The sequence below is a fragment of the Bradyrhizobium sp. 190 genome (assembly GCF_023073415.1).
GTDB lineage: Bacteria > Pseudomonadota > Alphaproteobacteria > Rhizobiales > Xanthobacteraceae > Bradyrhizobium.
Genome location: NZ_JADPJL010000008.1, coordinates 738,797 through 794,556, shown reverse-complemented (window position 1 = coordinate 794,556; position 55,760 = coordinate 738,797). Strand labels below are relative to the sequence as shown.

Below are 55,760 nucleotides of genomic sequence, written 5' to 3'. Positions count from 1 at the left end.
TCTCGGTGGCCTCGTCGACCTTGCGTCCGAGCAGCAGCACGTCGCCATTAGTCATCCGCTGTGCAATCGCGCGGATCGTCTGCCGCTCCTTGTCCCCCCGATCGATCCTGACGATATCTGCGCCTTGCGCCGGACCGTCGATCCGCAATTCGGCAGGCAGCTGCTCCACATTTCCGATCATGCGGCGGCCGTCGGCGGCGAAGATCGCCGCGACCTGCACGCCGCGGGGATCCTGCCTCAGGCGCTCTTCGGTTGCCTCCAGACGCCGTTCAGGCGAAAGGCCGGCTATTCCGTCCAGTTGCGCCGTTATCACGCGGTCGGATCGCGCGATCAGATAACCGTCGATCTGCCAGTAGATGAATCCAAACAGCACCAGGATGAAGGCCGCGAACACGCCGGCCACCATGAACGCCCAGCGGAAGGTGTTCGAGCGCGCGAATTGCAGATGGCGCATCGGGATTTCGCCGCCCAGGTTTCAAGGCACGGCGCGAAGGATGAAGCCGGCACCGCGAACATTGTGGATCATTGGCGCTTCGTCAGGGCCGTCCACCTTGTGGCGAAGGCGCCCCATATGCACATCGACCAGATTGGTCGCAGGCACGAATTTGTAGTGCCAGACCTCCTCGAGCAGCATGGCCCGCGTCAGCAACTGATCCGGACGGCGCATCATGTACTCCAGAAGGCGAAACTCGCGCGGCAGCAATTCGATCCCGCGATCCCCTCGTCTTCCAGTACGCTCGATCAGGTCGAGCTCCAGCGCTCCGACCTTGAGGGTCGTCTCGCGCGATTCCGCTGGCCGGCGCAGCAACGCTTCCATCCGCGCAACCAGCTCGACGATGGCGAACGGCTTCGTCAGGTAGTCATCGCCGCCCATTCGCAGTCCGCGCACGCGATCGTCCACCGCGCCGAGCGCGCTCAACACCAGCACGGGGGTGCGGACCTGTTCCTTCCGCAGCGTCTCGATAACCGTGAGGCCATCCATGCCGGGCAACAGCCGGTCGACGATGATGGCATCCGGCTGCGTCGAACGCGCCTTGTCGAGACCCTCAATGCCGTTCGCCGACCAATCGACGTCGAAACCGCGATCGGTCAGTTCGGCCCTGATCTCCTCGGCCGTTTCGCCATCATCCTCGATCAAAAGAACTCTTGTCATATGCTTCTCGACTGCCGCGAGATTCCTCACAATACCCGGGTTCGGTATCCCGGGAACGTCGCGCACGCTGACCATATTCAGTGCCATGCCGTCAGCTCCCTGCAAGCGCCAGGATCATACATCGAAACTGCGTCTCCGCCACAGGGCCGGACGGCGCCGCCCACCTCACCGGGGGCTGCAAGGCGTGGCGCGCGCCGTCCGCTTGGCGGCCATGTCAACACCGCCTCGGGGGACAAGTGCGGTGGGCCGCTCTGGAGAACAACATAGGTCCGCAGGGCCTGCCTCGCCATTAAATAGGATTTTAGAAATGAGGCTACCGCGGACGGCAAGCTCAGGACGCCTGCGTCGCCGGGGCGCGGATGCGAACCTTGCTGCCGTCAACCAGATCGACCGCGGGGTTGAGGATCACCTGATCGCCCGCCTTCACGCCGCTGTTGATCTCGACCTCCTGCCCGAGATCGCGCACGACCGACACCTTGCGCAGATGCACCGCACCGTTCTCGACCACGGCAACCTGCAACCCGCCCGCGTTGAAGATGACGGCGTCGGCGGATACCCTCAAGCTCGGCGTCTTGCGCGGAATGTGCAATTCGATCGTGCAATAGATTCCCGGCGCCAGCGCGCCATCGGGATTCGGAATGTCGATTTCGGTCAGCAGGGTGCGGGAACCCGGCTGCAGCGCATCGGCGATCCGGGTCACCTTGCCTGAAAAGGCGTGATCCGGAATCTCGGGCACGTGCACCAGCGCGTCGATTCCCGGCTTCAAGCCGAACGCCTCGTCCTGCGGGACAAAGACCTGGGTCCTGATCACGTTGCCCTGCATGATCGTGAACATGAAGGTGCCGCTGGTCGAATCGGCCTGCACCAGGCTGCCGATGTCGATGTTGCGCTGGGTGATGACGCCGTCGAACGGAGCCACCACGCGCTGGTAGAGCTTCTGCTGGTGCAACACCTGCAACTGCGCCTCTTCCGCTACCACGTTGGCTTGCGCGACCGAGACCGCTGCTTCCTGCGCCTTCAGGGTCTGGACGTCAGTCGTGCCTTGCTGGGCGGTCAGCCACCCCTGCTTCACCAGCGGCCCGTCGCGATCCCACGTGACCTTGGCGAGCTCGCGGTTCGCCTGGGCCTGTTGCAGCGCCGCCTTGAGCTGACCGAGCATCGCCTCCGCCTGCGCGATCTGATGATCCAGTTCCGGCGCCACGATTTCGGCCAGCAACTGTCCCGTTTTCACGCGGTCGCCGATATCGACCTCACGCTTGTCGATGTAGCCGCTGGCACGCGCAAAGACGTTGGCGGCCGAGAACGCCGAGGTGGTGGCCGGCAGAGTGATGATTTCGGTACCGGCGCTCGGCCGCACGGCCGCTACACGAACCTGCGGAATCAAGTCGCGGCCCTGCTCTGCGGTGGCCACCACCTGACGATGCTGCTCATAGTGGCTCCATGCCCCGGAAGCCAGCGCCGTTCCCAGCGCGAGGGCGGCCCCGAAGAGCGAAAGCCGGCCGAGCCGTCGTCTCTGGCCGACACGAGGCTGTTCGGATCCCTTGGCCGTCTCCTGCGAAGTTTCCGGCTCAATGTTCAAAGGCGGGTTGAAATTCATTCCAGCACCTCGTCGAATACCCCGTGATGTTGCTCGCCGTCATTGCCCTTGCGCAGCATGGCGAAGAGATACGGCACCACCAGCAGCGTCGTCGGCGTGGCGAACAGCAAGCCGCCGATCACCGCCCGCGCCAGCGCGGCGTTCTGTTCTTCGCCCGGCGCCCCGATCGCCATCGGGACCATGCCGACGATCATCGCGGCAGCCGTCATCAGCACCGGCCGGATCCGGGTGTGCCCGGCCTCGATGGCGGCCTGGAATGCCGTCTTGCCGGCAAGCTGCTGCTCGCGGGCGAACGTCACCAGCAGAATGGAGTTTGCCGACGCGACGCCAACCGCCATGATCGCTCCCATCAGCGAAGGCACGTTCAGCGTGGTGCCTGTGATGAACAGCATGGTGAGGATGCCGCACAGCGTCGCCGGCAGCGCCAGGATAACGACGAACGGGTCGCCGAAATTCTGGTAGTTCACGACCATCAGCAAATAGACGAACACCGCGGCAAACAGCAATCCGATGCCGAGATTGATGAACGCGCCGTTCATGCTCTGGATCTGGCCGATCACCTGGATGGTGTTTCCGGGTTTGAGCTGCTTCTGCAGATCAGACACGATGCCGCTGATCTGGTGGGCGACACTGCCGAGATCGCGGTCCTGCACGCTTGCATAGACCTCATAGACCGGCTGAATATTGGCCTGATTGGCATTGGTCGGCACGCTGCCGCGCCGGAAGGTCGTGACGTTGCTGAGCAGGCCGGGCACGGGAACGTCGGTCAGGGTAGTGGAGATCCCGGTCGAGACCGGCGTATTGCGAAGATCATTGAGCGAACTGATCTTGCTCTCCGGCGTCTGCACCGCGAGATAATACGGAATTCCCGATTTCGGATCGGTCCAGAAATTGGGGGTGACCTGCTCCGACGAACTCAGGCTGACATTGACGTTGGTGGCGATGGTGTTCGCGTTCAGCCCGAGCTGCGCGGCGCGGGTGCGGTCGATATCGGCATAGAATGCCGGCGCATCGACCTCCTGCTGCAGGTGCGCATCCGCGATCCCCGGTATCGCCGCAATCCGCCGGCGCAGTTCGTTGGCGACGCGCAGATTGTTGTCCTTGTCGTACCCTACAGTGCGGACGTCGATTTGCGCCGGCAGGCCAAAATTGAGGATTTGCGTGACGATGTCGGCGGCCTGGAAATAGAAGGTGCTTTCTGGAAATGCCGCGGGCAGAGCTTCCCTCAGCTTGCGAATATATTCGCCGGTCGGCCGGTGGCCATCCTTCATCGACACCAGGATGACGCCGTCATTGACGCCAATGGTCGAGCCATCGGTGAACGCCAGATTGTAGGCCCGCGCTGGCAAGCCGATATTGTCGACGATCAGATCACGCTCGCTCTCAGGAATGATTTCACGGATCTTGTTTTCCACCTCTTGGAAGATCTTCTCCGTGGCCTCGATCCGCGTTCCTGCAGGCGCGCGGACATGAAGCTGGATCTGTCCGCCGTCGATCGCGGGAAAGAAGTCGCGGCCGACGAACGGAAACGTCACGACCCCGAGCGCCAACAGCAATAACATGAACATTGGAATGACAAGGCGATGCTCGATCAGCCCGGCGAGCGAGCGTGAATAGCCGTGCCGCATCGTCTCGAAACGACGCTCGAAAGCGGCATGAAAGCGCGCGAAGAAGCCGCTCGCAGGGCCAGCGGCCGGGCCATGATTCTCGCCCTTGAGCAGCAATCCGATGACGATGGGCGTCAGGGTTCGCGACAGGCCGTAGGACGCCAACATCGCGAACACCACCGCAAGTCCCAGCGGGGTGAACAGAAATTTCGCCGGTCCGTCGAGGAACACCACCGAGGTGAAGACACAACTGATGGCAAGGGTCGACACCAGCGTCGGAATCGCTATGCCGGCAGCACCGTGCAGCGTCGCCTGCGGCAGCGGCAGCCCTTCCTCGGTGAGCAGGCGATGGGTATTTTCGATCGTGACGGTGGAATCGTCCACCAGAATGCCGACCGCCAGCGCCAAGCCGCCGAGCGTCATCGTATTCAGCGTCTCGCCGAGGAAGTACAGCGCGACCAGCGAAGTGAGGATCGACAGCGGAATCGAGATCATCACCACCAGGGTCGAACGCCACGATCCCAGGAACAGCAATATCATCAGTGCCGTGAGACCGGCCGCGATCGCGCCCTCGCGCAGCACGCCGGCCACCGACTGCTTGACGAAGACCGACTGATCGAACAGCTCGTTGATCTGCATGCCCGGAGGCGCCGCGGCGCGTGCAGTCTTAAGCGCCTCATGGACGGCATTGACGACGCTCAGCGTCGAGGCGTTGCCGTTCTTGATGATACTGAGCAGCACGGAGCGCCGGCCGTTCTGCCGCACCACGTTCTGCTGCACCAGCCAGCCATCGTGAACCTGGCCTACGTCCTTCACGAAGATGGTCGCGCCATTGACGACCTTGATCGGAATGTTGTTGAGGTCGTCGATGGAGGCCGGCGTGGCGTTGGTACGGACCGCGTATTGCGTGTGGCCGAATTTGGCCGTGCCTGCGGGCAGCGTCAGGTTCTGCGCATTGACGGCGTTCACCACGTCGAGCGGCGTAAGTCCCTTGGCAAGCAGCTTTGAGGGATCCAGATCGACCATGATCTGGCGGTACTTTCCGCCGGCCGGCGTCGGCAACGTGATGCCGGGGATGGGCGCCAGTTGCTGGCGAATCCGGTAGATGCCGTAATCATAGAGCTGCTGTTCGCTGAGGGTGTCGGAACTCAAGCTGATCTGCAGCACGGGCACACTGGATGCATTGAACTGCACTACCAGCGGCGCCTGAATGCCGGGCGGCAACAACGCACGGATGGCATTGGTCGCTGAGACGATCTGAGCGATCGCGAGGTCGAGATTGACGTCCGGCTGGAAGTAGATCTTCTGCACCGAAAGGCCGGCCATCGTCTGCGCCTCGATGTTCTTGATGCCGCTGACATTCGAGCTGATGGCGTACTGGCTATAGGTGGTGACGCGCTGTTCCATCTCCGGCGTGCTGAGACCGGTATAGCTCCAGACCACCGTCACCACGGGGATGTTGATTTCCGGAAAGATGTCCGTCGGCATCTTGATGGATGCGACGACGCCCAGGAATAGCACCAGGGCGGCGACCACGTAGAATGTGTGTGGAAATTTCAGAGCGAAACGAACGATGCCCATTGGCTCAATTCCTGGTGCGCGGGCTTGCGCGAATGAATTTGCGCGAGAACAAGATCATCCTACCTCCGCATCTGCGTTTTACGCGCACGAGTTACTCACGGCCCGGCCTTGCGTTTCACCCAAACATTTTTTTAAGCCGTTCTCGCGGGGAGAATCGAGATACGCTGAACATGACGGCCCAATCGATCGCCCTCAATTAAAAACCAGTTTATGATTCCAAGAACGCGCGAGACGCTGCAGAGCTTGGCGCTTGAGCCAGGCAAAATGGCTCCTGTTCAATCAACGGCGCGTAACGCGCTGTGCGGACAAGCTCACGACTGCTTGACAAGATGAAAAGTGATGCACCGAGGTTTTCAAGGCGCGGGGGCGACGGATCTGAAATGCCTCACCGCGGCGCGCTTGACCTTTTCGAAGGCGACGATCTCGATCTGCCGCACGCGTTCGCTAGAAATGAACAGCTCACGCCCGAGTTGCTCCAGGCTCGGCGGATCATCGGCGAGCCGTCGTGCCTCGAAGATGCGCCGCTCACGTTGAGAGAGAGCTTCAAGGGCCGAACTCAGGGCCTTTGCCTGTTGCGCATTTTCATCCTGTTCAGCGACGATCGCTTCCGCGCTCGGTGATTCGTCGACCAGCGTGGCCTCCCATTCGGCCTGCCCATCATCAGTGATGGGCGCATTCAGGGACAGGTCGCCCGTCAGGCGGCGGTCCATCTCGATCACTTCGAGAACAGGCACCGCAAGTTTTTGAGCCACGGCATCTGCCACTTCCGGCGTAAGCCCTGCTCTTTCGCCTCCAACCTTTCTCATCGCCTTCCTGAGGCCAAAGAACAGCTTCCGTTGGGCGACCGTCGTCCCCATCTTGACCAACGACCGCGAACGCAGAATGTAATCGTGGATGGCGGCCTTTATCCACCACAGCGCGTAAGTCGAAAACCGGGCGCCACGGTCGGGCTCAAAGCGCGAGGCCGCGATGACCAGGCCAAGATTAGCCTCGCCGATCAGATCAGCAAGCGAAAGGCCGTACCTCTGATAGCGGCGCGCCACCTTTGCTGCCAGCCGAAGATGGCTGGTGACGAGCGCATCGGTCGCCCGGCGATCTCGATGTTCGTGCCAATTTCGCGCGAGCTGCTGCTCCTGGTCCTGTTCGAGCAACCCGTATCGCTTGATGAGGGAAGCGTATTCATCCACGAGGTCTCGCGACGTGCCTTCGGCCAAGGTCTCCAACCTGTCATATGCTACGGCTGTGCTGTGGGCGTTCATAGGTGGCTCCAATCCATGAGGTGCGGCGGCTCGACCCTAGGAAGAGATGACGGGACGTCGCCACTAAATTGGAATTGAGAAATCTAAATTCGCTGTTAGCGAATGCCATCCCGGCAGTCTTGCAAATCCGATCTCGATTGCTTCATTGCATCGACGCTCGCTGCACGAAACAGCCACGCCTCAAGACTAGTTGAACTTTGTGAAGGGCAATTTAGTGGGACGATATCGCGCCCACCATACATCCCTGTCGTGCATCCGCCACCAGGATGCAGCCTCAAGCGATCAGTTCGCATTCGGAAGAACCCACGCCCGTTGCGGTGTGTGACCGCGCCTGCGCGTCCGGCGAATTCTCGCATCGACGACATGGAGAAAGACAATGACTTCGATCAAGACAATTGCTGTCGCCGGATTGTTGTCGGTGATGGCAGCGGCACCCGCGTTCGCGCAAGCCGCCATTCAGGAGCCGGGCGCGTTTTCATTTTATTATCCGAATCTGGACGTCCTGAATGATGGCGCGCCGACGCCGGCATACCGGTTGGAATCGCTGCCGCCTTCGGCGACACAAGCCTATGCGCTGAGGGAAAGTGGCCTCGCCGGCACAAAGGTCTGGCACCATCGTGTCCGTCACGATCGATAACCTCAGGCGTCGAAGACTCACATCAAGTTGAAAGCACGTGAACCGAAGTTTCCCTTTGGATGACGGCGAGCCTGTCGCACCTCACAACGAGAAGCCAGCCTGGCTTCCCTGACTTATGGAGATACAAAATGAGCAAAGTAAAATATCTGTCGGTTGCGTTGATCGCTGCAGCCGCCTTCGCCACTCCGGCCCTCGCTGCTAAAGGCACGTCGCGGCATGTCACAACCAGCGACTATGCCCGTGCCGCGTCGGATATGCGTTCCGGTGGCGATACGTGCGTCCGCGCTCCGCGTGTAGGCGCGTTTGCCACCGAACCGTGGACAGATGCGGCCCCTTGCGAGCCGTACACGGGTTACTGATCCGCTTGCTGGACAGGACCGAAAGAAAAGGCCGGGCTGGCGGATATCCCGCCGGCCCGTCTTGTTTTGAAAGTGCTCGCGCGCCTGAAGTGCTCTTCCGCCGCGCCGGTTCGTGATCGCAAGGCGGTGGCGACTAACGCCGAATTTAATGGATGCCTTGTCAATCGCGCATATCTGTCACTGAACCGACGTTTGGTTGCCGCATGACTCGTTGAGCATGCGCGACACCGCGCCGAACAATGACTGAAAGGAGTGTCATGATGAAACGGATGATCACGATATTGGCGACAGCCCTGCTCGCTTCGAGCCTGCTTACGGGCGCGGCTGAGGCCCGTGGTGGTGGCGGCGGCGGCGGTCACGGCGGGGGCTTCGGTGGTGGCGGCCACATGGGAGGTTTTGGGGGCGGCGGCCACATGGGCGGCTTTGGTGGCGGACATATCGGGAGCTTCGGCGGAGTTGGCGGTGGGGTCGGCCACTTCGGCGGCAGCTACTTCGGCGGACTGCACCAGCACGCCATGCACCGCTTCGGAGGATATCGGCACGGATACGGCTACTATCCCGGATACGACGCCTACTACGGCTACCCCGATTGCTACGACCTCTATTATCGGAATTCCAACTACCCTTGGCCACCGAGCTGCAGCTGAGTTCGTCGCGCTGGGTGCTGCACGCCCCAATGTCAGCGCTTGTCGGGAAACATCTCAATAGAATGTGAGCAGTGTGACGACGTCTGCTCACGCTTCCAGCATCCCCTGGAATGACCTCGAACATGGCGCCATGCGATCTCAATCGGCTTGACTGTCAAGCGGTGACTGGCGTTCGCGCGCGCTCGAAGACGAAGTCGCGGTAACCGGTCTGCGTTGCGGCGGCACAATACTCCCGGTACTTGGGGAACCCGCCCGTGAAGAGCGTGAGTCCCTGAGCCTTGTCCTTGACGTTGGTGCCGACGTACCAGGTCTTCGCCTTGGACAAGAGCGAGCGCTGCGCCAACTTGAACACGAGCTCCATCCAGTCGTCTTCCGCCTTCTTCGTCGGCTCGATGGTGTCGAGGCCGTGGTCCGCCATGTGCGTGATCGCATTCGCGATCCAGTCGACATCGTTCTCGCTGATCCTGACGATGTTGGCCAGCGCAGCAGGGCCATTGGGTCCAGTGGTCATGAAGAGATTCGGGAATCCCTCCATCATGAGGCCCAAATACGACCGTGCTCCCTCCTTCCACTTCTCATTGACTGTACGGCCGTTGCGACCGACGACGTCGAAGGCCGTCAGCGCACCTGTCAACCCGTCATAGCCTGTCGCGAAGATGAGCATATCGAGCGCGGTCTCGCCCGACTGCGTGCGCACGCCATACTTCGTGATCGCCACGATCGGATCGGTGACGCAGTCCTTCAGGTGAACGTTCGGCTGGTTGAACGTTTCATAGTATCCGGTATCCAGGCACGGACGGCGGGCAAAGATGGGGTAACCGTGCGGCTTCAGCTGTTCGGCGGTGACGGCATCCGTGACGACCTCGTTGATCTTGTCGCGCACGAACTCGGCAACGTGCTCATTGGCCTCCTCGTTGCTCAGCAGATCTGTAAAGGTGCCGAGCATTGTCAGCCCGCCGGACTTCCAGGCATCTTCCAGTAGTTCGCGACGGCGCGACGGGGTTACGCTGAAAAAGGCACGGGTCGTCCATGGGCGCACACCACCGTTCGGGCTGTTACGCGCCGTCTCACGAATGCCGGCATAGTTGCGCTTGACCTCCGCGACGTAGCTGGGATCCAGCGTCTGGTTGCGCATCGGCATGGTGAAGCTCGGCGTGCGCTGGAAAACGAACAGCTCACCAGCTTGCCGGCCAACCTCCTGCACGATCTGGATGCCGGTCGATCCCGTGCCGATCACCCCGACACGCTTGCCGGTGAAGCTGACCGGATGGTGCGGCCATTTGCCGGCGCGCAGCAGCTGACCCTCATAGCTATCGATGCATGGGATATCCGGATCCCTTGGAATCGAGAGCGGACCGGTTGCCATCACGCAGTAGGTCGCCTCGACCGTCTCGCCGCGATCCGTCGTGACCTGCCAGACCCTGCGCGTCTCATCCCAGACGGCGCTCTTGACGCGCGTGTTGAACTGGTAGTGCTTACGCAAGTTGAGCCGGTCGGCCACGAAGTTGAAATAGGCCAGCAGCTCCGGCTGCGACGCGAACTCTTCCGACCAGGTCCACTCCTGTTCGATCTCGGCTGAAAAGGAATAGCTGTAGTCGATGCTCGGAAGGTCGACACGTGCCCCGGGATAGCGGTTCCAGTACCACACGCCTCCGACGTCACCGCCTGCCTCGAAGGCCGCAATCCTGAGGCCCATTTCGCGGAATTTATAAACGGCGTACAGGCCCCCGAATCCGGCACCGACAATGACGACGTCCAGGCGATGTACCCCCACTTCAGAGCTGTTCATGTCGGCACTCCCTCCGCTTAGTGATTGGATCGTTGAAAAAAGCGTCCGCTGGTGACCCGTACAACCCGATGCCGCCCGGCGTGCAGTGTGTCGGTCGTCAGTTCAGTTTTGTTGTGCAGCTAGCCGACAGCTTCACTTACTTGCCGCCGGCCGAGAAGATCGTAGATGGGATCGTCGGGAAACCGTGCGCCCAACGGCAGCCGAGGGCCAAAGCGAGTCGCTTCGGATTGAGTTGCGGCGACCTGCTCTTCCATCCAATCGTAGACAACCACGCGTCGGAAAATCCGCCATTCACCGTCTCGCTGCTGAAAGACGTCGCAATAGCGGCCGGCGATCAAAAACTGGCGAAGGCTGTCACCCCTTCCCGGCCCGCGCTGCAGGGCAATGAAATAGGTCTCGACAACGGCCTCGCTGGGCGCGGTGAATTCGATCAGGATATTTCCGACCATATGGACATTGCGGGCACCGCTCTCGAAGATTCCATTCGCCCATTGGAAGAACCCTTCGACCGGACCTGAATACGGTCCGTGCTGGTCCGTTGCATCCGGCCAATAGGCTCCGCGCAGCGCCGCTTCATCAGCCCGATCAACCCCGCGGCAATAGCGGTAGATGCAATCGCGGATCGCTTCTCGGTCGAGCAGTTCGGCAATCTTCTCGTGAGGTATGGTCATATCAGAGCCCGTCCAAGCTCCGGTCCGATCCGCCGGACACGTCAGCCGCTATCCTTGACGACAGCCACCATCTCATGTGCAGTGGCAGCAACCAACAAAACTTCATATGTGAAGCCGAATTTCACATTCGTGAATTTGCTGCGGCCAAGGGAGGACGACGTGCCATCGCAGCTGACGACATCCGCCTCGATTTCCGCGGCAGGGTCCACTGTCAAATCCGCATTGCGCGCCATCGAAATCCTCGAGCTGTTTCTGCGCGTGCGGCAGCCATGCGCGATGTCCGAGATCAGCGTGGCGCTTGGCTATCCGCCGTCCAGCGCCACGGTTCTGCTCAAGACGCTGGTCGGCCTTGGCTACCTGAATTTCGACCGCAGAACGCGAGTCTATTTCCCGACGCCGAAGGTGACCTCATTGGGCGACTGGATTCCGAAATCCCTGTTCGGCAACAGCCGCGTGCTCGAGGCGATGCGCGACGTCCACGCCGCGACGGGTGAAGCCGTCGCGATCGGCACGACAAACGACGTGTATCTGCAGTACGTCAAGATCGTGCAGTCGATCCACCCGCTTCGCTTTCACGTCGATGAGGGAACGCTAAGACCGCTGACGCAATCAGCCCTCGGTTGGCTGCTGATGTCGACGATGTCCGACGAGAAGGTCGACAGTATTGTTCGCCGAGCGAACATCGCCACGCCGAACGCGTCTGACAGGGTCAAGCTCCCGGACATGATGAAGCGCATTCGCCAGATCCGAGGCAAGGGCTATTGCTCCGCGGAGAACGTCCCAATTCTGGGCGGAGCCACCATTTGCGTGCTGCTGCCGACCACGATTCAGAATCAACCCGTTGCATTGGGGCTTGGCGGGGGCGCCGAGCGGATCAAGCAAAACTCGATTCGCTACTTGAACGTCCTGCAGCAGGCAGCCAGATCGGTCAAAGCAAACGACGTGTCCGGCCAGGGGGGCGATACCAGCATTTGATGTAGCACCGCCCCAGACGTTCGATGGATTTCACTCCTGCAGAGCCTCCTCTCGCCGTGTGCGGATCGTGGGCAGCATGATCAAGATGACCGCGATGGCGGCTGCGGCCAGGAGGGCGGCCGACAGTGGCGAGGTCAGAAAGGTGCTCACGTCGCCGCGCGAGAGCACCATCGCGCGGCGAAAATTCTCTTCGATCGCTGGCCCCAGCACCAATCCCAGCAACAGCGGCGCTGCCGGCAACTGCAGCTTGATCAGAACGTAGCCGAACACGCAGAACACGGCCGCCTCATAGACCTCGAAGGTCCCGCCGTTGATCGAATAGACGCCGATCGAACAGAACACCATGATCGCCGGAAACAGATAGCGATAGGGGATTGTGAGCAGCTTCACCCACAATCCCACGAGCGGGAGATTGAGGATCAGCAGCATCAGATTGCCGACCCACATCGAGGCAATCAGGCCCCAGAACAAGGCCGGGTTCTTGGTCATGACTTCGGGGCCGGGCTGGATGTTATGAATGTTCATGGCACCCACCATCAGCGCCATCACGACGTTTGACGGCACGCCGAGCGTCAAAAGCGGAATAAAGGACGTCTGGGCTCCCGCGTTGTTGGCCGACTCCGGACCGGCGACGCCTTCGATCGCGCCCTTGCCGAACTGCTCCGGGTGCTTCGATAGCTTTTTCTCCAGCGTATAGGAGGCGAACGACGACAGCACCGCGCCGCCGCCCGGCAGCACGCCGAGCAGCGTACCGAGCGCGGTGCCTCGCAGCATGGCCGGAACCATTCGTCGAAAATCGTCTCGCGTCGGGAACAGATTGGTGATCTTCTGCGTCACCAGCGACAGCTTGTCGTCCTGCTCAAGGTTCTTCACGATCTCGGCAAATCCGAAGATGCCCATCGCCAGCGGCACGAAATCGAGGCCGTCGAACAGCTGCGGGACGCCGAAGGCAAAGCGCTGCGTTCCCGTGCTGAGGTCGGTGCCCACCATGCTCAGAAGCATGCCGAGCACGACCATGCCGATGCCTTCGATGAAGGGGCCGCTTGAGAGCACCGAAGAAAGGATGAGGCCGAGGATCATCAGGGCAAAGAATTCCTTGGGCCCGAACAGCAGGGCCGCCGCCGTCAGCGGCCCGGCCAGCGCCGCAAGCGCCAGCGTCGCCACGCAGCCCGCGAAAAACGAACCGATCGCCGCCGTTGAAAGCGCAACGCCGGCCCGCCCCTGCTTCGCCATCTGATAACCGTCAATCGTGGTAATCACGGACGAGGACTCGCCAGGCAGATTGACCACGATGGCCGTGGTCGAGCCGCCATACTGCGCGCCGTAGTAGATACCCGCCAGCATGATCAGCGCAGCGTCCGGCGGCAGCGCGTAAGTGATGGGGAGCAGCATCGCGATGGTGGCGAGCGGGCCAAGGCCCGGGAGTACGCCGATCAAGGTGCCCAGCAGGCATCCAAAAAAGGCGTAGAGCAAATTGGCCGGTTGGGCCGCGGTGGAGAAGCCGATCGCCAGATTGTGAAAGAGATCCATCAGGCTCCGCCTTCAATTGAGGAGCGCCGGCCACACCGGGAGCCGTAGCCCGAGGCCGTAGACGAACACGAGCAGGCACAGCGCGATCAGGACCGCCGCATTTGCCAGCGCCCCCTTCCAGGTGAACTCTGAACTGGCCCTGCTCGACACCACGATCAGGACGAAGAGCGAGCCCACGAGGCCGAGCGGAAAGAGCAGAAGGGCGAACAGGATCACCGAACCCGTGACCCATACGAGGCCTTTCACGTCCCATCTATGCAAGGCCTGCCGTTCGGCCGTCCGCCTCACAGCTCCCAGCAGCACGGCGAGCCCAATGGCCGCGAGCACGATCGCGAGCAGCCGCGGAAAATAACCTGGTCCCATCCGTGCCGCGGTCCCCGCAGGGTAGTTCAGCGCCGTCACAAAGAAGAAGACCGCAAAGGCAAGGAACAATGCGCCTGAAGCAAAGGCTCGCTGGTCGCGGATGGTCGGCCCCGTCATCGTCGTTGACCTCCTGTTGCTATCCTCTACGCGTCGACAGTGAGCGACTTGCCCGTCGTCGGATCGATCGCATCCATCAGGAGCGGCACGCCAATGGCGCAGGCATGCACGCCCAGATGGGCCGTCATCTGAAGAACCTGCAGAATCTCTCGCCGATCGATCCCCAGCCGCAACGCCCGCCTGATCTGCAACCGAAGCCGATGCGGATTGAGCGCCGTGAAGCATCCATTCAAGGCGAGCGTGATCAGGCAGCGCGACCGCTCGTCGAGGCCGCCCGCCTGACGCCCCACCGCCAACAGGTCGAGCATCGCAGCAAAATAGCCGGGATCTTCGCGCAGCCAGAGGTCGCAGAAGTCCGGCCAGTCGCCGAATTGCGCGACGTAGGCGTCACGCAACGCCTTCTGCTCGTTCGAGAGATCCGCCTTTTCGGCATCGAGTCCCGCCGCAGCAAGCTCCTCGGCAAGAATACCGACGCCGACATAGCAGCCCTCCAGTCCCTGCGCGGTGGCGAGCCGCAAGACGTCGACGATCTCCTGCGCGGATGCGCCCTGTTCGAGCGCGAGCTGCATGTGCAATGCAAGCCCTGACCGGAACAGATGCGTTGCCGATCCGTCCAGCGCGACATAGATCAGTTCCCGCATTTTCGGAGAAAGCGGCCCTGTCGCTGCCGGATAGCCGGCGTAGTTGCCGTAGGTCTCCAGAAATGCCGGATCAAGCCGCAGCAGGCCTTCGGTCCACGGCCGCCAGTAGCCGCGCGCCCTGATGTAGGCTTCCTTGAGCGCCTGCTCTTTCGCGGTCAGGTTGGACATCGTATCCCCGCGCTAGATGTTTGTGACCGTGATCCCGCCGTCGACCGTCAGCACCTGCGCCGACATGAAGCCGCTGTCGTCGCCGGCCAGGTAAGCGATGGTCTTGGCGATATCGTCCACCGTGCCGAGCCGCCCCAACGGCGTTCGCGCGATCCGGCGCGCGTCGAGTTCGGCATTGCGGTTTCGCATCGTTCCTTCGGTCGGAATCGCCGATGGCGCCACCGCGTTCACCCTGATGTTGCGCGCGCCAAGCTCCGCAGCCGCGGCACGCGTGATGCCCATCACGCCTGCCTTGATGCCGCTATAGACGATGCTGTTCTTCGCCGAGATCAGGCCGGCAACTGACGCGACATTGATGATGGCTCCGCCGCGCTCGGCATCCATGGCCTCGGCCGCTGCCTGAATTCCCCAGATGATCGCCTTGAAGCCGATATTGAGCATGCGCTCGACGGTCTCAGGGGCGATCTCGGCAACCGGCTGGTAGCGGACCCAGGCGGCATTGTTGACGAGGATATCGAGGCGACCTTGCTGCTCGGCGAGGCCGAGAACCGCCCGGCGCATTCCGTCCCGGCTTGACACGTCCTGTGCGATGGCAATGGCGCTGCCGCCGGACGCCTTGATCGCGTCCACCGTCGCATCGACGAACTCCGGCTTCAGGTCGTTGATGCCGACGACGGCGCCGCGCGAGGCGAGCAGCATTGCGGTTGCCCGTCCGATCCCATTCCCGGCGCCGGTCACAAGCGCAACACGACCCGTAAGGGCTTTGTCTTTCGTTTCCGTCATTGCGGTTTCCCTTTCCCTATCCCGACACTGCAGCGTCGGACGCCGGCGCGATTGCACCGACATAGCGGCGGCCAAGCGCGGCCAGTGCCGCACTGACATCACCCTGCGCCTGCAAGGCGCGGACGCGACGCAAGTGCCGGTGCACCGGCACATCCCACGTGAATCCCATGCCGCCATGGATCTGGAGCGCACCTTCGCTGATGGCGCTGCCGTAGACGCCCGCGGCGAGAAATGCCGCGTCACGCTGGAGCGCACCGGCCTCGCCGCCTACGCTGCGCGTGATGGCATGTCGGATGCCCTCAAGCCCGAGTTTCTGCCGGGCCAAGGCATGCCGTATGGCCTGATTGTAGGATAGTGCGCGGCCAAACTGGCGGCGCGTCGAGGCGTGCTCCTGCGCCATCGCCAGGCACGCTTCGGCAGATCCCAGTATTGCGGCAGCGCGCAGTACGTTGGCGTCCGAGCACAGATGACCCCAGGTGCTCTCGGGCAGCACGCTTCCGGCCGGTATGGTGACGCCCTGCAAGCGGACGGCGTGTTCGGGCACCGTCAAATCCAGGCCAGCCGCCTCCTCGACGACGATCCCCTCGCTATCCATCGAAACCAGTGCCGCCGCACCCGTGCCGATCCGCACCAGGAAGCAGTCGGCCTCGCTGGCGCAAGCCGCTCGCGCAACCCAGCCGTTGAGCACAACCGATTCACCTTCACGCTCGGCGCCGACACTGCCCTGCCAGGCGATCGTCGCCAGCATCTCGCCGGACACGACAGCCTCGGCCGCCCGCGCCATCGATTCTTGCAACGTCCGGCCGAGCAGCAGCGCCTCCATCAGGGGAAAGCCGAGCAGGCCCGAACCGGCGGCCGCAACCACCGGGACAGCAAAGGCCAGCGGCAAATCCAGCCCACCAACGTCCTGCGCCGCAATCACGCCAAGCAGGCCGTCATTGGCAAGATGTCTCGCCTGCTCCCGCAAACTCAACGCCGCGCAATCGGCGACCGCCCGTGCCGCAGTGACTGCGAACTCGCTCGGCTGCAATCCGTCGCCGGTCAATGTCATCACTTGCCCCTCGAGAGCTGCAGGATCCTGTCGGCGATGATGCCGAGCTGAATTTCGGTGGTGCCGGCGTAGATGGTCTCAGCGCGTGCCTGCAGATAGATCGCCTCGAAGCGACGGCGCGCGACCTGCACGGCCGGAAGCAGCGGCAACGACGCCTGCGCGAGCAGTTCGAGCGCGAGTGCCGCAAAGCGCTGGTGCGCCTCGCTCCAATGCAACTTCGCCAGGCTGCCGCGCGCCCCGATCCTGTCGCCGTTCACCAGCGCGTCCACAGCCGTCTCCACATGGGCTTTCAGCACCTCGATATCGACGATGATCTCGCCCACCTTGACCGCGTAGTGGCGGTCTGCGACCAGTTGCGCCAGCACGGGATCGCTGTTGCAGGCCGAGATCAAATGGCGAAGCTCGTTCTCAAAGCGCCAGGCCCGATACATGCGGTTGGTTGCCCGCTCGATCTCGAGCACGCGGATCGCGGCGGTCCACCCTTCATCGGGCGCGCCGAGCGAATCGGATTGCAAGACCTCGACGTCGTCGAAGAAGACCTCGCAGAAGCGCTCGCGCCCATCGATCGATCTGATCGGCCGCACCCGCACGCCCTTCGCATCGAGTCGCACGGCAAACATGGCAAGGCCGCGATGCCGATCCTCCAGCGGTCCCGTTCGCGCCAGCACCAGGCAGCGTTGGGCGCGGTACGCCCCGCTGGTCCAGATCTTCTGACCGTTGATCCGCCATGTGTCACCGTTGCGGGTGGCGCGCGTCCGCAGGCTCGCCAGGTCCGAACCCGCCTCGGGCTCGGAAAAGCCCTGGCACCAGACGTCCCGCATCTCGAGGATAGCGGGCAGGAAGCGGCGCTTCTGCTCCTCGGTGCCGACTGCAAGAATGATCGGGCCTGCAAGCTCCTTGCCGATCGAGTTAACGCTCTCCGGCATCGCGAGCGTACCAATTTCCTGGTTTGCAATCAGGTGCTCGCGCAGGGTCCGGCCGTGCCCTCCATAAGCCTGCGGCCAGGTGATGCCGGCAAGCCCAGCGCGATACATCGCCGCTTCCCAGGCAATCGATTGCGGCAATGTCGGAGGCAAGAACGCCCCGCCGTCGCTGCAAAAGCTCGCGGGCAGATTGGCACGAAGCCAACGACGCATGGCCACCCGATACGCCTCACCGGAAAGGTCAGCAGCTGCGGCGGCTTCAGGCGGCTCTGTTTCAATAACTGTCATCGTCGACTTCCGCGTTGGCTAACCCTGTGGGGGGACCGACACCGGTCGAACATCGACCGGATCGTCCCCTCGATTTTTCCGATCATGGCGACTTGAGCAGATCGCACGCGCTCTCCGAGGCCGGCCGCCAGGCTTCCTCGGGGGAATGGTCCCCGTGATCTCATAGTAGTCGTAGGTGTATTTCGACTCGGCCGGCGTCTTGATGCGGGCGACATAGAGCGGACGCATCACCTGCCCGTCGGCGCGGATGCTCACATTCTTCATCTCGAAATCGTTGATCGGCGTGTTCTTCATCTGCCGCATCACGGCGTCACCCTCATCGGTACCCGTCGCAGCAACGGCCTTGAGGTAATGCGCGATGGCGCTGTAGGTGGCCGCCTTTGCCTCATTCAGGATCTGGCCGTTGAACGCCTCGGCATAGCGCTTGGCAAAGGCGCGCGACTCGAGAGTCATGTCCCAATAGAAAGGTGTGGTCAGGCGCACGTTCTGCAGGTCGCGGAGCCCGATCCCGTGCGTCTGGCTGATCATCAGTCCCAACGGCACAAGCAGCTGCTTCTGCGCCAGTCCGAACTCCTGCGCCTGCTTGATCGAGTTGCCGAAGTCGGCCCCGGAGTTGGCGAGCGCGATCGCCTTCGCGCCGCTCGCCTGCGCCGTGAGCAGGAACGAGGAAAAGTCCGACGAATTGAGGGGATGCAGCACCGAGCCCACGACCTTGCCGCCGCCAGCCTTGATGAAGTTCGTCGTGTCCGCCTGCCACCCCTTGCCGAAGGCGTAGTCGACGGTCAGGAAGAACCAGGTGTCGACGCCCTGGCCCAGCAAGGCCTTCACCGTGGCCTTCGGCTGCGCATAGGTATCGACCATCCATTGTGTGGTCATGGGCGAGCATTTGTCGTTCGTGAAGAACGAACCCGCCGTCCCCGCCAGAAGGTAAGGCTTCTTCCGCACTTTCATGATGTCCTGCACGGCAAGCGCGATCGATGAGGCCGAGCAGCCCACGATGACGTCGATGCCCTCATTGTCGAGCCATCGCAGCGCGACCGCGACCCCGATGTCGGGCTTGTTTTGGTCGTCAGCCGTGACGAGCTCGATCTTCTTGCCATTGATAACGCCACCGAAATCACTGATCGCGAGCCGCGCCGAGGCAACCGAACCCAGTCCGCAGTTGTCGGAATACGGGCCGTTCTGGTCGTTCATGATGCCAATCCTGATCACGTCGCCGGAGATGCCTTGCGCGCGCAGCGGCACCGTCGCAAACAACATGGCTCCCAACATCACGACAACGTTGAGAAAACGGATGTTCAGCTTCGCCATGAATTCCTCCCTGTAATCATTGATCCGGCTTCGCGGTTCTTTTGATCGACGTCTTCAGTGGTGTTGGATCGCTCCGCCAACGCGCGGGACGAGAAGCGCGTCGAGCGCGACCGCCCCCTCGCCCTCCGCTTTCAACAGCAGCGGGTTGATGTCGATTTCGGACACCGTTTCCGCGTGCGCGACGGCGAAACGCGACAGCGCGGCGATCGCACGCGCCGCCGTCTCGAGATCGGCGCGACGCCGTCCCCGCGCCCCGTTCAGGACCGCGAACGCCTTGAGCGATGTCAGCATCGCCATGGCCTGCGTCTCGCTCACCGGCGCCATCTGCACGGCGGTGTCCTGGACAATTTCCGCAAAGATGCCGCCGAGGCCGACCATCACCACCGGCCCGAACACCGGATCGATCCGGCTGCCGAGAATGAGCTCGGACAGGCCTTGCGCCATTGGAGCAACGATGACGCCATCGATCGCCGCACGCGGCGCTTTCGCGGCGACACGTGCAAGCATCTCGGCATGGGCATGCCGCACCTCGGATTCGGAATGAAGGCCGATCGCGACACCCCCGACCTCCGTCTTGTGCGGTAGATCGGGCGAGGCGATCTTCAGCACGACAGGAAATCCGATTTCGCTGGCCGCGCGCGCTGCGGCATCAGCATTTGACACCAGCCGCTCGGCGAGTACGGGGATGCCGGCCTCCGCAAGCGCGCGCTTGGCACCGAGTTCATGGCGGAACGCATCGGCCGAAAGCAGCGAGCCTTTCGCAATCACAGGCGGGCTCGCGTCCCTTGGAGCTTTCGCAGCCGCCTGCAATCGCCCCAGCGCCGCAACGACCGCGCAGCAGCCGTCAAAACTCGCGACCGTCGGATAGCCCATGGCATGCAGTTCGGCGAGCGCGTCCGGAGGGCCGTCGACGCAGAGTATGACGGGGCGATCGGGATACTGCGCACGGATGTGGCGCAGGGCGTCCATATAAACCGAGCGCAATCGCGGCACGTGCAGCGAGAACGGAAGCGGCAGCACGACCGCGTCGCAGCGATCATCAGCTACGACCGCCGACAGGATCGTCTGCAACAGATCGGGCCGACTGGACATCTGCGCAGTGGCGTCGACCGGATTGCGCGCGGACGCAAACGGCACGAGGTCGAGGATCGTCCGCTGTGTCGCTTCATTCAGCTCCGGCAGCGACAGCCCGACAGCCTGCGCCGCATCCGCGAGCAGGACGCCAAACCCGCCTGACGCCGTCACCACCGCGAGGCGCGGCCCCTTTGGCAACCGATCCGGCAGCAGGATCGAGGCGGCATAGCCAAGATCGATCAGTTCTTCGATGCTGCGTACCCGTACCGCGCCGTGACGCGCAAGCAAGGCATCAAACACCGCGTCCGATCCCGCCATCGCGCCGGTGTGGGAGGCCGCTGCTGCCTGACCCGCCGCTGACGTGCCGATCTTGAGTGCAATGACCGGCTTTCCTGCATCGCGCGCCTCAGTGAGTGCCGTAATGAGACGACCGGCGTCGCGGCAGGCCTCAATGCAACACAGGATGACCTTGGTGGCGGGGTCACGGGCAAGCCAGGCGATTCCATCGGCAATATCGATGTCGCATTCATTGCCGGTCGTCATGAAACGGCTGACGCCGACGCCGCGATCGCTCGCCATGCGCATGGTGAAGCTGCCGAGATTGCCGCTTTGCGACACGATGCCGAGCGATCCGGCGGCTGGCAGGCTGTGTTCGAGCACAATCGAGAAGGTGGCGATGGACCGTTCGGCTATGCTGACCGCGCCGAGGCAATTCGGCCCCAGCAACCGCATGCCGGTCCGGCGCGCGGCGATGCGCAGCCGCTCCTGCATCGCGTGTCCCTTCTCGCCCAGTTCGGCAAAACCGGACGAGAACACGACAACACTCCGGACACCGCGCCCGGCGCATTGCTCCACCGCTTCGGGCACCTTCTCCGCGTCCACCGCGATGATGGCAAGGTCTGGCGCTTCCGGCAGTTCGTCGAGCGACGCGTAGGCTTGAAGGCCCTGGACCATCGAGGCCTTCGGGTTCACCGGATAGATCCGCCCCGCATAGCCGTAGCGGCGCAGCAGATCCACCGGCCGACCGCCGATCTTGGTGGCATCCTGCGACGCCCCGATGATAGCGATCGAGCGCGGCGCCATCAGCGCGTCGAGACCTTCTCCTGGCCGCATCGTCAGCGCCCCTTGAACACCGGTGCGCGCTTTTCGAGGAACGCCTGCCGCGCTTCCTTGGCGTCTTCGGTCTTCGACAGCGCCATGGTGATGTTCTGCTCGAACCGATAGGCGTCACGCGGCGGCATCAGCTCGACCATGTTGGTGGCCTGCTTGGCATACTCGATCGCAATCGGGCTCTTCGCGGCGATCTCCCGCGCGATCTTCATCGCTTCCGGAATGAGGTTTTCGCTGGTCGTGCAGGCCTCGATGATGCCGAGCCGATAGAGTTCGGCGGCGGGCACCCGGTAGCCCGTGAAGAACATGCGGCGCATCAGGGAGCGCCCGAAAAGCGTGTTCAGCATCGCCGCACCGCCAGCAAGGCCGACATTGATCTCGGGCATGCCGAAGACGGCCTCCTCGGACGCGTAGAAGATGTCGCAAGATGCCATCAGGCCGAGCCCGGCGCCCAACGCGACGCCGTTGATCGCAGCAATGACCGGCTTGGAACATTCGCGGATGCAGTTGCCGGTCTCGCGGGTGATCCGGTTGTGGCTGTGAAAGGCGCCGAGCGCCGTCGCATCCGGACGATCCTTCAGATCGGCACCGCTGCAAAACACCTTCCCTGCTCCGGTCAGAATCGCCACCCTGACATCGCTGCGCTCGGAAATTTCATCGAACACGCTCACGATGCGCTCACGCATCGCCCGATTGAGCGCATTCACCGGAGGGCGATTCAGCGTCACCAATGCAATGTGATCGGATACTTCGAGCGTGATGATGTCGCCGGACATGGCTTCCTCCTGGCTTTTGTTTGATCTGACGTCTTGACCTCGACGCGGCGGCTCAAGCCTCCTGACCGATCGGTCAGTCCGATGGCTAATAACACCAAGCTTGTTCGCTTGCAACAGACACGATATTGACCAGTTGACTGACCGATCGGTCAGGTCTTAGACTTAAGCCAATCAACAACATATCCCGGGAGAATTCGCCATGGCCAAAATCAGCCGACGTCAGGCCGCGACGCTCGTTGCAGGCGCCATCGTCGCGCCGTTTGCCGCACCCTCGATCGTGAAAGCGCGCTCGTCACAGACCATCTTCATCATCGTGCCCTATGCGAGCGGCGGTTCAATCGACAGCCTGATGCGGTCGATCGCCAAGGGAATGTCGGAAGTGCTGGATCAACCCGTTCTGGTCGACAACAAGCCGGGCGCCAATGGTATCGTCGGATCGCAATATGTCGCGCGCGCAGCAAAGGACGGCACTGTCCTGCTTGCCGGCGGCACCGGTCCGATCTCGTTAAATGTCCTGCTGCGCAAGAGCCTGCCCTACAAGCTCGCGGATTTCGCATCCGTCGCCATGCTCTGCAACGGCCCGCTGTCGTTGACCGTGAACACGAAGATGCCGGTCACCGATGTGAAGAGCTTCGTTGCTTACGCGAAGGGTCGCGACAAACCCTTGTTCTACGGTACCTTGGGCCCCGGCAGCGTAACGCATCTGTTCGGGATCATGATGGGAAAATCGATGGGGTTCGCTGTCACCGACGTCGCCTATCGCAACAATCCACTTTCGATCATGGAACTTCTGTCGGGTGAATGCGACCTCAATTTCGCAACGCCCGCCGCGGTCGCCGAGCACGCAAAGACGGGAAAACTGCGCATTCTCGCCGTCTCCTCCGCCAAACGCATGGCGAACCTTCCCGATGTCCCGACGCTCGCTGAGTCAGGCTATCCAGAGCTCTCGGCAACGTTCTGGACCGCGCTGCACGCGCCCGCAGGCACCCCGCGCGACGTGATTGAACGGCTGAACGCGGCGGCCAACGCCGCGATGCAGAAGCCGGAAATCGCAAAACAGCTGGAAAACGACGGATTGCAAGCCGATATCGGAGCACCGCAGTTGCTCGATGCCCAGCTGAGCAAGGACGCAGCACTTTGGGGACCCGTGATCACGGCGCAGCATATCGCGCTCGAATGAGCAGGCCGCGCGCTCGGCTCGACCTCAGAGCTAGCGCGCTTTTCGTCGGGAAGATTTGGGCTGCTCAACGGTCGGCGGCTCTGCAAGAGCCGGGTTCCGAAGGCCGTTGAACACCATGTCGAAGAAGATGTCGGCGATCTGCTCGGGCGTTGCGGACTTATTGGGATTGTACCACCGATGCATCCAGTTGAGCGACGACAGGATCAGACGCCCGGTCATGGGAACATCGACCTTCCGAATCTCGCCGGCATCGACCGCTTCCTGGATCAGGCCCCGCAGGAAGTGTTCGAACCGGTCCCGGCGCGTGAGCCTTTCCTTCTGCCGGTGACGATCGGGATCGTTCCAGAAAGCGGTTGTCGAAGCGATCCAGGCCCACCGATAACGCCGGAAATATTCGGCGGTTGCGACCATGAAAGCACGGATCTTCTGCGACGGCGGACCGTCCGGAATCCGGTCGCGCACGAACAGATACAATTCGAGCGTAGAGCCGACGGCCACGCGCGCATAGATCTCGTCCTTGTTGGAGAAATGATGATACAGCAGCGACTTCGAGATGCCGCAGGCGACCGCAATGTCACGCATCGACGTGCCATCATATCCCTTGGTGGCAAAAAGCCGCCCGGCTTCCGAGAGAATCTGCAGGACCCGATCGGACGCCTCCGCCGGGTTCGCGATGCCGTCCTTTGTCGTCGACAATTCAACCATCGAACCCGCAATCTGGCCTGGCACATCCGAACCAGGCCGAACACTGACCATCACGTGGAAACAGCGTAGTTTTTCACCGACCGATCGGTCAAGCCCGCTCTGTCCTTGACATCAACGAGGTGCCCCGATGAACACGATCCCGCGCATCACCCGTATCGGCGCGACCAAGGACCAGCTCGGCGAGAGCCCGGTTTGGGACGAGCAAACGCAGTCGCTGTACTGGATCGATTCGCTTGCGGGATTGATCCGCAAACTGTCGCCCGCGACCGGCACGATCGAGGAATTCCGGGTGCCCGCCCCGATCGGATCGCTGGCGCTCGCGCACAACGGCGACGCAGTCCTGGCGCTGCGCCATGGCTTTGCGCGCTACGATTTTAGGACGCAGGGATTGACCATGGGCCCGAAAATCGGCCTCGATCACCCCATGCTCCGCCTCAACGACGGCAAGGCCGATCCCTTTGGGCGTTTCGTCGCCGGCACCATGCACGGCGGCCGGGCCGAGGATGAAAGACCGCTCGGCGGCCTCTATCGCATCGACGCGCCGGGCGCCCTCGAGCACCTCGAAACCGATCTCGCCGTGACCAACGGACCCTGCTTCAGTCCCGACGGCGAGACCTTCTATCTCTCGGACACGGCGCGACGCGTGATCTGGGCGTACGACTATCGCCAGGAAGGCCCGCTTGCGAACAGGCGCATCTTCGCTGACACGGAGGCGCTGGGCTCGGGGGCCGATGGGGCGACGGTCGATGCGGAAGGCTACCTATGGACCGTCCTGGTCCGCATCGGCGCGATCGCGCGGTTCGCGCCGGATGGAACGATGGTGCACCGTATCGACATGCCGGCGCGCCATCCGACGAGCGTGACCTTCGGCGGCCCCAGCCTCGATGTCCTCTATGTGACGTCGATCTCGCGCAGCACCCATCTCTCGGACGATGCACCGGACGCCGGTGGACTGTTCGCCGTCGAAGGTCTCCGCGTGACGGGGCTGCCGGCCCACAGGTTTGACGCGCGTTAGGTCGATCGGGTGTTTGACGCTAGGCGGAGCGCTTGATCTGCCGCGGCACGCTGTCCGCCATGTAGTCAACAAAGACCCTGATCTTTTCCGGCAAGTGGCTGCTCTGCTGGAACGTGGCGTAGATGCCCTCGTCAAAAGTGGAATTGGTCACACGGAAGTCCGGCAGAAGACGCACCAGCCTCCCGTTCTGCAACTCGTCAGCGACCGTGTAGTCGTCGAGCAGCGCAATGCCATGCCCGCGCACGGCGAGATCGCACAGAATGATGCCGTTGTTACTGTTGAACGAGGACGGCACGATGATTTCGCGGAGCCGGCTCTTGCGCATGAACTTCCAGACCACGTCCTCCGGTCCCATCCAGTAGGTCAGGCAGTTGTGACCAGCCAGATCATCCGGCCCGCGCAGCTTTGGCATTCGCCCGACATAGTCCGGCGAGGCCACGAGGATTCGTTCGCTCCTCAATAGCCTGCGCTGCATCAGGCCCGGATCCTTGGGCGCGGCGATCTGAAAATCGATGTCGAACTCTTCTTCTCGGAGCTGGACGCGCCGTTCCGACAGACGAAGGTCGACCTTCAACTCCGGATAGAGCTTCTGGAACTGGGGAATCAGCGGTGAAAGCACCTTGATCCCAAAGAGCGTCCGCGAATGAACCCGGAGCGTTCCGCGCGGTGTGCTCTGCAGGGCGAGCGCGGCGGCCTCGGCTTCCTCGATGCCGTGCAGCACCTGTTCGGTTCGCTGGAAGAAGATTTTGCCGGCTTCGGTCAATCCGAGATGGCGGGTGCTGCGATTGATCAATTGCACCCCAAGCTGGGCCTCGAGCTCTCCGACATAGCGGGAAACTGACGCCGGAGAGAGCCCGGCCCGGCGTCCGGCTGCAGAGAAACTGCCTTCGCGGACGGTGCTGACGAACAATTCCATGGCCTGGAGGCGGTTCATTATCTTTTCATATTTTGCAAAAGAGATGCTCAGATTACGCCAATTGTTCGAAAAACCTCAAGGCCATAACCTCCCCTCAACCGGTCGCAAACGGCCACGACGCAAAAGGTGGAGGACGCATCCCATGGAATTCGGCGTATTCATTCTGGCGCAGCAGCGCGGCTACCACCAAACCTCGCAACAGGTCATCAGCAATGCGGTCGAGCAGACCGTTGCCGCGGAGGCGGCCGGTTTCGATACAGCGTGGTACGCCGAGCATCACTTCAACAATTACAGCCTGTGCCCGTCGCCGCTGATGATGGTGGCGCACTGCGCCGGACTGACCAAGCGGATTCGGCTGGGCACCGCGGTCTGCGTGTTGCCGCTGTATCATCCCGCGCGACTGCTGGGGGAGATCGGCTTTGCAGATACGGTCTCAGGCGGCCGCCTCGATCTCGGCATCGGCTCCGGCTATCAGCAGTTCGAATTCGATCGCTTCGGCGTCGACCTGAAGGATTCGCATTCGCTGTTTGCGGAGTTCTACGAGATCCTTGAAGCGGGCATGCGCGAACGCGTCTTCTCCTATCAGGGAACGCACCTGCAGATGCCGCCGACTGCGATTGCGGTGCGAACGGTGCAAACGCCGATGCCGCCGATCTGGGTGACATCAGGTCATCCGGAGACGCTTGGACGCGCCATTCGCGACAACCACAATTTATTCGTCACGGCACTGCTCAACGGCCTCGACGCGGTGAAAGCCCTGCGCGAACGGCTGGAAGGGATAGCGGCAAAGGAGGGACGTTCCATCGACGATGTCAGGTTCGGCTTCCTGCGTTGCGGTTATGCCAGCGACAATGAGAGCGAGATCACGTCCTATCTCGACAACGCACGCTTCCAGCGCCGGGTATCCGAAAGCCTCAAGTTCCGCCGCGCCCAGAGCGAGGATGGCTACCTCATCAAGGAGGAGGCCGGCCCGAATGACATGTCGCTGGAAACGATGCGCAAGAATCTGCCGGTTGGAAGCGTCAACCAGGTGATCGACCGCCTGCTCGAGGAAATCACCGTATTGAAGCCGTCGCACATCGCGCTGCAAACCCAGCTTGGTGATTTCGATCAGAAGACGATGCTGCGGCAGATCGAGCTGTGGGGCAGCAAGATCATCCCGGCGGTCCGGCGCGAGTTGAGCGGCACCGCCATCCCCGCGCACGCAAAGCATGACAGCGAGGGTGTTGTCGCATGATCAAGGCACCCTCGACCGCAATGCCGCATGTCGGCCAGCGCGCGAGCGGCGCCCACCTCGCCCATTTTCCGCACGTCAAGGCGATCGAATTTCGCAACGCAATGCGCAATCTGGCGAGCGGCGTAGCGATTGTCGCCACAGGCATCGGCGATGCCCGACGGGGGTTGACGGCGAGTTCTGTCACTTCGCTTTGCATGGATCCCCCGTGCCTTCTGGTGAGCGTCAATACGAAGTCGGAGACTCACGGTTCAATCCTCACTAACGGGTACTTTGGAATCAGTTTGCTGAGAGACGGACAGGAGGCGTTGGCTCAGCGCTTCGCGGGTTTAACCGGCGTTAGTGGTGCAGACCGCTTCGGGGATGCTCGCTGGAACGCAGGAATTACCGGCGCCCCGTTGCTGGAAACCGCAATATGCACCATTGATTGCGTGCTGCAGCAGCATCAGATCGTCGGCAGCCATGGCATTCTGATCGGCCGTATTGTTGCGACGCGACAGCATTGTGCAGGAAATCCGGTGATAAACTTTCAGGGCGAGTTGCACACACTGCCGGTTGCGTGACTGGTATCTACGAAAGCACCATCGGAGCTGAGCGATGATCGTGGAATACTCACCAGGCAAAGGCCTGTCCCTCACCGAGCCGGAAGATTTCCGTAATTTCAAGCTGCGCGTGAAGGGCGATTGGAGTGCCGGTTCGGCCTCGATTGAGGGAATTACATTCGTCGACGAGCGAAACGCGCTGATCTCAATCGAGCTCGTCCCGACGCTGCCCGGCCGGCCCGATGGCGAACGGTGGCAGAAGAACTATTTCGCCATGATCGAAGCAGCCCGCAATCACGGTTGGATCGACGCGCAATCAAACGCTATTCGCGCTCACGTCGAACGATGATGTGACCGCCTGGCCAGAAGCGATTGGAGCAAAGCCGCCCGCGGACCAAAACCCTCGCGGACCTGGTCAAACGCGAATCCGCACGGCTATTGCCGATTCTAAATGCCGCGGCGGAGAAATAAGCACGGCATCGCGCCTCGAAGGCACTCGCCTCCGTCGACGTCGTATCGAGATCGGCTAGTGTCCCGACAGATAGTCAGCGCGAACGGGCGCGGCTCCCGATGGCGGCACGTCGAGGCGTACAGCAATGCCCTCTAATTCCGGGCTCGGTGCCGGATACAGCTTCATCACGAGCGGATCATGGCCGGGAATGATGCAGCTCTCGTCCGGCGCCAGTTTCAGCAGCCGGTCGAACCCCTCCAGCATTTCGCCGATATGAAGGGCGGTCGTAAATGGGCGTTCGCTCGCCATATTCTCATAGAAATGACTGACGTCGGAGGCCAGCACGACGAATCCGCGGCGGGTCCTGACGCGAACGAACTGAAGCCCGGCCGAATGGCCGCCTGCGGCATGTATGGTAAGGCCGGGAGCGAGTTCGGCGTCACCATCGTAGAACAGCACCCGCCGCGCATAGTTGAGCCGTACGATCCCGCAGACATCCTCGACCTCGAACGAATGCGATAACCGCGGATATCGCATGAAGCGTCCCGTGGCATAGGCAATTTCGCGTTCCTGGAGATGGAATCGCGCGTTCGGGAACCGGTCGAAATTTCCCACATGGTCGTAATGCAGATGCGTGAGGATAACGTCCTCGATCCCGGCGGCATCGATGTCGAACGCGCCAAGCGTCTCCACCGGGCAACGCAGGAATGTCCTTCTCCGCTTGTTCGCGACTTCCGCGTTAAAGCCGGTGTCGATGACGAAGGTGCGGCCTCCTCCTCTTGCCAGCCACATGAAATAGTCCATCGGCATCGGGCCGTCGTGCGGATCGCCGCCGATGAAATGATCGCTGCGCCGCGCATCGCGGGTGGCATAGCGGATAGCGAAGAGCTCGTATTCCTGATCGGCCATGCTATCTCCCAATAGACCGGCTGCTCCTCACTTCCCTTCCACTTCGTTGAACGCCTCCCGTGCGTTCCGGAAGGCGTCGATTCCCGATGGGATGCCGCAGTAGACTCCGACCTGAAGCAGGATCTCCTTGATCTCGTCCTTGGTGAGGCCGTTCTTCAAGGCCCCTTTGACGTGCAGCTTCAGTTCGTGGGGCCGATTGAGCGCGCCGAGCATCGCCAGATTGACGATGCTGCGGGTGCGACGGTCGAGCCCCGGCCGGGTCCACAATGCACCCCAACAGAATTCGGTCGACCATTCGGCCATCGTTCGGGTGAATTCATCCGCGCCGGCAATGGACTTGTTGACATAGTCCTCGCCGAGCACTTCCTTGCGCACCTTTAGGCCCTTGTCGAACAATTCAGTCATCGTTGGTTCCTTTCATTGTTTTGAGAACTGCTTTTTCAAGGCGGCGCGGCTCATCCGTGCACCCTCATCAGGCTCGCGACGTCCGCAAGCGTGTCGAGACGCCAGACACCATCGATGATGCGATCTATATCCCAATCGGTGCCGCCCAGCCGCGCGCAATCGCGCACTTTCGCTTCGACATCACGGTCGGATAATGGGTCGGCAAGACTGCCTTTCGCTTCCATCACAACCTTTTCGAACGTCTCTCCCGACGTCAGTTGGATAATGACGCGCGCGGCACCATCCGGAAGCGACCCGTCAAGCATCGCCCTCACCTTCTGGCGCAGCGACACGATGTTCGGCCGAAATACGGTTGCGTCCGCGAACTCGGTGACGCCGGCCGCACCCAGCAGCAACGCACAGGCGGCGCAATGATGAATGCTGACCCGCGCGTCGCGTTCGTTGCGAACCGGCCGGTCGCCGCGCGCCAGCAACAGCGCCGAGCCCTGCACCGTGATGGAGGCGATATTATCGATGCGCTGGTTCAGGCTTGCTCGCAGTTCGAAGCAGGCGTCGATCACAGCATGAAACACGATGCCCGCGGGATATGGCTTGTAGGTGTTCTTCGCGATCTCCCAGGTCTTGCCGAGACTGCCCGTCAACCGCGCCATATCAGGTTCGTCACCCATGGCACGGGCCCAGCCGAGCGGACCCTCAATAGCCCGCGGCGATGCTGAATAGCCTTCAGCCGCAAGCAATGCAGCAAACAGGCCGTTGCGCGCCGCGTTGCCAACGCTGACATTCTTCGCGGCGCTCGGGAGATTTTCGACGATCCCGGCCGACTGGCTGGCGGCAATTCCGATCGCATTTGAAATCTGGTCCGCCGAAAGCCCGAGTAGTTTCGCGCAGGCTGCGGCCGCGCCAAACACCCCGCAAGTCGAGGTGATGTGCCAGCCACGCGCATAATGTCCGGGAGACACTGCATTGCCGACGCGACATTCGACCTCGACGCCGAGAATAAATGCCGTGAGAACCGCCCGCCCCGAAAATTCCCGCGCTTGCGCCAACGCCAGAACCGGCGCTGCGACGGGTGCCGCCGGATGAATGATGGTGTCCAGATGCGTATCGTCGAAATCGAGCAGATTGGCCGAAATCGCGTTGAGGAACGACGCGCACATGGCGTCGAGCCGTTCCGAACGGCCGATGATCGTCGACGTCGCAGCACCGCTGAACGGCAACAACGTGCGCAACGCCGCGGTGACGGCGGGGTCATTCGCCGAACCCAGCGCGGTCGCGAAGAAATTAAGGATCGAGCGTTTCGCTTCGTGACTTTGCGCGGCGACATCCGCCCACACCGTGCCGGCAACGAAATCGCCGAAAACTGTGCCGGCACCTTGCGCTTCATCTTGCCGCACTGAGCGAATTCCTCGGACCTTGTTTTTCTGACCCTATTCCGGCGTGACGCGGCCTGTCGACAAGAATCTTATGCTTGACAGATTGACTGACAATCTTGACATTCGACCAAACGCGGCCAGGGAACCTAGCCGCGGCAAGAACAAGAATGCGCTTGCGGCGCGGCAGGGAGCGAACCATGGCAGCAGAAACAATCGGCTTTGTCGGAACAGGCCGCATGGGTGGACCGATGGCCGGGCGCCTGCTCGACGCCGGCTATTCGCTGTGCATTTACGATTCGCAGACGGAGGCAACCAAGGCGCTGGTTGCGCGCGGCGCACGGCTTGCGCAATCGCCTGCCGAAGTGGCATCGAGCGCCGATATCGTGCTGGCAAGCTTGCCGACTCCCGACATCGTCAAGGCGGTTGCGCTGGGGCCCGATGGAATCATTGCCGGAAACCGCGCCACGGTGCTGATCGACTTGTCCACCACCGGGCCCGGCGCCGCCAAATTGATCGCGAAGGGATTCGAAGCGCGGAACCTGACGCTGGTCGATGCGCCGGTCAGCGGCGGCATCAAGGGTGCGGTGAACGGTACGCTTGCAGTGATGGTGTCGTGCCCGAAGGCGACTTATGACCGGGTCGAACCGATCCTGAAGCATTTCGGAAAGCTGTTTTACACCGGCGACAAGCCGGGCACGGCACAGACCGCGAAACTCGCGAACAATCTGATGGCGGCGGCGGCGCTGGTGATCACCTCCGAAGCGGTGGCGATGGGCGTCAAGGGCGGCGTCAACGCCAAAGTGTTGATCGACATCATCAACGCCAGCAGCGGGCGCAACAGCGCCTCGGAAGATAAATTCCCCCGCGCGGTGCTTCCCGGCACGTTCGATTTCGGATTTACCACCGGCCTCTCCTACAAGGACGTGCGGCTCTGCGTCGATGAAGCCGAGGCGATGGGTGTTCCGATGGTCTGCGGTTCCGTGGTCCGGCAGATGCTCGCCATCACCAACGCCAAATATGGTGCGTCATCCGACTTTACGTCGATCGCGAAAGTGCTGGAGGAATGGGCCGGCGTCGAAATGCGCGGCTAGACCGAGGCCACCAGCACGCGAAGGGCGATTGCCATGACGATCGAGTCAACCGGACCAGGCGAGATTTCGTTGGCGCGAGCGCTGGCTCGCACAGCGCTTGCCATCAATCCCGGCCGCTTCGATGCTGATGTCATCGCCAAGGCGAAAATCTGCCTGCTGGATTTCCTCTCCTGCGCTTTCGAGGCCCGCAACCACCCGTGGAGCCGCCAGGCGATCGGCATCGCGCGCGAGGTTGGAGACGGCGCAACCATCATCGGCACCCGCACCCTCGCCTCGCCGGGCGACGCGGCCTTTGCCAACGCGACCATGGGCCACGGCCTGGTGCGCGAAGACATGCACGCCGCCAGCATCTGCCATCATGGCGTAGTGATCTGGCCGACCCTGCTCGCCCTGTCGCAACGAGCGCCGCTATCCGGCGCGACATTCCTTGCCGCCGCGATCATCGGCTATGAGACCGGCGCACAGATCGGCCGCGCACTCTTTACCGCCGACCTAGCCCGCCTCTACCGGCCGACCGGCCTTGTCGCGCCGCTCGGCGCAGCGATGGCGGGAAGCTATGCCCTTGGTCTCAGCGAAGGTGCTGCAACCAGCGCAGTCGCCATTGCCGCCAACACATCCTCCGGCCTGAACGAATGGCCCCGCGCCGGCGGCTCCGAGATGTATTTCCATCCGGGCTTTGCCGCGCGCAACGCAATTGCCGCAATCGAACTCGCCGAGGCCGGCGCTCTAGCCTCGGAAACGATCCTTGAGGGCGAGGCCGGATTGTTCGCCGCCTTCCACCGTCAGCCTGCTCCCGCCAATATCCAATTGTTTGCCAACCCACAGCCCGAGATCATGGCCGTCTACAACAAGCCGGCCCCTGCCTGCAATTTTGCGCAGACCGCGGCGCAGACAGCCCTGCGTGTCGCGCGCCAACTCCGGACATCGGAAGACATCGCGACCGTTGCGATCCGAGTCCCCGAAGCGGCGGCCCGCTATCCCGGTTGCGACTCCAAGGGGCCGTTTCATAACGCGCTGCAGACCAAGATGAGCATTCCCTTCAGTGTCGCTGCCGTGCTGGCGCGCGGTGCGCTCGAAGAAGAAAATTACGCGCAGATCGACGATCCCAAGATACTCCGCCTTATCGAGCTGACCGATCTGCAAAGCGCGTCTGACCTCTCCGCCGCGTTCCCGGCCAACCAGGGTGCCGAGGTCCTTGTAGGATTGCGCGACGGAAAGACCATCCATCAACGTCTCGACAATGTCATTGCCGCGACGCCGGAGGAAATCCGCGCCCGCTTTCGGCAGGCTGCTTCCGACGTCATCGGCGACAAACGCGCGCGCCATCTGGAAGAACTCGTCGACGATTGCCCGTCGCTTCCGGACAGCCGCGTCATCGCCGCCCGGTGCCGGCTTGAACCGACCGAGCAACGACTGCGGCCAGCGTCATGACCGATAACGACAAACGGAAAATGGGGAGCACAATGTTCAAACCGGAGATGGCCGCGAAAGCCACACCGATAGCCGGCACAAAACCGGGACACTCCCTGCCCCCGCGAGGTCTCCGGTGACCCAGGCACTGGAAGGCTTCCTGCAAGCGTTGTCCGCCGGACTTTTGATCGGCGCGGTCTACGGCCTGATGTGCGTCGGGCTCGGACTGATTTTCGGCGTCATGCGGGTGATCAATTTCGCCCAGGGCGATTTCATGATGCTCGGCATGTATGCGGCATTCTATTTCTTCACCGCGCTCGGCGTGCAGGCCACTTTCGGCAACACCTTCGGACCGTTCGTCGCGATCCTGCTGGCCGGCCCGGTGCTGGCCGTCTTCGGCTACTTCATCCACCTTACCCTGATCTCGCGGGTATCCGGCACGCGCACCTCTTCACTCGAGGGCGAGGGTCATTACGCTCAGCTCATTCTGACGCTGGGGATCGCACTGATCCTGCAAAATGGTGGCCTGCTCGTGTTCGGCTCGGTATTGGCCTCGATCCGGACGCCGCTGTCGAGTTCGGCGTGGGAGCTCGGACCGCTGTTTTATGACGTCAGCGTCTTCATCAACAAGGCGCGCGGGATCGACGCGGTTATCTCGCTGGTGACGATGCTACTGCTGACGCTCATGATCACTCGGTCGCGGATCGGAAAATCGCTGCGCGCCGCGGCCGACAATCCCACCGCGGCAACCTATATGGGCATCGACGTCGACCGCGCGCACCGCATAGCCTTCGCAATCGGCACCGGCATCACCGCGATCGCCGGGGGCCTGCTCGCCACCAACTACCCCTTCCACCCCTTTGTTGGTATCGAATACGTCATCGTCATGTATGCCGGCGTCGTGCTCGGCGGCATGGGCAGCATCATCGGCGCCTTCTGGGGTGGCATGACGATCGGGCTGGTCCAGCAGATGTCGACGCTGATCCTGCCGACGCAATTGCAGAACGCAGCGATCTTCGTCGTGTTCCTCCTGATCATCTTCTTCCGTCCGCAAGGTTTCTTCGGGCGCATGGTCGAGAGGACATGACCATGCGCGGATGGCGTTCGCTGCTGCCTATCCTCGTCTTCACCGCGCTCTATGCCGCAGTGTCGCTAAGCGTGACCAATTCCTATTACCAGCTGGTGATGACGCTGGTTCCGGTCTGGGCGATCTTCGGCTTGTCGTGGAACCTGCTTAGCGGATACACCGGACTGATCTCGTTCGGTCACGCTGCCTTCTTCGGCGTCGGTGCCTATGCCGTCGTGCTCGGCCAGATCCATTTCGATCTGTCGCCGTGGATCATGATCCCGATCGCGGCCATCTTCGGCGGCATCGCCGGACTGCTGATCGGCTTTCCGACCTTCCGCCTGCAGGGGCACTACTTCGCGCTGGCAATGCTCGCCTACCCGCTCGCCATTCTCTACGTATTCGAATGGCTCGGCCTTCAGGAAGTCACGCTGCCAATCAAGCGCGACAATCCGATCGCCTATATGCAATTCGCCGATCATCGTCTCTACACACTGCTGGCGCTGGCGATGATGCTGGCCACGATCCTGCTGACGCGTGCCATCGAACGATCGCGCTTCGGCATGGCGTTGCTTGCGATCAAGCAGAACGAAGCCGCCGCGGAAGCCGCGGGGATCAACACACTGGCCTGGAAGCTCCGTGCCGTCACGCTCAGCGGCGCCATCGCCGGAGCAGTTGGCGGATTTTACGCGGTCGTGTTGCTGGTGGTGACCCCGCAATCCGTGTTCGGCATGCTGGTGTCGGCGCAGGCGCTGACGGTCGCCATGTTCGGCGGCGTCGGAACGGTCTGGGGTCCGGTGATCGGATCGGTGATCCTGATCCCGCTGGCCGAGACGCTCAATGCCGAAGCGGGCTCGCGCTTTCCCGGCATTCAGGGGGTGATTTACGGCCTCGCTATCATATGCGTCATCCTTCTCGCGCCTGAGGGCCTGTTCTGGAAGGTGCGTGACTTCCTGCGCAAGCGGTCGGCGCCATCGGCTGCGGCGAAGCCGAGCGCGCCGGACGCCTCGGTTGCGGCTGCCGCCCCTGCCGCACCGGCGCCAGCGCGTGCCGAACGATCCACTGGGACAGGCGACGTCGTCCTCGAAGTCCGTAACCTGTCGCGTTCCTTCGGCGGGTTGAAGGCCGTGCAGGATGTCAGCTTCAAGCTGCGACAGAACGAGATCCTCGGGATCATCGGACCCAACGGGGCCGGCAAGACCACACTGTTCAACCTGCTGAACGGATTCCTGCGGCCGGGTACCGGCGAGATTCTGCTCGACGGCCGCGAGATGTCCGGTCGCAAGCCACACGAACTCTGCGAGGCCGGCATCGGCCGCACCTTCCAGATCATGCGCCCGTTCCTGCGCATGTCGATCTCGGACAATGTCGTGGTCGGCGCCTATGTCCGCGCCAAGACCGATGCCGAGGCAAGGCAATTGGCGACTGATGCGATTGCCCGCGTCGGACTGTCCGAGATCGCCGACCGCATCGCCGGCGAACTCACGACCAAGGAGTTGCGGTTGATGGAGTTGGCCCGCGCGCTGGCTGGACAGCCACGCATCCTGCTGCTCGACGAGACGCTCGCAGGCCTCGGTCATGACGAAGCCAACGAGGTCGTGGCAGTGATCCAGCGTCTCGCCCGCGACGGCATGACGATCGCGATCATCGAGCACACGATGCAAGCGATGGTCCGCCTGGTCGACAGTTTCCTGGTGCTCGACCACGGCGCCGTGATCGTCGAGGGCGAGCCGGAAGCCGTCACCCGCGACAGCCGCGTCATCGAGGCCTATCTTGGCAAAAAATGGGTGGCCCATGCTCCGCATTGAAGGGCTGACCGCCGGCTATTCCGCGATTCCCGTTTTGAACGGCGTCTCGATCAAGGTCGAGGAAGGTCAGTTCGTCGCGATCGTCGGGCCGAACGGCGCCGGCAAAACCACGCTGTTCAAGACGATTTCCGGCATCGTGCGGCCAAGCGCGGGGACGATCACGTTTGGGGATCACGACCTGCTGTCGATCCGGCCCGCTCAACGCGCGCATCTTGGCATCGCCCACGTCCCGGAAGGGCGTCAGGTCTTTCCCTCGCTCACCGTGATGGAAAACCTCGAAATGGGCGCGATGACCGAGGCCGGACAGCGCGACTGGAAACACAATATCGAGCGCATCTTCGAATGGCTGCCGATCCTGGCCGAGCGCCGCGGCCAGTTCGCGGGCACGCTGTCGGGCGGACAGCAGCAGATGCTGGCGATCGGCCGCGGGCTCGCCTCCTCGCCCAAACTCCTGATGCTGGATGAACCGTCGATGGGCCTCGCGCCAACGATCGCGGATTTCATCTTTGAGCGGCTGATCGAGATCCGCCGGCAATCGAACCTGACGATCCTGCTGGTCGAACAACGCGTGGCGGAGGCGCTTGAATCCGCCGACCACGGTTACGTTCTCGAAGCAGGCCGCGTCGCACTCGAAGGCAACAATCAAACCTTGCGGGCGGACGACCGCATCCGCAAGGCCTATCTCGGCATGTAACCAACAAGAACAACATTGAGAGGACGAAAATGGGCCAGGACAATGCATCCGACAAGATCTCGAAGACGTCACTGACGCGCCGAACCGTGCTCTCAGGTGCGGCCGCGATCGGCCTGTCGACGGTGGCGCGCGCACAGCAGCCGGCCGAGGTTAAGGTCGGCCTGATCGTGCCGCTGTCCGGCATCTACACCCGTCCGGGCCAGGTGATGCGCATGGGCGCCGAGATGGGCATTGAGCACATCAACGCGCAAGGCGGCATCAAGTCGCTCGGCGGCGCGAAGATGAAGCTGGTCGTGATCGATTGCGGCGACACCACGGAAAAGGCCAAGAACGCAGCGCAGCGCATGGTCGCCCAGGAGGCCGATCTGGTTGCGGCAACCGGCTCCTATCTGAGCTCCTTTACGCTGGCGGTGACCGAAGTCACCGAACGCGCCGAACTGCCGATGCTCACTTTGTCTTATTCGGACTTGCTGACCGAGCGCGGTTTCAAATTCATCTTCCAGACCGCAGCCCCTGCCAGCCGGCAATCGGAGCTCGGCCTGCCCGAACTGATGAAGCTTGCCGAAGCTGCATCCGGCAAACGCCCGAAGACGGTGGCGATGCTGATGGACAATACCGCGACCTCGGTTGCGACCGCCAAGGCGCTCAAGGAAAAAATCTTTGCGCAAGAAGGCCTGCAACTGGTCGTCGAGGAAGTGTGGACGCCGCCGCTTTCGGACGCCACGCCGCTGATCCAGAAGGTCAGGTCGGCTCGTCCCGACCTCCTGCTGTTTATGCCCAACGCGATATCCGACGCCAAACTTGGTCTGGAAAAAATCAACGAGTTCGGGCTCGGCCAGGGTAAGATTCCGACCGTCTCCTTCAGCATCACGATCGCCGAGCCCGACATGCTGCAAAGCGTCAGCACCGACGCCGTGCAAGGCATCATGACGGTGGTCGCCAACTGGGGCTCAAAGGGCCATGAGGCGCTGATCGCCGAGTTGAAGGCGAAGTACAAGGAGCCCTGGATGACGCAGAATGTTATCTCGACCTATGGCGACATGTGGCTGATGAAGGCTGCCCTAGAGCAAGCCGGCAAGGCCGACCGACTTTCCGTTGCGCAGGCGTTCCGCACCATGGATGGCGGGCCGTCGAAACACTACCCTGGCGGCCAGCTCAAGTTCGACGAAAAGGGCCGCCGTGTCGGCGCTGGTGTTGTCATCGTGCAATGGCAATCCGGCGTGCCCGTCACCGTCTTTCCGTCCGACCTCGCATTAGCCTCTCCGTTCTGGCCGAAGAAATCTTGACTGCAACGCATCTCAAAAATTTCAGGGAGGAATAGTCATGACAGAAATTACCCGGGCCGCATTGACGCGGCGCAGCCTGCTCGCCGGCGCATCCGCCGGTCTGATCTCGTCTCGCGTGTGGGCTCAGCAACCATCCGAAGTGAAGGTCGGGTTGCTGGTGCCAATCTCGGGCCTCTACGCGCGCCCGGGAGCCGTGATGCGCCACGGTGCCGAGATGGGGGTGGAACACATCAACGCGCAAGGCGGCATCAAGTCGCTCGGCGGCGCCAAGCTCAAGTTGGTCGTGCTCGATTCCGGCGACACGACCGAGAAGGCCAAGAATGCCGCGCAGCGTATGGTCGCCCAGGAACCCGATTTGGTGGCGGCGAGCGGTGCCTATCTGAGTTCATTCACGTTGGCCGTCACGGAAGTCACGGAGCGGGCCAATCTTCCGGTCCTCACCCTCTCCTACTCCGACCTCATTACCGATCGTGGCTTCAAATATGTCTTCCAGACATCGGCTACGGCGGGATCGCAGGCAAAACAGGCTTTGCCGCAGATCGTGAAGCTTGCTGAAACCGCTTCCGGAAAGAAGCCCAAGACGGTCGCGATCATCACCGACAACACCGCGGCATCGGTTTCGTCGGCAAAGGCGATGCGCGACGGCCTGCTCGCCGAAAACGGCCTGCAGTTGATCGTCGATGAAACCTTTACCCCGCCGCTCGCCGACGCCACCCCGCTGGTTCAAAAAATCCGGTCGGCGAAACCTGACCTTCTGTTCTTTCTGCCGACCGTGATTTCCGACGCCAAGCTGCTGCTCGAAAAGATGAACGAGTTCGGCCTCGGACAAGGCAAGATTCCAACTATCTCGTTCGGCATCGCCATTGCCGAACCCGACATGCTGCAGACCGTAAGTCCGGAACTGCTGCAGGGCTTGCTCACCTGCGTCGCGAGCTGGGGCGCCAAGGGCCACGAGGCGCTGATCGCCGAACTGAAGAACCGCTACAAGGAGCCCTGGATGACGCAGAACGCGATCTCCACCTATGGCGACATGTGGGTGATCAAGGACGCGCTCGAGAAGGCGGGCAAGGCTGACCGCGTTGCGGTCGCCGACGCGCTGCGCTCGATGGATGCCGGTCCCTCGAAATATTACCCGCTCGGCGAAATCAAGTTCGACGAAAAGGGCCGCCGTGTCGGCGCCGGCATGACCATCGTGCAGTGGCAAGCCGGTGTGCCGGTCACGGTATTCCCGCCGCAACTGGCGCTGTCCCAGCCGTTCTGGCCCAAAAACTAAGATTGGATACCGATATGGACAAGGCGACATACGATCGAGGCCTCGAGATTCGCAAGAGCGTCCTGGGCAATGAATTCGTCGACAAGGCGATCGCATCGGCCGACGACTTTAACCGGCCGATGCAGGACCTCACGACGGAGTATTGCTGGGGCTACGTCTGGGGCCGCGACGGCCTTTCGCACAAAACCCGCAGCTTTCTCAACCTCGCGATGCTCTGCGCGCTCAACCGGCCACAGGAACTCAAGACCCACGTGCGGGGCGCACTGACCAACGGAGCGACGCGCGAGGAAATACGCGAGGTGTTCATGCAGGTCGCGATCTATTGCGGCGTGCCGGCCGGCGTCGACGCCTTCCGCAACGCCAAGGAAGTGTTTGCCGAACTGGACAAGAAATAGTCGGAGCCTGAGACGATGTTGAAGGGCAAATGGGCTCTCGTGACCGGGGCTACGGCAGGCCTGGGCCTGGCCGTGGCCGAAAGCCTTGCCGGCGCGGGAGCCAGCATTGTCCTGCACGATTTGGTCGAACCGGCGCAGACGCGCGATCGTCTTCGCACGCAGTTTAACGTCGAGGTGGTCAGCATCGCAGCCGACCTGTCGCGGCGCACTGCCATAGAAGCGATGATGAAAGACCTGCTCGGCCGCACCGGAGCGGTCGATATCCTGGTGAACAATGCGGTGGTGCGGCATTTTTCACCGGTCGAGAACTTCCCGCCGGAACGATGGGACGAAGCGCTCGCCGTCAACCTGTCCGCCCCGTTCCACCTGATCCGTCTCGCATTGCCCGGCATGAAGCAACGGAAATGGGGCCGCATCATCAACATGGCGTCGATCTATTCGACGCGCGCGGTCGCGGACCGCATCGATTATGTGACCACCAAAACGGCCATCGTCGGCATGACTCGTGCGGTTGCAATCGAAACGACAAAGAGCGGAATTACCTGCAACGCACTGTGCCCGGGAACGCTGCCCACGCCGGCCATTCAAGAAAAAATCGCAGGGATCGCGGCCGGCAAAGGCCGCACCATCGACGAGACCACAAGCGACTATCTGGCGACGCGTCAGCCGACCGGACGATTTGTCGCCATGGAAGGCGTCGGCGCGATGGCGGCCTTCCTGTGCAGCCCGGCCGCGCAGGACATCACAGGGGCAACGCTGCCGATCGATGGGGGCTGGTCCATTGCATGAGCGTCATCGGCCGTCCACCACAGGAGATACACAATGACTGAAGCATCGAGCCGCAATGCCGTGGTAACCGGCGCCGCCGGTGGCATGGGTCGAGCCATTACGAAAGCGCTGGTCGAAAGCGGACGGCGGGTCGTGCTGGCCGACCGCGATCCGGCTTCGCTTCGTGAGTTCGCCGCCGAAATGGGCGACAAAACGTTCCCGATCGAACTCGATATTACCGACACCAAGGCCGTGGACCGCCTGCCCGACCTCATCCCGGACGCCTTCAAGCCGGTCGACATCCTCGTCAACAACGCCGGCCACGACATCGGTGGCCGGACTCGCTTCGATGCCGGCGCAGCGGACGATTGGTCCGGGATCATACAGACCAATTTGATCGGCCTGATGCGGGTGACCCGTAGCCTTCTGCCCGACATGGTCAGACGTAACGCAGGCCACATCGTCAACATCAGCTCGATCAACGCCGTACGCATCGTTCCCGACATGGCTGCTTACAGCGCCAGCAAGGCGGGCGTGCACATGTTCACCGAAACGCTCCGGGGAGAGCTTGCGGAAACGGCGATCCGGGTAACCGAGGTGCAGCCTGGCCTGACCAGGACCAACATCATCCTCACCCGCTACCGTGGCGACCGGGAGAAGGAAAAGGACTATTTCGACCAGTTCAAGATGGCGCTCGATCCCGACGATATTGCCCGGTCGATCGTCTTTGCGTTGGACCAGCCGCCGCATGTTCAGATTGCGGAGATGATGATTCTGCCCGTAAATCGCTATTGAACCAAGGCCGGTACCAAGGCGGTAGAAAATGGACAAACGCGGTGAATTGCAATCCACGCTCCGGATCGAGGACGTTCCGACCGTCCGGTCGATGGTCGCGCAAAAGCTGCGTGAAGCGATCATGTCCGGGACCCTGAAGCCAGGTCAGCGCCTGATCGAACGCGAGCTTTGCGAGATGACCGGCGTGAGCCGACCGTCCATTCGCGAGGCGCTCCGGCTGCTGGAGGCCGACGGCCTGGTCAATACTGTCCCCCATCGCGGTCCCGTGGTCAGCACCATCAGTCTCGAGGAAGCAAAGCAGCTCTACGCCGCCCGCGCCGTTCTCGAGGGATTTGCCGGACGTGAATGTGCGCGCCTGCACGATCCCGCGGTCGTTCGCCGGATCGGCGACGCACTCACCAAATTGAAGGCCGCATTCGCCGACGGCGACCTGATGACGGCCCTCGAGGCAAAGACCGAGTTCTACGCCGCGCTGATCGGCGGCTGTCAGAACGCCTTCATTGAACGAATGCTCAGGCCACTGCACGACCGGATCACGCTGTTGCGGATTACCTCGATGTCGCAGCCGAAGCGCATCAACAAGAGCCTGCGCGAGGTCACCGCGATCTGGCGCGCCATCCAGAGCGGCGATCCCGATCTCGCCGAGCAATGCTGCGTCGATCATATCAAGGCGGCGGCTGTGGCCGCGCTCAGCATGATCGAGCAATCATCCGCGTCGAACGAGAAGGTGATCGCGGATGAATGACCGATCTTTATTCCAATCAAGTTGTTTCTTGGGGCCACGAGGCTGATAGGAAGTTGCCATGAAGTTTGTAAAACGCGTTTTGCTGATGCTGTTGCTGTCACCCGTACTGCCGGCATTCGCCCAGGAATACCCGAGCCGGCCGATAACGATGGTGGTTCCCTTCTCGGCCGGCGGCCCAGGCGACGTAATTGCCCGCCTGCTCGGGACATCGATGAGCGCAACGCTGAAGCAGCCGATCGTCATCGAGAACGCCGTCGGCGCCGGCGGTACCCTCGGTACCAATCGGGTCGCCAAAGCCGCGCCTGACGGTTACACCTTGCTGCTGATGCATGTCGGCCAGGCAACCGCGCCCGCGCTCTATGCGAAGCTGCCGTTCGATCCAGTCGACGACTTTGCGCCGATCGGCCTCGTCACCGACGTGCCGATGATCCTGGTGGCGCGGGCGAACTTTCCCGCCAAGGACCTGAGGGAATTGGTCGCCTATGTGCGTACCCAAGGCGACAAGGTCACTTATGGCAATGTCGGCCTCGGCTCCGCGTCGCATCTCTGCGGGCTGATGTTCATGAGCGCAATCGAAGCCAAGCTCACGCCGATCTACTACAAGGGTGGCGGCCCCGCGCTGAACGATATCATCGCCGGTCACATCGACGTCTATTGCGATCCGGCCACCGGGCCAACGCCCTATATTCAGGCCGGCACCATCCCGGGCTACGCCATCACCAGCAAAAAGCGCGTCCCGACCCTGCCGAACGTGCCGACTTCGGCGGAAGCCGGCGTGCCGAAGTTTGACGTCACAACCTGGTACGGGCTGTATGCACCACGCAATACGCCCAAGCCGATCGTTGACGCTCTCGTCGACGCCCTGCAAAAGGCGCTCAAGGACCCGCCCTTAGTCAACCGCTTCGCTGAACTCAGCATGGCTCCCGTCGAGCAGGAACGCGCGACGCCAGCAGCGCTCGAAGCCCTCCTCAAGAGTGAAATCGACCGATGGGGCCGGATAATCAAGGATGCCGGCATTACTCCGCAGTAAAGCGGAATCGCTCGCAGCACGCCGTTTTCCCGATGGTCCGCGCGGCTCTTGCTTCACTTTCTTTCAAGCAGATCATCCCGCGAAATGAGTTCGCCGCAAAGATCCGTTTTCCTTGTTTCCGAAGTAGCCCCTCCTTTGAAGCATCAGCCTGCTACTGCTACTGACACTGCAGAGGGTTCAGCTCAGCCTGCTCACGTTGGTTGCCGTTTGATTTTCTCGCGCGGCGACGCAGTACTGATCGCCGTCGTTTCATCGCGACAGTTCCTGACCGGCTGCGCCTCGGTAAACCTTTATGCCATCATGACAGCGTCGATGTCTGAGACATGATGGAATCGCGGCAGGCGGGCATCTCTACGCCGTTGATGGACCACCCCGAACGGAAAAGTCTCACCTGTAACTGGGAACGCGTTTCTCGATGAAGGCCCGCACGGTTTCGGCGTGCTCCGCGGTACTCGCTGCAAGGACCATCTTCTCAGCCTCGTGATCCAATGACGTCAGGAAGTCAGCCGACAGCGCATGGTCGAGATTATCCTTGATGGAGGCATAGGTGCTCGCCGGACCGTTCGCCAATGTCCTCGCCAACGCAAACGCTTCGTTCTGCAGGTCGACATCAGGCACCACGCGATTTACCAGGCCCAGTGCTTCGCCGCGGCGTGCATCGATCCGTTCGGACAAGAACATCAGTTCGCGGGCACGTGCCGTCCCGGCGAGCCGGGTCAGCAGCCACGAAATCCCGTAATCGCCGGTGAGCGCAATCCTGGCGTAACCGGTCGTCATGATGGTGGATTCGGCTGCGATACGAATGTCGCAGGCGAGTGCGATCGCAAGCCCGGCGCCAGCTGCCGGTCCCGGCAAGGCCGCGATGGTGGGTTTACGCACCGAGACAAGGACGCCGGTCAGGGTTCGCTGACGTTCCTTTAATCGCGCAACCTTGTCGCTGAATGACATGGCCGGTGCGGCAGAACTGCCGCCCATCCCCTTGACGTCGCCGCCCGAACAGAAAGCGCTGCCGGCGCCGGTAATCAGCAGTGCGCCGACGTCCGGATCGTCACCGCTCTGCTTGATCATCCGGCGCAACGCCGGCGTGAGATGGTCGGACAGCGAATTTCGTACCTCCGGTCGGTTCAAGGTGATCACGGCGACGCGATCCCGGATCGCACACAGCAGTTCGTCCGTCCCTGTATCAACCAAGATTTCCCCATCAGTCATGGTTCTGACCTTTCAAGTCCTGCGTTTGGAGAACTCATTGCCACGCGCAAGCGCGTTACCTCTCACTCTTACCGGCCGGGTATCACCAATTTTCGCGGAATGGCCGCAGTTCCGTGAGGAACGACCAGGCCGACCGGTCCTGACCGTAGAGATGGTACAGTTCGTCGGCGATGGCGGCGGGTTTGATGAAGAATTCATCCGGTCTGTCGCTCATCCGCGCGCGCATCCTGGGCGTATCGATCACGGCGTCGATGAGAACATAGGAGACGTGCACGCCGCGAGGTCCTACTTCACGCGCGATCGACTCGGCCAAAATGCGCTGCGCCGCCTTTGTCGGAGCGAAGCCGGCGAAATTGGCCTTGCCTCGGATCGAAGACGTGTTTCCGGTCACCAGGATTGCGCCCTTGCCTCGATCGATCATGTCAGGAGCCACTTCGCGCGCCAGGTACAATAAGCCCATCACGTTGACCTCAAAATTGCCCTTCAGCATCTTCGGATCGATCTCGCGAAAGCTCCCCCAGCCTCCTCCTACCGCGTTGTGGATGAGAACCTCAGCCGCGCCAAAACGGCGCTTTATGTCGGTGACCACGGTCCGCACCTGGCCCTCGTCTGAGACGTCGCAGGTCATCGCGTGGACATCGGGAAGCTCTTGCGCAAGGGTATTGATGAGCTCCGCTGAGCGGGCAAGTGCGATGATACGGAACCCACCGGCAGAGAAGCGCTTGACGATGGCAGCTCCGGTGCCCGGCCCTACCCCTGTCACGATCGCGATTGGCTTCTCGGTCATTTGGCGCTCCCTTCGAGCTGTTGTCCCGCCGCTCTCATATGAATTCGCTCGGACTGCGACTGATAGGCGGCAGCCTCGTGCGCGGGCACCAGGGCCAGACGAACCGCGACGTTCTTGTGGTAGGGCGTACCCGCAATGGGATCGCGGTTGCCGCTCTCGGTGAGCAGGTTGATGCGCGGCCCGTTGATCAGGCGTTCTCCGTCCGACGTCGGGTATGCCTGACCGTAGCCGTGCGGCAGCGCCAACTGGCCATTCCGCATGGCGTCATCGACCTTGCAGCGGACGACGAGCCGCCCGACCACCGACTCGACGGCGATCCAGTCGCCATCCTTCGCGCCCAACTCGCTCAGATCGCTCGAATTGATCAACATGGCGCCATCAGGATCGTCGCGACGCCACGCGGGATCGCGAAAGATCTGGTTGGCATTGAACATGCGCCGGCCACCAGCCGCCAACATGAACGGGAACTCCTTTGGCGCGCCCGCGGCTTGCGGATCGAGAAGCGTTAGCCATTCCAGCATCTGCGGGATCGCCAGCCGAACCCTGCGATCCGAATGGCTGATCAGCGACCAGACTTCGTCATAGTCGTGCCGGGTAACCGCTGTGCCCTGCCGGGTGGCGACGATGGTATCGAACAGGAGATCGCCGAGCTGATGATCCGCCACCTCGTCCGATGCGCCGATCGCCCGCCGTACCGCTTGCGGCGATCGCTTCGCGCAAGCCAGCGCCGCGCTCCACAAGGGAGCCGCGGCCGCCGTGCCATCCGGAAGCGTCTGCCCCAGCGTATGATAGAGCACCAGGGCAGGAACTGCGCCTATCGAAGGGTTCTCCGCGATGAAAGCACGAAAGGAGACCGCGAACTCGGCTCGGGAACGCCGCGCCGCCTCCCGCAGGGGCGCGAGCACATTGTCACCCGGCAGAAGCCCCAGGGCGATGGCGAGCCGCGTGTAGATCTCGGGCTCCGGCAAGGTGCCGGCGAGCGGCGGCAATACACAGGCACGAACGTGAAAGAAATTTGTCGGGAACTCAAAGTTGAACAAGGTGAATTCGGTTTTCTCGAATTGTGACGACGCCGGGAGAACGTAATGCGCAAGCTGTGCGGTTTCGGTCATCGCAACGTCGACCACCACACATAGCTCGAGCGACTGCAGCGCGCGTTCCACGGCTTCGGTGTTTGCTGCCGTGTTGGCGGGATTGGAACTGTCGATCCAGGCGCAACGCAACCGGTCAGGATGGTCCTTGAGCACCGCTTCGGGGAAAATGTTGGGCGGCAACAGGCCCCCAATAATCGCGTCGCCGGTCGGTGCGAATGTCTGGTTCGGAGAATTTCCCCATAGCGGTTGAAGCCAGCTATGCAATTGGTTGGTACCTTTACGGCCGAAATTGCCGGAAAGCATGATCAAGAGTTTTTCGAGATAGGAGTTGAGCGTCGAGTTGATGCCTTGCTGGATGCCGAGCTCAACCCTTACCACCATGGCCTTTGCGGCCGCGATCATCGCGACGCAACGCTCCAGGTCCGCAATCGAGATATCGGCGGCAGCAGCCCATTCTTCAACGGGGATGTTTAATAGCGCCTGCCTTACTTCCCCAAAGCCGACCGTGTGCTCCTGAATGAAGGCATGGTCGATCCGGTCGGAACGGACAAGCGTGGCCAGCAGCGCGCCGAGGAGAAATGCGTCGGCACCGGGACGAACCGCGAGATGCAGATCAGCCATTTCGGCGGTTTCGGTTCGCCGAGGATCAATGACGATCAGCTTGCGCGCGGGATCCTTGCGGATTTGATTGAGATGATCGCGCGCATTAGGGAAGCCGTGCGCGATCCAGGGATTTGCACCGATGACCAGCAAGAGATCGCAATGATGCACGTCCTCGGCGGTGTGGCACGTCTGACTGCCGAACATGTGGCCATTGACCCAGAAGTCGCCGGTTTTCTCCTGCGAGAGGGCGTTGAAGACGCTGCGCGAGCCCAATGCGCGTAACAATCCACTGGCGTAGGCGCCGCCGGCGTGGTTGCCCTGCCCGCCGCCGCCATAAAGGGCAATACTCTTGCCGCCATGCCTGTCGACGATGTCTCGCAGCCGTTCCGCGATTTCTGCGATCGCCACATCCCACTCGATCTCATCAAAGCCGCCGTCGGCGCGACGACGCAGCGGGGTCGTGAGCCGATCCCTGTGATGCGCATAATATGGAATCCGGGTCGCCTTGTTGCACAGATAGCCCTGTGATTTCGGGCTCGAACGGTCGCCCCGCACCTTCTCGAGGCGCCCGTCATTCACCCAGACTTCGATGCCGCAATTTACGTAACACAGGTTGCAGGCTGTCTTGAGCCACTTGCCGGCCGTCATGGTGGACCTCCCTACGTTATGATTTGTCGCAGCGCATCGCCTTTATTGTTCTTCGCTGGGGTTTCCGAATCCGGCCGCCGGCGGTCATGCGTCCGGCTTCGAGAATGCTGTCGGAAAGCTTCCCGGCGCCGACGGCACGCGACAGCACCATCGATCCAACCATGGTTGCGATAGCGCCCGTCGCGATTTGGCGTGCCTGTTGGGGTTCCTCATCGGGAAGCAGCTCGACAAAGACGTCGATCATTCTCTCCAGTTTGGAAGCCAAGGCCCGCCGCTCGCGCGGGCTCGATCGAGCGACATCGGCGGCCAGGGCTGGAAGCGCGCAACCGTGTTTAGGATTGTCGCGATGCCGGGCGCTGAGATAATCGGCGATCAACGCCTCGAAGCGCTCGCCGTTGGCCTTGCCATTCGCCAGCTTTTTCCACCGCGCGGTCATCTGGTCCATTGCAAAAGCGATTGCCTCGCCAACAAGCGCGGCACGCGAATCGAAATGGTTGTAGAAGCCGCCATGCGTCAGACCCGCGAGCTTCATCAAGTCGACAACACTGAGTCCTTCGGAACCGTTTTGGCGCCCGTAGGAGGCATTTTCAACGATCCGACTGTGGGTTTGACGCCTATGTTTTCTCCGTAACGCATCGCCACTCCGCAAGCTCCCAAGAGGACCGGCTGGACAAACCGTTCTCCCTCCGAGCAATTCTGGAACCGCGCTTCCTTGAAGGCCACGGCAACATTGCATTGCAATGCCGGCCATCTTATATGATAATCGTCATATAACAACCTCTATCAACAGGAGAGTTCGCCATGGTCGCAGCTTCCGATCCCGTCGTCATTCTTTCCGCCGCCCGCACGCCGCTCGGCCGGTTCATGGGCGAACTGTCGTCGTTCAGCGCCCACAAGCTCGGCTCTCACGTAATCGGCGCGGCACTGGAACGGGCGAAGCTTGCGCCTGAAAAGATCGACGAGGTGTTCATGGGCAACGTGTTGCCGGCCGGACAGGGCCAGGCGCCGGCCCGTCAGGCCGCCCGCGGCGCCAGACTGCCGGACGCCACCGGTGCCACCACCATCAACAAGGTCTGCGGCTCCGGCATGAAGGCCACCATGCTGGCGCACGACATCATCAATGCAGGCTCCGCCGAGATCGTGCTGTCCGGCGGCATGGAGAGCATGAGCAATGCGCCCTATCTGCTGGCCAAGGCGCGCGGCGGTTACCGCGCCGGTCACGACCGGATCATCGATCACATGATGATGGACGGCCTCGAAGACGCCTACGAGACCGGCCGCTCGATGGGCGACTTCGGCGAGGCCACCGCGGAAGCCTACCAGTTCACCCGCAAGGACCAGGACGCCTACGCGATGGAGACCCTGAACCGCGCACGAAAGGCGGTCGAAGGCGGCGCGTTCAAGGCCGAGATTGCGCCGATCACGCTGACCGAAAAGGCCGGGCCGCGCATCATCGCCAATGACGAACACCCGCTCAAGGTCGATCCCGCCAAGATACCCGGCCTGAAGGCCGCGTTCCGCGCTAACGGCACCATCACGCCGGCCGCCTCCTCCGCGAATGCCGACGGCGCGGCAGCGCTCATTCTCGCAAAACGCTCGCTCGCCGATCGCGACGGGCTTCCGGTGCTGGCCGAGATCAAGGGTCATGCCACCCACAGCCAGGAGCCGCAATGGTTCACCACCGCGCCGATCCCCGCCATTCGCAAGCTGTTGGACAAGGTCGGCTGGAGCGTCGCCGATGTCGATCTGTTCGAGATCAATGAGGCCTTTGCGGTGGTGGCGATGGCGGCGCAGAAGGATCTGGGCATCCCCAGGGAGAAGCTGAACGTCAATGGCGGCGCCTGCGCGCTCGGTCACCCGATCGGTGCCACCGGCGCGCGCCTGATCGTGACTTTGTTGCATGCGCTTGAAGCGCAGAACCTGAAACGCGGCGTCGCGGCGTTATGCATCGGTGGCGGTGAAGCCACCGCTATTGCGGTCGAGCGCGTCGTTCGCGGCTAACGCGAGCGAACCTGCAAAAGGCTCGGCGAGTGGCGAACCGCGTCGCTCGCCGTCTTGTAACCCGCCTATCCCTATCAGCACGAAAGTTCCCATGGCTGGCCAGTGCGAAACGATCAAGACCGCGGCGCCGACCGTTGCCACCTCCAGCGCCCTGCCGATCGCGGTCCTTTCCGTCCTGGCCGCCATGGGAACGCTCGCGACCAACATCTTGCTGCCGTCGCTGCCACAAATTGCGGTCTCATTGAATGTCACCAGCGCGGCGGTTACATCAGCCATCACTGTCTATCTTGCAGTGTTTGGGTTGGGCCAGCTCGTGGTCGGGCCGCTTTCGGATCGCTACGGAAGACGCTGGCCGGTCCTGATCGGATTTGCCGTGTTCTTCGGCGGCAGCGTCTGGTGTGGCTTGGCAAACGACCTACCTAATCTCTTGGCCGGCCGCGTCGTGCAGGCTGCAGGCGCTTGCGCGACGTCCGTGCTGTCTCGCGCCATCGCCCGCGACATGTTCAGCGGGGCGGCACTGGCACGCGCGCTGGCGCTCATCATGACCGTGATGTCCGCAGCCCCCGGCTTCTCGCCCCTGCTTGGCGGCGCACTGGATCACAGCTTTGGCTGGCGCTCCGAATTCGCTCTAGTCGCGGCCTTTGCCGCAGTTGGCGCCATTGCCTACGGCATCATCCTCGGCGAAACCCACCATTCGATCCGCACTCCACTCAATCCGGTCGCCATCGCCAAGACCTATGCTGGCCTGATTGGCGATCGTCGTTTCGTTATCCCGGCTGCAACCGCAAGCCTGATCATAGGCGGCTTGTTCTCGATGTTTTCGGCTGCGCCACGCTTATTCATTGAAGCGATGCACTTCACGCCGATCCAGCTCGGCCTGTTCTTCGCCGGCACCGTCTTTATCGTATTCGCCGCCGGTATGCTGGCGACGAAATTGGCACCACGCTATGGGCTCGATGGCCCGATCCGGGCAGGATTGTGGGCGACAGCCGCGAGCAGCGTTGCGATCCTGCTCATCTCGATGACCAGCCCAACTTTCTTGCCGTTTCTGGGCGCGATGTGTGTATTTCTCCTCGGCATGGGCGTTGTCAGTCCACTGGCGACCGCGCGGGCGCTCTCTCCATTCGGGGAGAAAGCCGGCGCCGCCTCGGCGCTGCTGGGCTTCTGGCAGATGATGACCGCCGCAACCGGCGTATGGCTCGCCGCCACGGTGTCGCATGAAGCAATGTTGGCGCTGGGCATCGTGTTGAGCGCGTTTTCACTGCTGGCTCTTGGCTTGTACGGACGAGGCCCGAGGTCTTGATAGCTTCTGACTCCGCAGTGGTCTCTTTTCAGTCACCCGTCAGGTTTGTGAAGTCAGGCTTCAGCTGCCGTGGAATTCCGGTTTGCTGCTGCCGGTCGGGCGCTTCATCTCGAACATGTTTTCGGTCCTGACCTCGAGGTAGTCTCCGCCGCGGCCCGCGCGCAGTATGGGACGCGCAAGTCCAGTGTTATAGACACCCTCGATCAAAGTCTTGTCGATGTGCCAGAGCAGCATCTGCTCCTTGGAAAGGTCGGTTTCCGGATTGGGAACGCGCCCGCTACCACTTCTCGCCGAAGGGGCGAATCTCCAGCTCAAAAGTCCAGGCGCTTTTTGGCTGCTGATAAAGCAGCCAATAGGATTCTGCGACCGACGATGGCGGCATCAAGAGATCGGGATCATCCAGCGCGTTCGGGCCAAGCGCCTCGATCCGCCGCTGCCGCACCCATTCGGTATCGACGCCGGAATCGATGATGAGATGCGCGACATGGATGTTCTTTGGACCCAATTCACGCGCGGTCGCTTGTGCAACAGCCCGCAGGCCGAACTTCGCGCTGGCGAAGGCAGCATATCCCGATCCGCCGCGGAGGCTCGCTGTCGCGCCGGTAAAGAAGATATTGCCTTTGCCGCGGGGCAGCATCAGGCGGGCCGCCTCGCGGCCGGCGAGAAAGCCGGAATAGCAGGCCATCTCCCAGACCTTGCGGAATACGCGTTCGGTCGTATCCAAAATCGGAAAGTTGACGTTGGCGCCGATGTTGAAGATGCACACCTCCAGCGGCGCGTGCTTATCGGCGTCGCCAAGGAAGGAAATGATTTCCTCTTCCTTGCGTGCGTCGAGCGAGCGCGCGTGAATTTCGCCGCCGGCCTTCTCGATCTCCTTGACCAGCGGCTCGAGCTTGGCGCCGTTGCGGCGCCCGGCGAACACCGTGAAGCCCTCGGATGCGAATTTCTTGGCAATCTCACCGCCGATATAGTCACCAGCACCGATCACGGCCACGGTCGCGTTTCTCTTTTGCAAGGGTTTTCTCCCGGTCAGGTTAGATCTGTTGTCTGCGAAGTGGAGCGGCCTGCGCCGGCGGGGTTTCGCTACCCGCGCTGCGCAAGGACTCCGCGAGCTTGTGCTTGAGTATCTTGCCGGTTGAAGTGGCCGGCAATGCATCGAGGATGACGATCTCGGACGGCCGCTTGTATGAGGTGAGCTGAAATCGGATGAAACTCATCAGTTCCTCCGGTGTCACGCGTGACCCCGGCAGCAGTTGCACAAAGGCGACAATCTCCTCATTGCTATCCGCGGCACGGCCGACCACCGCGGACTGCACGACGTCCTTGTGTGAACTGAGCACCGCTTCGACCTCGGCAGGATATACGTTGAAGCCCGAACGGATGATCATTTCCTTCGCGCGGCCGACAATGTACAGGCAATCGCCGTCGAAGCGCGCGAGATCACCGGTATTGAACCAGCCCTCGCTGTCGATCACCTTGGCCGTCAGCTCGGGGGACTTATAATAGCCACGCATCACGCTGCGTCCACGAACGTGAAGTTCTCCGACTTCGCCCTTCGACAGTGGTATGCCGTCGATAGTTCTGATCCGGGCTTCTACTCCCGGCAGCAGCGTGCCGACCGCCTGGTCGGAACGCGGCGCATCGAAACGCACGCCAGATATTCCCGGCGAACATTCGGTGATCCCGTAGCCGTTGAGCAGCGGAAGGCCGAACTCCTTCTCGACACGCGATTTCAGATTCAAGTCGAGGGGCGCGCCGGCGACGGCGATCAGGCGTAACGAGCCGCGGGCGAGCTGCTTCACACCTGATATGCTCTTGTATTCCAGCAGGCGTTGATAGGTGGCGGGTACGCCATTGAGGATGGTAACGCCCTCCTCCGCGATCGCCCTGGCGGTCGCGGCAGGATCGTATTTGCTGACCATCCGCACCGTACCGCCGACCATCAATGTCATGATCAGGAGCGAGATGCCGACGATATGCGAGATCGGCAACACGAGATAGATCTTGTCGTCTTGATTCATCCTGCGGAAATGCGCGGTAGTCTTGGCGCTGATCAGCAGGTTATCGTGCGAGAGCATCACGCCCTTCGGGGTGCCCGTCGTTCCCGAGGTGTATATCAGCACCGCGACTTGTTTTGCGGGATCGGCCTCCACCGGCTCGACGGCTGCGCTTTCGTTGAGCGGACCAACGCCAAGCTCCGGCAGTGGGCCGATGCGCCGGTTCTCGGCGCCATAGCGCGACGCGTGAGCCGCGGCCTCCTTCGAAATGCCTGATGTGAAAAACATCCGGCGGGCACCGCTATGATCGCGAATCTGGTCCAGCTCGCGTGCGGACAATCGCGGGTTGGCGACGATCGCCCAGGCGTCGAGCCGGCTCGCCGCCAGCAGCAAGGCGGCGAGCGCAATACAGTTTTCGCTGACAATGATCATCCGGTCGCCCGGCCTGATCCCCAGCGACGAGAGGACGGCGGCGATTCGCTGACACGCTGATCCAGTTCGCCGTAGCTCCAGGATGCCCCTTCTTCGACCAGAGCGATCCGGTCGGGAGCTTTGGCAACCTGTCTTGCCGTAACTTCGTGGATGCGGCGCGGCAAGCCGACAGCAATCTCGTCGAGATTGATCGCCTCTGAAAGCTCCGCCACGACTAGCCTCCCGACCAAACCATGCCTACTTTTGCAACGCGGCACATTCGCCACTTACCTAACGTTCTTTTTTAGAACCCGTCAATCACTAATTCATCGATCCTGCTTCACGCAGTCTGAAGGGGCAACCTAACTGCCCTACTATTGTCTGATAATTGTCGAAAACCGTCGTTTACAATGGACCGTCCTACCGTTACGATTAAAGTATCAAATAGGAACTTAATGGGAGAAGCGGAATGGCGGAGAGCCGCGGCGTAGCGATACTCGTGGGCGCAGGCGACGCCATTGGGGCGGCGGTCGCGCGGCGTTTTGCCGAGGGCGGCTATACGGTTTGCATCTGCAGGCGTGATGCGTCCAAGTCGCAGGGGCTTGTGGCCGAGCTGAGGGCTGCGGGACATAACATTCACGCGTTCAGCGTCGATGCCCGTCAGGAAGCAGAGGTCCAAGGCATATTCGCGCGGATCGAGAAAGAGCTCGGGCCGATCGAGGTCTGCCTCTACAATGCCGGATCGAACGTCAACAAGCCATTGCTGGAGACAACCGAGAAGCTGTTCTTCAAGGCTTGGGAACTGGCCTGCTACGGCGGCTTCCTGGCCGGACGTGAGGCAGCTCGCGTCATGCTGCCGCGCGGACGCGGCACCATCTTCTTTACGGGTGCGACGGCCAGTGTGCGTGGCGGCCAGGGGTTTGCGGCGTTTTCATCGGCGAAGTTCGGACTGCGAGCCGTGGCACAGGCGATGGCGCGCGAACTGGGGCCGAAGAATATTCATGTTGTGCATCTGTTGATCGATGCCGGCGTCGACAGCGAGGCCATTCACCAGCGCATGAAAGCAGCAAAAGGGATCGAGGCAAGCGACATTCCCCCAGATAGCCTGACCAAGACGTCTTCCATTGCCGAAGCCTATTGGTTTACCCACCAGCAAAGCAGAGACGGCTGGACCCACGAGCTCGATCTCCGTCCGTCCGTGGAGAAGTGGTAACATGAACGCGACACCAAACCTGACCCTGTGGGGCGTCGGGACAAGCCGCACCATTCGCCCGCACTGGGCCATGCACGAACTGGACTTGGCCTATGAGACAAAGCCGATTGGGCCGCGAACGGGCGAGACCAAGACCGCTGAATACACCAAGCTCAATCCGCGCCAGAAAATTCCCCTATTGCAGGACGGTGACTTCTGCATCGGCGAGAGCGCTGCGATCGTTGCCTACCTGTCACGAACCTATTCCACGGCGGAACGCTCGCTGATTCCGGATGCCACCCGCGAGTATGCCGCGTGGCTGGAGTGGTGTTTCTTTATCGTCGCGGAGCTGGATTCAACCAGCCTTTACGTGATGCGCCGTCATCGGGCTGACGCGCTGGGTCCGATCTACGGTATTGCGCCCGAAGTCGTTGCCCAGGCCGGCGAGTATTTCCGCCAGCAACTGCGCCATGTCGAAGTAGCACTTGCAGACGGCCGGCAATTCCTGATGGGCGAGCGGTTCACCAGCGCTGACATCCTGCTCACGACCTGCCTTGAGTGGGCCATCGCCTATGGCGTCGGCATTTGCGACAACGCGCAACCCTATCTCGAACGCATCAAGAAACGGGAGGCCTTTCAGCGAGCCATCGCGGCAAATGCCCCATTGGTACCGATCACGCCGGCGCCGATCAAAGTTTAGAAACCGTCCGCCACGCGCGAGAAGGCTTCGGGGTTAGACCGCCACGCGCACACTGCGCTCGGCGACCATCTTGTCGATGGCGCCATCGTCGTAACCCAGCTCGCGCAACACATCGCGCGAGTGCTCGCCGACCCGGGGAGCAGGCCCGCCGATCGCGGCCTCATTGATCTCAAAGCGTGCGGCCGGTTTCGGCTGCCGCACCCGCCCGACCTTCGGTTGATCGAACTCGGCGATGATATCGCGCGCGACGACCTGTTCATTGTGGATGATCTCGCCTCGCCGCAGGATCGGTGCGCAAGGCACGTCAGCGGCGT

56 protein-coding genes (2 of these 56 running past the window's edge) are annotated in these 55,760 nt (G+C 62.0%); 25 read left to right on the top strand and 31 right to left on the bottom strand.

What is annotated here, in order from left to right; genetic code table 11:
* The 5 genes from IVB22_RS07655 to IVB22_RS07635 all read right to left on the bottom strand — a co-directional run.
* Positions 1 to 454, bottom strand: the 5' end (the start) of a protein-coding gene (locus IVB22_RS07655; protein ID WP_247516681.1) for a HAMP domain-containing sensor histidine kinase. The gene continues 911 nt to the left of window position 1, outside the view; the window shows 454 of its 1,365 coding nt (coding positions 1–454); the start codon lies at positions 452 to 454; its stop codon lies beyond the left edge, outside the window.
* Positions 455 to 475: 21 nt separating this feature from the next.
* A complete protein-coding gene (locus tag IVB22_RS07650) occupies positions 476 to 1,153 on the bottom strand; it encodes a response regulator transcription factor (protein WP_247516974.1) in 678 nt (225 codons plus the stop codon).
* 331 nt (positions 1,154 to 1,484) lie between these two features.
* The gene (locus IVB22_RS07645; RefSeq protein WP_247516680.1) at positions 1,485 to 2,750 is read right to left on the bottom strand and encodes an efflux RND transporter periplasmic adaptor subunit; all 1,266 of its coding nucleotides are present in this window, start codon (positions 2,748 to 2,750) and stop codon (positions 1,485 to 1,487) included.
* Positions 2,747 to 5,938, bottom strand: coding sequence for an efflux RND transporter permease subunit (locus IVB22_RS07640; protein WP_247516679.1), 3,192 nt, complete (start codon positions 5,936 to 5,938; stop codon positions 2,747 to 2,749). Before IVB22_RS07640 ends, IVB22_RS07645 begins: the two co-directional genes overlap by 4 nt.
* A 353-nt stretch (positions 5,939 to 6,291) precedes the next feature.
* Complete coding sequence (locus IVB22_RS07635) at positions 6,292 to 7,197, bottom strand: RNA polymerase factor sigma-32 (RefSeq protein WP_247516678.1); 906 nt, start codon at positions 7,195 to 7,197, stop codon at positions 6,292 to 6,294.
* A gap of 376 nt (positions 7,198 to 7,573) precedes the next feature.
* Between IVB22_RS07635 and IVB22_RS07630 the strand changes: the two genes are divergently transcribed.
* The 3 genes from IVB22_RS07630 (at position 7,574) to IVB22_RS07620 (ending at position 8,840) form a co-directional block, all read left to right on the top strand.
* Complete coding sequence (locus tag IVB22_RS07630; protein ID WP_247516677.1) at positions 7,574 to 7,834, top strand: hypothetical protein; 261 nt, start codon at positions 7,574 to 7,576, stop codon at positions 7,832 to 7,834.
* A gap of 128 nt (positions 7,835 to 7,962) precedes the next feature.
* Positions 7,963 to 8,193, top strand: a complete 231-nt coding sequence (locus IVB22_RS07625) for a hypothetical protein (RefSeq protein WP_247516676.1) — start codon at positions 7,963 to 7,965, stop codon at positions 8,191 to 8,193.
* 260 nt (positions 8,194 to 8,453) lie between these two features.
* Positions 8,454 to 8,840, top strand: coding sequence for a hypothetical protein (locus tag IVB22_RS07620; protein ID WP_247516675.1), 387 nt, complete (start codon positions 8,454 to 8,456; stop codon positions 8,838 to 8,840).
* Between the two features lie 154 nt (positions 8,841 to 8,994).
* Here IVB22_RS07620 and IVB22_RS07615 read toward each other — a convergent pair whose 3' ends face one another.
* The 3 genes from IVB22_RS07615 to IVB22_RS07605 form a co-directional block, all read right to left on the bottom strand.
* Positions 8,995 to 10,629, bottom strand: a complete 1,635-nt coding sequence (locus tag IVB22_RS07615; RefSeq protein ID WP_247516674.1) for an NAD(P)/FAD-dependent oxidoreductase — start codon at positions 10,627 to 10,629, stop codon at positions 8,995 to 8,997.
* A gap of 119 nt (positions 10,630 to 10,748) precedes the next feature.
* Complete coding sequence (locus IVB22_RS07610) at positions 10,749 to 11,300, bottom strand: nuclear transport factor 2 family protein (protein ID WP_249804964.1); 552 nt, start codon at positions 11,298 to 11,300, stop codon at positions 10,749 to 10,751.
* 41 nt (positions 11,301 to 11,341) lie between these two features.
* Entirely contained in the window at positions 11,342 to 11,533 is a 192-nt protein-coding gene (locus tag IVB22_RS07605; protein WP_247516673.1) for a hypothetical protein, read from the bottom strand.
* On the opposite strand from IVB22_RS07605, the gene IVB22_RS07600 reads away from it, so the two are divergent.
* On the top strand, positions 11,523 to 12,275 hold the full coding sequence (locus IVB22_RS07600) for an IclR family transcriptional regulator (RefSeq protein ID WP_247516672.1): 753 nt from the start codon (positions 11,523 to 11,525) through the stop codon (positions 12,273 to 12,275). The two genes, IVB22_RS07605 and IVB22_RS07600, sit on opposite strands and share 11 nt — an antisense overlap.
* 30 nt (positions 12,276 to 12,305) lie before the next feature.
* Here IVB22_RS07600 and IVB22_RS07595 read toward each other — a convergent pair whose 3' ends face one another.
* From IVB22_RS07595 to IVB22_RS07555, 9 genes are read right to left on the bottom strand one after another with little or no spacing between them, the layout of a single operon-like run.
* Entirely contained in the window at positions 12,306 to 13,805 is a 1,500-nt protein-coding gene (locus IVB22_RS07595) for a tripartite tricarboxylate transporter permease (RefSeq protein ID WP_247516671.1), read from the bottom strand.
* Between the two features lie 12 nt (positions 13,806 to 13,817).
* The gene (locus IVB22_RS07590; RefSeq protein ID WP_247516670.1) at positions 13,818 to 14,285 is read right to left on the bottom strand and encodes a tripartite tricarboxylate transporter TctB family protein; all 468 of its coding nucleotides are present in this window, start codon (positions 14,283 to 14,285) and stop codon (positions 13,818 to 13,820) included.
* Between the two features lie 26 nt (positions 14,286 to 14,311).
* Positions 14,312 to 15,094 (bottom strand): carboxymuconolactone decarboxylase family protein, encoded by a 783-nt coding sequence (locus IVB22_RS07585; RefSeq protein WP_247516669.1) that lies wholly within the window; start codon positions 15,092 to 15,094, stop codon positions 14,312 to 14,314.
* A gap of 12 nt (positions 15,095 to 15,106) precedes the next feature.
* Positions 15,107 to 15,877 (bottom strand): SDR family NAD(P)-dependent oxidoreductase, encoded by a 771-nt coding sequence (locus IVB22_RS07580; RefSeq protein WP_247516668.1) that lies wholly within the window; start codon positions 15,875 to 15,877, stop codon positions 15,107 to 15,109.
* A gap of 16 nt (positions 15,878 to 15,893) precedes the next feature.
* Positions 15,894 to 16,928: an acyl-CoA dehydrogenase family protein gene (locus IVB22_RS07575; RefSeq protein WP_247516972.1), complete on the bottom strand. Its 1,035-nt coding sequence runs from the start codon at positions 16,926 to 16,928 to the stop codon at positions 15,894 to 15,896.
* Positions 16,928 to 18,139, bottom strand: coding sequence for an acyl-CoA dehydrogenase family protein (locus IVB22_RS07570; RefSeq protein WP_247516667.1), 1,212 nt, complete (start codon positions 18,137 to 18,139; stop codon positions 16,928 to 16,930). The genes IVB22_RS07575 and IVB22_RS07570 overlap by 1 nt, the downstream gene beginning before the upstream one ends.
* Positions 18,140 to 18,157: 18 nt before the next feature.
* Positions 18,158 to 19,450, bottom strand: coding sequence for an ABC transporter substrate-binding protein (locus tag IVB22_RS07565; RefSeq protein ID WP_247516666.1), 1,293 nt, complete (start codon positions 19,448 to 19,450; stop codon positions 18,158 to 18,160).
* A gap of 54 nt (positions 19,451 to 19,504) precedes the next feature.
* Positions 19,505 to 21,637 carry an acetate--CoA ligase family protein gene (locus IVB22_RS07560; RefSeq protein WP_247516665.1) on the bottom strand — a complete coding sequence of 711 codons (2,133 nt, stop codon included), beginning with the start codon at positions 21,635 to 21,637 and terminating at the stop codon, positions 19,505 to 19,507.
* 2 nt (positions 21,638 to 21,639) lie between these two features.
* On the bottom strand, positions 21,640 to 22,410 hold the full coding sequence (locus tag IVB22_RS07555) for an enoyl-CoA hydratase/isomerase family protein (protein ID WP_247516664.1): 771 nt from the start codon (positions 22,408 to 22,410) through the stop codon (positions 21,640 to 21,642).
* Between the two features lie 199 nt (positions 22,411 to 22,609).
* Here IVB22_RS07555 and IVB22_RS07550 point away from each other — a divergent pair, with 199 nt between their 5' ends.
* Positions 22,610 to 23,590 (top strand): tripartite tricarboxylate transporter substrate binding protein, encoded by a 981-nt coding sequence (locus IVB22_RS07550; protein WP_247516663.1) that lies wholly within the window; start codon positions 22,610 to 22,612, stop codon positions 23,588 to 23,590.
* A gap of 30 nt (positions 23,591 to 23,620) precedes the next feature.
* Here IVB22_RS07550 and IVB22_RS07545 read toward each other — a convergent pair whose 3' ends face one another.
* On the bottom strand, positions 23,621 to 24,295 hold the full coding sequence (locus tag IVB22_RS07545; RefSeq protein WP_247516662.1) for a TetR/AcrR family transcriptional regulator: 675 nt from the start codon (positions 24,293 to 24,295) through the stop codon (positions 23,621 to 23,623).
* A 127-nt stretch (positions 24,296 to 24,422) separates the two neighbouring features.
* On the opposite strand from IVB22_RS07545, the gene IVB22_RS07540 reads away from it, so the two are divergent.
* Positions 24,423 to 25,310, top strand: a complete 888-nt coding sequence (locus IVB22_RS07540; RefSeq protein ID WP_247516661.1) for an SMP-30/gluconolactonase/LRE family protein — start codon at positions 24,423 to 24,425, stop codon at positions 25,308 to 25,310.
* A gap of 19 nt (positions 25,311 to 25,329) precedes the next feature.
* Here IVB22_RS07540 and IVB22_RS07535 read toward each other — a convergent pair whose 3' ends face one another.
* Positions 25,330 to 26,244: a LysR family transcriptional regulator gene (locus IVB22_RS07535; RefSeq protein ID WP_247516660.1), complete on the bottom strand. Its 915-nt coding sequence runs from the start codon at positions 26,242 to 26,244 to the stop codon at positions 25,330 to 25,332.
* Between the two features lie 124 nt (positions 26,245 to 26,368).
* On the opposite strand from IVB22_RS07535, the gene IVB22_RS07530 reads away from it, so the two are divergent.
* The 3 genes from IVB22_RS07530 to IVB22_RS07520 are packed head-to-tail and all read left to right on the top strand — an operon-like array spanning position 26,369 to position 28,351.
* Complete coding sequence (locus IVB22_RS07530) at positions 26,369 to 27,463, top strand: LLM class flavin-dependent oxidoreductase (protein WP_247516659.1); 1,095 nt, start codon at positions 26,369 to 26,371, stop codon at positions 27,461 to 27,463.
* Entirely contained in the window at positions 27,460 to 28,023 is a 564-nt protein-coding gene (locus tag IVB22_RS07525) for a flavin reductase family protein (protein ID WP_247516658.1), read from the top strand. The genes IVB22_RS07530 and IVB22_RS07525 overlap by 4 nt, the downstream gene beginning before the upstream one ends.
* Positions 28,024 to 28,057: 34 nt before the next feature.
* Entirely contained in the window at positions 28,058 to 28,351 is a 294-nt protein-coding gene (locus IVB22_RS07520; protein WP_247516657.1) for a hypothetical protein, read from the top strand.
* 177 nt (positions 28,352 to 28,528) lie between these two features.
* Here IVB22_RS07520 and IVB22_RS07515 read toward each other — a convergent pair whose 3' ends face one another.
* The 3 genes from IVB22_RS07515 to IVB22_RS41560 are packed head-to-tail and all read right to left on the bottom strand — an operon-like array spanning position 28,529 to position 31,161.
* On the bottom strand, positions 28,529 to 29,362 hold the full coding sequence (locus IVB22_RS07515; protein WP_247516656.1) for an N-acyl homoserine lactonase family protein: 834 nt from the start codon (positions 29,360 to 29,362) through the stop codon (positions 28,529 to 28,531).
* Positions 29,363 to 29,389: 27 nt separating this feature from the next.
* A complete protein-coding gene (locus tag IVB22_RS07510; protein WP_247516655.1) occupies positions 29,390 to 29,767 on the bottom strand; it encodes a carboxymuconolactone decarboxylase family protein in 378 nt (125 codons plus the stop codon).
* Between the two features lie 50 nt (positions 29,768 to 29,817).
* On the bottom strand, positions 29,818 to 31,161 hold the full coding sequence (locus tag IVB22_RS41560; protein ID WP_247516654.1) for an MmgE/PrpD family protein: 1,344 nt from the start codon (positions 31,159 to 31,161) through the stop codon (positions 29,818 to 29,820).
* Positions 31,162 to 31,307: 146 nt separating this feature from the next.
* Here IVB22_RS41560 and IVB22_RS07500 point away from each other — a divergent pair, with 146 nt between their 5' ends.
* From IVB22_RS07500 to IVB22_RS07445, 12 genes are all read left to right on the top strand, one after another.
* Positions 31,308 to 32,231: an NAD(P)-dependent oxidoreductase gene (locus IVB22_RS07500; RefSeq protein ID WP_256467380.1), complete on the top strand. Its 924-nt coding sequence runs from the start codon at positions 31,308 to 31,310 to the stop codon at positions 32,229 to 32,231.
* A gap of 33 nt (positions 32,232 to 32,264) precedes the next feature.
* The gene (locus IVB22_RS07495) at positions 32,265 to 33,662 is read left to right on the top strand and encodes an MmgE/PrpD family protein (protein WP_247516652.1); all 1,398 of its coding nucleotides are present in this window, start codon (positions 32,265 to 32,267) and stop codon (positions 33,660 to 33,662) included.
* A 115-nt stretch (positions 33,663 to 33,777) separates the two neighbouring features.
* The gene (locus tag IVB22_RS07490; protein ID WP_247516651.1) at positions 33,778 to 34,728 is read left to right on the top strand and encodes a branched-chain amino acid ABC transporter permease; all 951 of its coding nucleotides are present in this window, start codon (positions 33,778 to 33,780) and stop codon (positions 34,726 to 34,728) included.
* Positions 34,725 to 36,515 carry an ATP-binding cassette domain-containing protein gene (locus IVB22_RS07485; protein WP_374207481.1) on the top strand — a complete coding sequence of 597 codons (1,791 nt, stop codon included), beginning with the start codon at positions 34,725 to 34,727 and terminating at the stop codon, positions 36,513 to 36,515. Before IVB22_RS07490 ends, IVB22_RS07485 begins: the two co-directional genes overlap by 4 nt.
* Entirely contained in the window at positions 36,502 to 37,209 is a 708-nt protein-coding gene (locus tag IVB22_RS07480) for an ABC transporter ATP-binding protein (protein WP_247516649.1), read from the top strand. Before IVB22_RS07485 ends, IVB22_RS07480 begins: the two co-directional genes overlap by 14 nt.
* A gap of 29 nt (positions 37,210 to 37,238) precedes the next feature.
* Positions 37,239 to 38,495, top strand: coding sequence for an ABC transporter substrate-binding protein (locus tag IVB22_RS07475; RefSeq protein ID WP_247516648.1), 1,257 nt, complete (start codon positions 37,239 to 37,241; stop codon positions 38,493 to 38,495).
* A 37-nt stretch (positions 38,496 to 38,532) separates the two neighbouring features.
* A complete protein-coding gene (locus IVB22_RS07470) occupies positions 38,533 to 39,768 on the top strand; it encodes an ABC transporter substrate-binding protein (protein WP_247516647.1) in 1,236 nt (411 codons plus the stop codon).
* 14 nt (positions 39,769 to 39,782) lie between these two features.
* Positions 39,783 to 40,163 (top strand): carboxymuconolactone decarboxylase family protein, encoded by a 381-nt coding sequence (locus tag IVB22_RS07465; protein WP_247516646.1) that lies wholly within the window; start codon positions 39,783 to 39,785, stop codon positions 40,161 to 40,163.
* A gap of 15 nt (positions 40,164 to 40,178) precedes the next feature.
* Positions 40,179 to 40,952: an SDR family oxidoreductase gene (locus tag IVB22_RS07460; protein WP_247516645.1), complete on the top strand. Its 774-nt coding sequence runs from the start codon at positions 40,179 to 40,181 to the stop codon at positions 40,950 to 40,952.
* A gap of 33 nt (positions 40,953 to 40,985) precedes the next feature.
* The gene (locus IVB22_RS07455) at positions 40,986 to 41,726 is read left to right on the top strand and encodes an SDR family oxidoreductase (RefSeq protein ID WP_247516644.1); all 741 of its coding nucleotides are present in this window, start codon (positions 40,986 to 40,988) and stop codon (positions 41,724 to 41,726) included.
* Positions 41,727 to 41,754: 28 nt separating this feature from the next.
* Entirely contained in the window at positions 41,755 to 42,471 is a 717-nt protein-coding gene (locus IVB22_RS07450; protein ID WP_247516643.1) for a GntR family transcriptional regulator, read from the top strand.
* Positions 42,472 to 42,529: 58 nt separating this feature from the next.
* Positions 42,530 to 43,501 (top strand): tripartite tricarboxylate transporter substrate-binding protein, encoded by a 972-nt coding sequence (locus IVB22_RS07445; RefSeq protein WP_247516642.1) that lies wholly within the window; start codon positions 42,530 to 42,532, stop codon positions 43,499 to 43,501.
* Between the two features lie 387 nt (positions 43,502 to 43,888).
* Here IVB22_RS07445 and IVB22_RS07440 read toward each other — a convergent pair whose 3' ends face one another.
* From IVB22_RS07440 to IVB22_RS07425, 4 genes are all read right to left on the bottom strand, one after another.
* Positions 43,889 to 44,710, bottom strand: a complete 822-nt coding sequence (locus tag IVB22_RS07440) for an enoyl-CoA hydratase-related protein (RefSeq protein ID WP_247516641.1) — start codon at positions 44,708 to 44,710, stop codon at positions 43,889 to 43,891.
* Between the two features lie 82 nt (positions 44,711 to 44,792).
* Positions 44,793 to 45,497: an SDR family NAD(P)-dependent oxidoreductase gene (locus IVB22_RS07435; RefSeq protein WP_247516640.1), complete on the bottom strand. Its 705-nt coding sequence runs from the start codon at positions 45,495 to 45,497 to the stop codon at positions 44,793 to 44,795.
* A complete protein-coding gene (locus tag IVB22_RS07430) occupies positions 45,494 to 47,842 on the bottom strand; it encodes a molybdopterin-dependent oxidoreductase (protein ID WP_247516639.1) in 2,349 nt (782 codons plus the stop codon). Before IVB22_RS07430 ends, IVB22_RS07435 begins: the two co-directional genes overlap by 4 nt.
* 16 nt (positions 47,843 to 47,858) lie before the next feature.
* Positions 47,859 to 48,491 carry a TetR/AcrR family transcriptional regulator gene (locus tag IVB22_RS07425; protein WP_247516638.1) on the bottom strand — a complete coding sequence of 211 codons (633 nt, stop codon included), beginning with the start codon at positions 48,489 to 48,491 and terminating at the stop codon, positions 47,859 to 47,861.
* 152 nt (positions 48,492 to 48,643) lie between these two features.
* On the opposite strand from IVB22_RS07425, the gene IVB22_RS07420 reads away from it, so the two are divergent.
* Together IVB22_RS07420 and IVB22_RS07415 are read left to right on the top strand one after the other, a co-directional pair.
* Entirely contained in the window at positions 48,644 to 49,843 is a 1,200-nt protein-coding gene (locus IVB22_RS07420) for an acetyl-CoA C-acyltransferase (protein ID WP_247516637.1), read from the top strand.
* A gap of 91 nt (positions 49,844 to 49,934) precedes the next feature.
* Positions 49,935 to 51,146: a multidrug effflux MFS transporter gene (locus tag IVB22_RS07415; RefSeq protein WP_247516636.1), complete on the top strand. Its 1,212-nt coding sequence runs from the start codon at positions 49,935 to 49,937 to the stop codon at positions 51,144 to 51,146.
* Between the two features lie 60 nt (positions 51,147 to 51,206).
* On the opposite strand, the gene IVB22_RS07410 is transcribed toward IVB22_RS07415, so the two are convergent.
* From IVB22_RS07410 to IVB22_RS07395, 4 genes are read right to left on the bottom strand one after another with little or no spacing between them, the layout of a single operon-like run.
* Positions 51,207 to 51,380 (bottom strand): hypothetical protein, encoded by a 174-nt coding sequence (locus IVB22_RS07410; RefSeq protein WP_308200358.1) that lies wholly within the window; start codon positions 51,378 to 51,380, stop codon positions 51,207 to 51,209.
* A 43-nt stretch (positions 51,381 to 51,423) separates the two neighbouring features.
* Complete coding sequence (locus IVB22_RS07405; RefSeq protein ID WP_247516635.1) at positions 51,424 to 52,161, bottom strand: SDR family oxidoreductase; 738 nt, start codon at positions 52,159 to 52,161, stop codon at positions 51,424 to 51,426.
* A gap of 19 nt (positions 52,162 to 52,180) precedes the next feature.
* The gene (locus IVB22_RS07400) at positions 52,181 to 53,575 is read right to left on the bottom strand and encodes a class I adenylate-forming enzyme family protein (protein ID WP_247516634.1); all 1,395 of its coding nucleotides are present in this window, start codon (positions 53,573 to 53,575) and stop codon (positions 52,181 to 52,183) included.
* The gene (locus IVB22_RS07395) at positions 53,572 to 53,787 is read right to left on the bottom strand and encodes a hypothetical protein (RefSeq protein WP_247516633.1); all 216 of its coding nucleotides are present in this window, start codon (positions 53,785 to 53,787) and stop codon (positions 53,572 to 53,574) included. Before IVB22_RS07395 ends, IVB22_RS07400 begins: the two co-directional genes overlap by 4 nt.
* Positions 53,788 to 54,023: 236 nt before the next feature.
* On the opposite strand from IVB22_RS07395, the gene IVB22_RS07390 reads away from it, so the two are divergent.
* Complete coding sequence (locus IVB22_RS07390) at positions 54,024 to 54,767, top strand: SDR family NAD(P)-dependent oxidoreductase (protein WP_247516632.1); 744 nt, start codon at positions 54,024 to 54,026, stop codon at positions 54,765 to 54,767.
* A 1-nt stretch (position 54,768) separates the two neighbouring features.
* A complete protein-coding gene (locus IVB22_RS07385; RefSeq protein ID WP_247516631.1) occupies positions 54,769 to 55,446 on the top strand; it encodes a glutathione S-transferase family protein in 678 nt (225 codons plus the stop codon).
* A 33-nt stretch (positions 55,447 to 55,479) separates the two neighbouring features.
* Here IVB22_RS07385 and IVB22_RS07380 read toward each other — a convergent pair whose 3' ends face one another.
* On the bottom strand, positions 55,480 to 55,760 hold the final stretch of the coding sequence (locus IVB22_RS07380; RefSeq protein ID WP_247516630.1) for a CaiB/BaiF CoA-transferase family protein. 919 nt of this gene lie beyond the right edge of the window; 281 of the gene's 1,200 nt are visible here — the last part of the coding sequence; its start codon lies beyond the right edge, outside the window — the gene reads right to left on this strand; the stop codon is at positions 55,480 to 55,482.

What these genes read in the sequence shown, in the direction of transcription:
- IVB22_RS07650 (WP_247516974.1), bottom strand. Translation starts at nt 1,153, where the DNA reads ATGACAAGAGTTCTTTTGATCGAGGATGATGGCGAAACGGCCGAGGAG.
- IVB22_RS07645 (WP_247516680.1), bottom strand. Translation starts at nt 2,750, where the DNA reads ATGAATTTCAACCCGCCTTTGAACATTGAGCCGGAAACTTCGCAGGAG.
- IVB22_RS07640 (WP_247516679.1), bottom strand. Translation starts at nt 5,938, where the DNA reads ATGGGCATCGTTCGTTTCGCTCTGAAATTTCCACACACATTCTACGTG.
- IVB22_RS07635 (WP_247516678.1), bottom strand. Translation starts at nt 7,197, where the DNA reads ATGAACGCCCACAGCACAGCCGTAGCATATGACAGGTTGGAGACCTTG.
- IVB22_RS07630 (WP_247516677.1), top strand. Translation starts at nt 7,574, where the DNA reads ATGACTTCGATCAAGACAATTGCTGTCGCCGGATTGTTGTCGGTGATG.
- IVB22_RS07625 (WP_247516676.1), top strand. Translation starts at nt 7,963, where the DNA reads ATGAGCAAAGTAAAATATCTGTCGGTTGCGTTGATCGCTGCAGCCGCC.
- IVB22_RS07620 (WP_247516675.1), top strand. Translation starts at nt 8,454, where the DNA reads ATGAAACGGATGATCACGATATTGGCGACAGCCCTGCTCGCTTCGAGC.
- IVB22_RS07615 (WP_247516674.1), bottom strand. Translation starts at nt 10,629, where the DNA reads ATGAACAGCTCTGAAGTGGGGGTACATCGCCTGGACGTCGTCATTGTC.
- IVB22_RS07610 (WP_249804964.1), bottom strand. Translation starts at nt 11,300, where the DNA reads ATGACCATACCTCACGAGAAGATTGCCGAACTGCTCGACCGAGAAGCG.
- IVB22_RS07605 (WP_247516673.1), bottom strand. Translation starts at nt 11,533, where the DNA reads ATGGCGCGCAATGCGGATTTGACAGTGGACCCTGCCGCGGAAATCGAG.
- IVB22_RS07595 (WP_247516671.1), bottom strand. Translation starts at nt 13,805, where the DNA reads ATGGATCTCTTTCACAATCTGGCGATCGGCTTCTCCACCGCGGCCCAA.
- IVB22_RS07590 (WP_247516670.1), bottom strand. Translation starts at nt 14,285, where the DNA reads ATGACGGGGCCGACCATCCGCGACCAGCGAGCCTTTGCTTCAGGCGCA.
- IVB22_RS07585 (WP_247516669.1), bottom strand. Translation starts at nt 15,094, where the DNA reads ATGTCCAACCTGACCGCGAAAGAGCAGGCGCTCAAGGAAGCCTACATC.
- IVB22_RS07580 (WP_247516668.1), bottom strand. Translation starts at nt 15,877, where the DNA reads ATGACGGAAACGAAAGACAAAGCCCTTACGGGTCGTGTTGCGCTTGTG.
- IVB22_RS07575 (WP_247516972.1), bottom strand. Translation starts at nt 16,928, where the DNA reads ATGACATTGACCGGCGACGGATTGCAGCCGAGCGAGTTCGCAGTCACT.
- IVB22_RS07570 (WP_247516667.1), bottom strand. Translation starts at nt 18,139, where the DNA reads ATGACAGTTATTGAAACAGAGCCGCCTGAAGCCGCCGCAGCTGCTGAC.
- IVB22_RS07565 (WP_247516666.1), bottom strand. Translation starts at nt 19,450, where the DNA reads ATGGCGAAGCTGAACATCCGTTTTCTCAACGTTGTCGTGATGTTGGGA.
- IVB22_RS07560 (WP_247516665.1), bottom strand. Translation starts at nt 21,637, where the DNA reads ATGCGGCCAGGAGAAGGTCTCGACGCGCTGATGGCGCCGCGCTCGATC.
- IVB22_RS07555 (WP_247516664.1), bottom strand. Translation starts at nt 22,410, where the DNA reads ATGTCCGGCGACATCATCACGCTCGAAGTATCCGATCACATTGCATTG.
- IVB22_RS07550 (WP_247516663.1), top strand. Translation starts at nt 22,610, where the DNA reads ATGGCCAAAATCAGCCGACGTCAGGCCGCGACGCTCGTTGCAGGCGCC.
- IVB22_RS07545 (WP_247516662.1), bottom strand. Translation starts at nt 24,295, where the DNA reads ATGGTTGAATTGTCGACGACAAAGGACGGCATCGCGAACCCGGCGGAG.
- IVB22_RS07540 (WP_247516661.1), top strand. Translation starts at nt 24,423, where the DNA reads ATGAACACGATCCCGCGCATCACCCGTATCGGCGCGACCAAGGACCAG.
- IVB22_RS07535 (WP_247516660.1), bottom strand. Translation starts at nt 26,244, where the DNA reads ATGAACCGCCTCCAGGCCATGGAATTGTTCGTCAGCACCGTCCGCGAA.
- IVB22_RS07530 (WP_247516659.1), top strand. Translation starts at nt 26,369, where the DNA reads ATGGAATTCGGCGTATTCATTCTGGCGCAGCAGCGCGGCTACCACCAA.
- IVB22_RS07525 (WP_247516658.1), top strand. Translation starts at nt 27,460, where the DNA reads ATGATCAAGGCACCCTCGACCGCAATGCCGCATGTCGGCCAGCGCGCG.
- IVB22_RS07520 (WP_247516657.1), top strand. Translation starts at nt 28,058, where the DNA reads ATGATCGTGGAATACTCACCAGGCAAAGGCCTGTCCCTCACCGAGCCG.
- IVB22_RS07515 (WP_247516656.1), bottom strand. Translation starts at nt 29,362, where the DNA reads ATGGCCGATCAGGAATACGAGCTCTTCGCTATCCGCTATGCCACCCGC.
- IVB22_RS07510 (WP_247516655.1), bottom strand. Translation starts at nt 29,767, where the DNA reads ATGACTGAATTGTTCGACAAGGGCCTAAAGGTGCGCAAGGAAGTGCTC.
- IVB22_RS07500 (WP_256467380.1), top strand. Translation starts at nt 31,308, where the DNA reads ATGCGCTTGCGGCGCGGCAGGGAGCGAACCATGGCAGCAGAAACAATC.
- IVB22_RS07495 (WP_247516652.1), top strand. Translation starts at nt 32,265, where the DNA reads ATGACGATCGAGTCAACCGGACCAGGCGAGATTTCGTTGGCGCGAGCG.
- IVB22_RS07485 (WP_374207481.1), top strand. Translation starts at nt 34,725, where the DNA reads ATGACCATGCGCGGATGGCGTTCGCTGCTGCCTATCCTCGTCTTCACC.
- IVB22_RS07480 (WP_247516649.1), top strand. Translation starts at nt 36,502, where the DNA reads ATGCTCCGCATTGAAGGGCTGACCGCCGGCTATTCCGCGATTCCCGTT.
- IVB22_RS07475 (WP_247516648.1), top strand. Translation starts at nt 37,239, where the DNA reads ATGGGCCAGGACAATGCATCCGACAAGATCTCGAAGACGTCACTGACG.
- IVB22_RS07470 (WP_247516647.1), top strand. Translation starts at nt 38,533, where the DNA reads ATGACAGAAATTACCCGGGCCGCATTGACGCGGCGCAGCCTGCTCGCC.
- IVB22_RS07465 (WP_247516646.1), top strand. Translation starts at nt 39,783, where the DNA reads ATGGACAAGGCGACATACGATCGAGGCCTCGAGATTCGCAAGAGCGTC.
- IVB22_RS07460 (WP_247516645.1), top strand. Translation starts at nt 40,179, where the DNA reads ATGTTGAAGGGCAAATGGGCTCTCGTGACCGGGGCTACGGCAGGCCTG.
- IVB22_RS07455 (WP_247516644.1), top strand. Translation starts at nt 40,986, where the DNA reads ATGACTGAAGCATCGAGCCGCAATGCCGTGGTAACCGGCGCCGCCGGT.
- IVB22_RS07450 (WP_247516643.1), top strand. Translation starts at nt 41,755, where the DNA reads ATGGACAAACGCGGTGAATTGCAATCCACGCTCCGGATCGAGGACGTT.
- IVB22_RS07445 (WP_247516642.1), top strand. Translation starts at nt 42,530, where the DNA reads ATGAAGTTTGTAAAACGCGTTTTGCTGATGCTGTTGCTGTCACCCGTA.
- IVB22_RS07440 (WP_247516641.1), bottom strand. Translation starts at nt 44,710, where the DNA reads ATGACTGATGGGGAAATCTTGGTTGATACAGGGACGGACGAACTGCTG.
- IVB22_RS07435 (WP_247516640.1), bottom strand. Translation starts at nt 45,497, where the DNA reads ATGACCGAGAAGCCAATCGCGATCGTGACAGGGGTAGGGCCGGGCACC.
- IVB22_RS07430 (WP_247516639.1), bottom strand. Translation starts at nt 47,842, where the DNA reads ATGACGGCCGGCAAGTGGCTCAAGACAGCCTGCAACCTGTGTTACGTA.
- IVB22_RS07420 (WP_247516637.1), top strand. Translation starts at nt 48,644, where the DNA reads ATGGTCGCAGCTTCCGATCCCGTCGTCATTCTTTCCGCCGCCCGCACG.
- IVB22_RS07415 (WP_247516636.1), top strand. Translation starts at nt 49,935, where the DNA reads ATGGCTGGCCAGTGCGAAACGATCAAGACCGCGGCGCCGACCGTTGCC.
- IVB22_RS07410 (WP_308200358.1), bottom strand. Translation starts at nt 51,380, where the DNA reads ATGCTGCTCTGGCACATCGACAAGACTTTGATCGAGGGTGTCTATAAC.
- IVB22_RS07400 (WP_247516634.1), bottom strand. Translation starts at nt 53,575, where the DNA reads ATGATCATTGTCAGCGAAAACTGTATTGCGCTCGCCGCCTTGCTGCTG.
- IVB22_RS07390 (WP_247516632.1), top strand. Translation starts at nt 54,024, where the DNA reads ATGGCGGAGAGCCGCGGCGTAGCGATACTCGTGGGCGCAGGCGACGCC.
- IVB22_RS07385 (WP_247516631.1), top strand. Translation starts at nt 54,769, where the DNA reads ATGAACGCGACACCAAACCTGACCCTGTGGGGCGTCGGGACAAGCCGC.